At 70.6% G+C, this 57,131-nt stretch carries 57 protein-coding genes, 2 tRNA genes, 1 pseudogene and 1 riboswitch; of the genes and pseudogenes, 21 read left to right on the top strand and 39 right to left on the bottom strand.

Going from position 1 to position 57,131, the window contains the following annotated elements; all coding sequences use genetic code 11:
- The first annotated feature begins 85 nt into the window (after positions 1–85).
- From RR1_RS02480 to RR1_RS02470, 3 genes are all read left to right on the top strand, one after another.
- On the top strand, positions 86–1,108 hold the full coding sequence (locus RR1_RS02480) for a YncE family protein (RefSeq protein ID WP_040772056.1): 1,023 nt from the start codon (positions 86–88) through the stop codon (positions 1,106–1,108).
- On the top strand, positions 1,109–1,351 hold the full coding sequence (locus RR1_RS02475) for a DUF5703 family protein (protein ID WP_010836326.1): 243 nt from the start codon (positions 1,109–1,111) through the stop codon (positions 1,349–1,351).
- A gap of 79 nt (positions 1,352–1,430) precedes the next feature.
- Entirely contained in the window at positions 1,431–2,498 is a 1,068-nt protein-coding gene (locus tag RR1_RS02470; protein ID WP_010836327.1) for a quinone-dependent dihydroorotate dehydrogenase, read from the top strand.
- Between the two features lie 105 nt (positions 2,499–2,603).
- Here the strand turns inward: RR1_RS02470 and RR1_RS02465 are convergent, their stop codons facing one another.
- Together RR1_RS02465 and RR1_RS02460 are read right to left on the bottom strand one after the other, a co-directional pair.
- Positions 2,604–3,134 (bottom strand): YbhB/YbcL family Raf kinase inhibitor-like protein, encoded by a 531-nt coding sequence (locus tag RR1_RS02465; RefSeq protein ID WP_010836328.1) that lies wholly within the window; start codon positions 3,132–3,134, stop codon positions 2,604–2,606.
- Between the two features lie 66 nt (positions 3,135–3,200).
- On the bottom strand, positions 3,201–4,553 hold the full coding sequence (locus RR1_RS02460; RefSeq protein ID WP_010836329.1) for a M20/M25/M40 family metallo-hydrolase: 1,353 nt from the start codon (positions 4,551–4,553) through the stop codon (positions 3,201–3,203).
- A gap of 169 nt (positions 4,554–4,722) precedes the next feature.
- On the opposite strand from RR1_RS02460, the gene RR1_RS02455 reads away from it, so the two are divergent.
- The 6 genes from RR1_RS02455 (at position 4,723) to RR1_RS02430 (ending at position 12,996) form a co-directional block, all read left to right on the top strand.
- Positions 4,723–4,808 (top strand) — tRNA-Leu (locus RR1_RS02455).
- A gap of 78 nt (positions 4,809–4,886) precedes the next feature.
- Positions 4,887–6,380 carry an SDR family NAD(P)-dependent oxidoreductase gene (locus tag RR1_RS02450; protein WP_010836330.1) on the top strand — a complete coding sequence of 498 codons (1,494 nt, stop codon included), beginning with the start codon at positions 4,887–4,889 and terminating at the stop codon, positions 6,378–6,380.
- A gap of 38 nt (positions 6,381–6,418) precedes the next feature.
- Positions 6,419–7,732, top strand: a complete 1,314-nt coding sequence (locus tag RR1_RS02445; RefSeq protein WP_010836331.1) for a saccharopine dehydrogenase family protein — start codon at positions 6,419–6,421, stop codon at positions 7,730–7,732.
- Positions 7,733–7,850: 118 nt separating this feature from the next.
- The gene (locus RR1_RS02440; RefSeq protein WP_010836332.1) at positions 7,851–10,034 is read left to right on the top strand and encodes a malate synthase G; all 2,184 of its coding nucleotides are present in this window, start codon (positions 7,851–7,853) and stop codon (positions 10,032–10,034) included.
- 167 nt (positions 10,035–10,201) lie between these two features.
- The gene (locus RR1_RS02435; RefSeq protein ID WP_010836333.1) at positions 10,202–11,872 is read left to right on the top strand and encodes a VWA domain-containing protein; all 1,671 of its coding nucleotides are present in this window, start codon (positions 10,202–10,204) and stop codon (positions 11,870–11,872) included.
- Positions 11,869–12,996, top strand: a complete 1,128-nt coding sequence (locus RR1_RS02430) for a metallophosphoesterase (protein ID WP_010836334.1) — start codon at positions 11,869–11,871, stop codon at positions 12,994–12,996. The genes RR1_RS02435 and RR1_RS02430 overlap by 4 nt, the downstream gene beginning before the upstream one ends.
- A gap of 22 nt (positions 12,997–13,018) precedes the next feature.
- Here RR1_RS02430 and gcvP read toward each other — a convergent pair whose 3' ends face one another.
- From gcvP to pepN, 12 genes and pseudogenes are all read right to left on the bottom strand, one after another.
- Positions 13,019–15,874: an aminomethyl-transferring glycine dehydrogenase gene (gene gcvP / locus RR1_RS02425; protein WP_010836335.1), complete on the bottom strand. Its 2,856-nt coding sequence runs from the start codon at positions 15,872–15,874 to the stop codon at positions 13,019–13,021.
- 219 nt (positions 15,875–16,093) lie between these two features.
- A riboswitch (glycine riboswitch) is annotated at positions 16,094–16,226 on the bottom strand.
- A gap of 79 nt (positions 16,227–16,305) precedes the next feature.
- Positions 16,306–16,845 (bottom strand): MerR family transcriptional regulator, encoded by a 540-nt coding sequence (locus RR1_RS02420; RefSeq protein ID WP_143153691.1) that lies wholly within the window; start codon positions 16,843–16,845, stop codon positions 16,306–16,308.
- A 357-nt stretch (positions 16,846–17,202) separates the two neighbouring features.
- Positions 17,203–17,676 (bottom strand): bifunctional nuclease family protein, encoded by a 474-nt coding sequence (locus tag RR1_RS02415; protein WP_040772060.1) that lies wholly within the window; start codon positions 17,674–17,676, stop codon positions 17,203–17,205.
- 138 nt (positions 17,677–17,814) lie between these two features.
- On the bottom strand, positions 17,815–18,576 hold the full coding sequence (ftsR, locus tag RR1_RS02410; protein ID WP_040772027.1) for a transcriptional regulator FtsR: 762 nt from the start codon (positions 18,574–18,576) through the stop codon (positions 17,815–17,817).
- Complete coding sequence (odhI, locus tag RR1_RS02405; RefSeq protein WP_010836339.1) at positions 18,573–19,076, bottom strand: oxoglutarate dehydrogenase inhibitor Odhl; 504 nt, start codon at positions 19,074–19,076, stop codon at positions 18,573–18,575. Before odhI ends, ftsR begins: the two co-directional genes overlap by 4 nt.
- Before the next feature lie 382 nt (positions 19,077–19,458).
- Entirely contained in the window at positions 19,459–19,866 is a 408-nt protein-coding gene (gene gcvH, locus RR1_RS02395) for a glycine cleavage system protein GcvH (protein WP_010836341.1), read from the bottom strand.
- 52 nt (positions 19,867–19,918) lie between these two features.
- Positions 19,919–20,716 carry a DUF881 domain-containing protein gene (locus RR1_RS02390; RefSeq protein ID WP_010836342.1) on the bottom strand — a complete coding sequence of 266 codons (798 nt, stop codon included), beginning with the start codon at positions 20,714–20,716 and terminating at the stop codon, positions 19,919–19,921.
- 3 nt (positions 20,717–20,719) lie between these two features.
- A complete protein-coding gene (locus tag RR1_RS02385) occupies positions 20,720–21,094 on the bottom strand; it encodes a small basic family protein (protein ID WP_010836343.1) in 375 nt (124 codons plus the stop codon).
- Positions 21,095–21,107: 13 nt separating this feature from the next.
- Positions 21,108–21,893: a DUF881 domain-containing protein gene (locus RR1_RS02380; RefSeq protein ID WP_010836344.1), complete on the bottom strand. Its 786-nt coding sequence runs from the start codon at positions 21,891–21,893 to the stop codon at positions 21,108–21,110.
- Between the two features lie 65 nt (positions 21,894–21,958).
- Positions 21,959–22,558, bottom strand: a complete 600-nt coding sequence (locus RR1_RS02375; protein WP_010836345.1) for a CDP-alcohol phosphatidyltransferase family protein — start codon at positions 22,556–22,558, stop codon at positions 21,959–21,961.
- 83 nt (positions 22,559–22,641) lie between these two features.
- A complete protein-coding gene (locus tag RR1_RS02370) occupies positions 22,642–23,247 on the bottom strand; it encodes an NUDIX hydrolase (protein ID WP_143153689.1) in 606 nt (201 codons plus the stop codon).
- Between the two features lie 14 nt (positions 23,248–23,261).
- Positions 23,262–25,768, bottom strand: a pseudogene (gene pepN / locus RR1_RS02365) (aminopeptidase N).
- 191 nt (positions 25,769–25,959) lie between these two features.
- Here pepN and RR1_RS02360 point away from each other — a divergent pair.
- From RR1_RS02360 to RR1_RS02330, 7 genes are all read left to right on the top strand, one after another.
- On the top strand, positions 25,960–26,262 hold the full coding sequence (locus RR1_RS02360; RefSeq protein ID WP_010836349.1) for an urease subunit gamma: 303 nt from the start codon (positions 25,960–25,962) through the stop codon (positions 26,260–26,262).
- Positions 26,263–26,339: 77 nt separating this feature from the next.
- Positions 26,340–26,702 carry an urease subunit beta gene (gene ureB, locus RR1_RS02355; RefSeq protein WP_197736986.1) on the top strand — a complete coding sequence of 121 codons (363 nt, stop codon included), beginning with the start codon at positions 26,340–26,342 and terminating at the stop codon, positions 26,700–26,702.
- Entirely contained in the window at positions 26,695–28,398 is a 1,704-nt protein-coding gene (locus RR1_RS02350) for an urease subunit alpha (RefSeq protein WP_010836351.1), read from the top strand. Before ureB ends, RR1_RS02350 begins: the two co-directional genes overlap by 8 nt.
- A gap of 8 nt (positions 28,399–28,406) precedes the next feature.
- Positions 28,407–29,081: an urease accessory protein UreF gene (locus RR1_RS02345; protein ID WP_242452513.1), complete on the top strand. Its 675-nt coding sequence runs from the start codon at positions 28,407–28,409 to the stop codon at positions 29,079–29,081.
- Positions 29,074–29,838, top strand: a complete 765-nt coding sequence (gene ureG / locus RR1_RS02340) for an urease accessory protein UreG (protein WP_010836353.1) — start codon at positions 29,074–29,076, stop codon at positions 29,836–29,838. The genes RR1_RS02345 and ureG overlap by 8 nt, the downstream gene beginning before the upstream one ends.
- On the top strand, positions 29,813–30,478 hold the full coding sequence (locus RR1_RS02335) for an urease accessory protein UreD (RefSeq protein WP_081634052.1): 666 nt from the start codon (positions 29,813–29,815) through the stop codon (positions 30,476–30,478). The genes ureG and RR1_RS02335 overlap by 26 nt, the downstream gene beginning before the upstream one ends.
- Entirely contained in the window at positions 30,475–31,524 is a 1,050-nt protein-coding gene (locus RR1_RS02330; RefSeq protein ID WP_010836355.1) for a YdcF family protein, read from the top strand. The genes RR1_RS02335 and RR1_RS02330 overlap by 4 nt, the downstream gene beginning before the upstream one ends.
- A 25-nt stretch (positions 31,525–31,549) precedes the next feature.
- Here RR1_RS02330 and RR1_RS02325 read toward each other — a convergent pair whose 3' ends face one another.
- On the bottom strand, positions 31,550–31,879 hold the full coding sequence (locus RR1_RS02325) for an ArsR/SmtB family transcription factor (protein ID WP_040772029.1): 330 nt from the start codon (positions 31,877–31,879) through the stop codon (positions 31,550–31,552).
- Between the two features lie 16 nt (positions 31,880–31,895).
- Between RR1_RS02325 and RR1_RS02320 the strand changes: the two genes are divergently transcribed.
- Positions 31,896–32,390 (top strand): SRPBCC domain-containing protein, encoded by a 495-nt coding sequence (locus RR1_RS02320; RefSeq protein WP_010836357.1) that lies wholly within the window; start codon positions 31,896–31,898, stop codon positions 32,388–32,390.
- Positions 32,391–32,486: 96 nt separating this feature from the next.
- On the opposite strand, the gene RR1_RS02315 is transcribed toward RR1_RS02320, so the two are convergent.
- Together RR1_RS02315 and RR1_RS02310 are read right to left on the bottom strand one after the other, a co-directional pair.
- Positions 32,487–32,882, bottom strand: coding sequence for a tautomerase family protein (locus RR1_RS02315; RefSeq protein ID WP_010836358.1), 396 nt, complete (start codon positions 32,880–32,882; stop codon positions 32,487–32,489).
- A 56-nt stretch (positions 32,883–32,938) separates the two neighbouring features.
- Entirely contained in the window at positions 32,939–34,105 is a 1,167-nt protein-coding gene (locus RR1_RS02310) for an epoxide hydrolase family protein (protein WP_010836359.1), read from the bottom strand.
- Positions 34,106–34,167: 62 nt separating this feature from the next.
- Here RR1_RS02310 and RR1_RS02305 point away from each other — a divergent pair, with 62 nt between their 5' ends.
- Positions 34,168–35,124 carry a helix-turn-helix transcriptional regulator gene (locus RR1_RS02305; RefSeq protein ID WP_040772064.1) on the top strand — a complete coding sequence of 319 codons (957 nt, stop codon included), beginning with the start codon at positions 34,168–34,170 and terminating at the stop codon, positions 35,122–35,124.
- Here RR1_RS02305 and RR1_RS02300 read toward each other — a convergent pair.
- Positions 35,121–35,525, bottom strand: a complete 405-nt coding sequence (locus RR1_RS02300) for a VOC family protein (protein WP_010836361.1) — start codon at positions 35,523–35,525, stop codon at positions 35,121–35,123. The two genes, RR1_RS02305 and RR1_RS02300, sit on opposite strands and share 4 nt — an antisense overlap.
- Positions 35,526–35,535: 10 nt before the next feature.
- The gene (locus RR1_RS02295) at positions 35,536–35,967 is read right to left on the bottom strand and encodes a helix-turn-helix transcriptional regulator (RefSeq protein ID WP_040772030.1); all 432 of its coding nucleotides are present in this window, start codon (positions 35,965–35,967) and stop codon (positions 35,536–35,538) included.
- Positions 35,968–36,074: 107 nt separating this feature from the next.
- Between RR1_RS02295 and RR1_RS02290 the strand changes: the two genes are divergently transcribed.
- The 3 genes from RR1_RS02290 to RR1_RS22760 are packed head-to-tail and all read left to right on the top strand — an operon-like array spanning position 36,075 to position 37,395.
- Entirely contained in the window at positions 36,075–36,530 is a 456-nt protein-coding gene (locus RR1_RS02290) for a DUF1801 domain-containing protein (RefSeq protein ID WP_010836363.1), read from the top strand.
- Complete coding sequence (locus RR1_RS02285) at positions 36,527–37,270, top strand: VOC family protein (RefSeq protein WP_010836364.1); 744 nt, start codon at positions 36,527–36,529, stop codon at positions 37,268–37,270. The genes RR1_RS02290 and RR1_RS02285 overlap by 4 nt, the downstream gene beginning before the upstream one ends.
- On the top strand, positions 37,267–37,395 hold the full coding sequence (locus RR1_RS22760; RefSeq protein WP_010836365.1) for a hypothetical protein: 129 nt from the start codon (positions 37,267–37,269) through the stop codon (positions 37,393–37,395). The genes RR1_RS02285 and RR1_RS22760 overlap by 4 nt, the downstream gene beginning before the upstream one ends.
- Here RR1_RS22760 and RR1_RS02280 read toward each other — a convergent pair.
- The 20 genes from RR1_RS02280 to RR1_RS02185 form a co-directional block, all read right to left on the bottom strand.
- Positions 37,392–38,129, bottom strand: a complete 738-nt coding sequence (locus tag RR1_RS02280) for an NIPSNAP family protein (RefSeq protein ID WP_010836366.1) — start codon at positions 38,127–38,129, stop codon at positions 37,392–37,394. The genes RR1_RS22760 and RR1_RS02280 overlap by 4 nt on opposite strands.
- 31 nt (positions 38,130–38,160) lie before the next feature.
- Positions 38,161–38,388: a CGNR zinc finger domain-containing protein gene (locus RR1_RS23070; protein WP_010836367.1), complete on the bottom strand. Its 228-nt coding sequence runs from the start codon at positions 38,386–38,388 to the stop codon at positions 38,161–38,163.
- Positions 38,389–38,722: 334 nt separating this feature from the next.
- Positions 38,723–38,796 (bottom strand) — tRNA-Pro (locus tag RR1_RS02270).
- 160 nt (positions 38,797–38,956) lie between these two features.
- Positions 38,957–40,399: a ribosome biogenesis GTPase Der gene (gene der / locus RR1_RS02265; RefSeq protein WP_010836368.1), complete on the bottom strand. Its 1,443-nt coding sequence runs from the start codon at positions 40,397–40,399 to the stop codon at positions 38,957–38,959.
- On the bottom strand, positions 40,396–41,058 hold the full coding sequence (gene cmk / locus RR1_RS02260; RefSeq protein ID WP_371836773.1) for a (d)CMP kinase: 663 nt from the start codon (positions 41,056–41,058) through the stop codon (positions 40,396–40,398). Before cmk ends, der begins: the two co-directional genes overlap by 4 nt.
- A 23-nt stretch (positions 41,059–41,081) precedes the next feature.
- Complete coding sequence (locus tag RR1_RS22755) at positions 41,082–42,293, bottom strand: pseudouridine synthase (RefSeq protein ID WP_238558895.1); 1,212 nt, start codon at positions 42,291–42,293, stop codon at positions 41,082–41,084.
- A 37-nt stretch (positions 42,294–42,330) separates the two neighbouring features.
- Positions 42,331–43,086 (bottom strand): SMC-Scp complex subunit ScpB, encoded by a 756-nt coding sequence (gene scpB / locus RR1_RS02250; protein ID WP_010836372.1) that lies wholly within the window; start codon positions 43,084–43,086, stop codon positions 42,331–42,333.
- The gene (locus RR1_RS02245; RefSeq protein WP_010836373.1) at positions 43,083–43,901 is read right to left on the bottom strand and encodes a segregation and condensation protein A; all 819 of its coding nucleotides are present in this window, start codon (positions 43,899–43,901) and stop codon (positions 43,083–43,085) included. The genes scpB and RR1_RS02245 overlap by 4 nt, the downstream gene beginning before the upstream one ends.
- A 2-nt stretch (positions 43,902–43,903) precedes the next feature.
- Entirely contained in the window at positions 43,904–44,956 is a 1,053-nt protein-coding gene (locus RR1_RS02240; protein WP_371836772.1) for a ParA family protein, read from the bottom strand.
- Positions 44,957–45,168: 212 nt separating this feature from the next.
- Entirely contained in the window at positions 45,169–46,086 is a 918-nt protein-coding gene (xerD, locus tag RR1_RS02235; RefSeq protein WP_040772067.1) for a site-specific tyrosine recombinase XerD, read from the bottom strand.
- Positions 46,087–46,150: 64 nt separating this feature from the next.
- Complete coding sequence (locus tag RR1_RS02230) at positions 46,151–46,804, bottom strand: NUDIX domain-containing protein (protein WP_010836376.1); 654 nt, start codon at positions 46,802–46,804, stop codon at positions 46,151–46,153.
- A complete protein-coding gene (gene pyrG, locus RR1_RS02225; protein WP_010836377.1) occupies positions 46,801–48,588 on the bottom strand; it encodes a CTP synthase in 1,788 nt (595 codons plus the stop codon). Before pyrG ends, RR1_RS02230 begins: the two co-directional genes overlap by 4 nt.
- A 207-nt stretch (positions 48,589–48,795) precedes the next feature.
- Positions 48,796–49,752 (bottom strand): copper transporter, encoded by a 957-nt coding sequence (locus RR1_RS02220; protein ID WP_010836378.1) that lies wholly within the window; start codon positions 49,750–49,752, stop codon positions 48,796–48,798.
- Positions 49,749–50,933: a putative cytokinetic ring protein SteA gene (gene steA / locus RR1_RS02215; RefSeq protein ID WP_040772068.1), complete on the bottom strand. Its 1,185-nt coding sequence runs from the start codon at positions 50,931–50,933 to the stop codon at positions 49,749–49,751. Before steA ends, RR1_RS02220 begins: the two co-directional genes overlap by 4 nt.
- 97 nt (positions 50,934–51,030) lie before the next feature.
- Entirely contained in the window at positions 51,031–52,809 is a 1,779-nt protein-coding gene (gene recN, locus RR1_RS02210) for a DNA repair protein RecN (protein ID WP_040772069.1), read from the bottom strand.
- Between the two features lie 2 nt (positions 52,810–52,811).
- Positions 52,812–53,750, bottom strand: coding sequence for an NAD kinase (locus RR1_RS02205; protein WP_010836381.1), 939 nt, complete (start codon positions 53,748–53,750; stop codon positions 52,812–52,814).
- Positions 53,747–54,580 carry a TlyA family RNA methyltransferase gene (locus RR1_RS02200; protein ID WP_010836382.1) on the bottom strand — a complete coding sequence of 278 codons (834 nt, stop codon included), beginning with the start codon at positions 54,578–54,580 and terminating at the stop codon, positions 53,747–53,749. The genes RR1_RS02205 and RR1_RS02200 overlap by 4 nt, the downstream gene beginning before the upstream one ends.
- 1 nt (position 54,581) lies before the next feature.
- Positions 54,582–54,830, bottom strand: a complete 249-nt coding sequence (locus tag RR1_RS02195; RefSeq protein WP_040772033.1) for a hypothetical protein — start codon at positions 54,828–54,830, stop codon at positions 54,582–54,584.
- Between the two features lie 52 nt (positions 54,831–54,882).
- The gene (locus RR1_RS02190) at positions 54,883–55,878 is read right to left on the bottom strand and encodes an HAD-IIA family hydrolase (RefSeq protein WP_010836384.1); all 996 of its coding nucleotides are present in this window, start codon (positions 55,876–55,878) and stop codon (positions 54,883–54,885) included.
- Positions 55,875–57,032 carry a hypothetical protein gene (locus RR1_RS02185; RefSeq protein WP_010836385.1) on the bottom strand — a complete coding sequence of 386 codons (1,158 nt, stop codon included), beginning with the start codon at positions 57,030–57,032 and terminating at the stop codon, positions 55,875–55,877. The genes RR1_RS02190 and RR1_RS02185 overlap by 4 nt, the downstream gene beginning before the upstream one ends.
- Positions 57,033–57,131: the final 99 nt, after the last annotated feature.

Genomic DNA, 57,131 nt, shown 5'->3' with positions numbered 1-57,131 from the left:
CCGGGTCCGTTCACGCCGTGCGGCCCGCCGCACGGCCGAGCAGCCTTTTCGCCGAGACGAACGAGGAGCGCACACAGTGGGATGGGTGAGGACCGGTGGAGCCCGGTCCGTCGCGGCGGTCGCCGCGATCGTGGCACTGGCAGGCTGCTCGACGGGCGGCGAGGACGAGGCCGCACCCGAGGTCGTGGTGTCGGCGGAGGTACCGGCCGCGCCCGAGCCGACCGCGTCACCCGCCGGTGAGGTCTCCCCCGCGGCGCCGATCGACATGCTCGCCGTGTCCGCGCCCGGCCGCACGCTCGTGGCCGTCGAGACGGACCGCACCAGGCTCTCGATGCTGCCGCTCGACGATCTCGCGGCCGAGCCCCGCACCGTCGAGACCGATTCCGAGATCCTCGACATCCACACCGCCCCCGACGGCGCCGTGCTCCTCGCGCTCGACGGCGCGGTCGGCACCCTCGATCCCGAGAACGGCGAGATCGAGCGCATTCCCGTCGACGGCCGCGTCACCGCCGTCGCGGCGCTCGACGACGGCCGACTCGCCGTCGGTGTCGCCGGAGACGACGCCGACGGTGGTTCCGACATCCGGATTCTCGGCGCCGGCGGCGACGTCGAGGCCACGATCGGCGGCATCGCCTCGGTCGACGACCTCGCCGTGACCGACGGGCGGCTCACCGCGCTCGACCGCACCCAGACCTCGGTGACCGAGATCGTCGTCGACGAGGAACGCCTCGGCCTGGCACTGCGCGCAGGCGAGGGCGCGACCGAACTCACCACCGACCACTTCGGCCGGATCCTCGTGTCCGACACGATCGGCCACGAGGTGCTCGTCCACACGACGGGCGATCTCATGCTGCGCCAGCGCTTCCCCACCGGCGAGGCACCCTTCGCCGTCGCCTACGACGACGTCCACGAACGCGTGTGGGTGAGCTTGCCCGGAACCAACGAGGTCGTCGGCTACGATCTCGGAACCGGCGTGGGTGTCGAGACCGAGCGCTTCACGACGGTCCGCCAGCCCGATGCTCTCGCGGTCGACCCCGAGAGCGGAAGCCTGATCGTGGCCTCGGCAACGGGCGACGGGGTGCAGCGGATTCCGATCGGGAGGCCCTAGATGGGATTCAACGCCAGGCGACTCCCCGCGAGCTGGGACACCGCATCGGAGGACTTCGAGTACGTCCCCGTGAAGCTCCCGCCCGACGTCACGCGAGTGGGGGCGGCGCTGCGGCTGCAACTCCAGGCCGAGTTCGGCGGCTGGGAACTCTCCCGGGTCCGGCGGTATCCGGACGGTACGCGTGGCGTGCTGCTCAAGCGTCGCAAGAGCGCGCGGCACGTCCCGGAGCCCGACGTGTCGTAACGCGACGGCGCACGCTGCGCCTCGCGCACGTCGCCCGTCACGACCGACCGTCACGATCCGAGGGACCTGGAGAAACCACGTGTACTCCCTGCTGCTGCGCCTGATGTTCCTGCTCCCGCCCGAACGCATCCACCACCTCGCGTTCGCGGCGATGCGCGTCGTCACGCGCACCCGCGTCCTGCGGACGGTCGCCCGCATGACGCTCACCGTCTCCGATCCGGTGCTGCGGAGCACCGTGTTCGGCGTCGACTTCCCCGCGCCGCTCGGGCTCGCCGCCGGATTCGACAAGAACGCCGACGGCGCCGACACGTGGGGCGCGATGGGCTTCGGCTACGCCGAGATCGGGACCGTCACCGCACAGGCGCAGCCCGGCAATCCGACGCCGCGACTGTTCCGGCTGCCCGACGATCACGCCCTGCTCAATCGCATGGGATTCAACAATCACGGCGCCGGTAGTGCCGCCAACAATCTCCGTCGGCGCCGGTCCGGCGACGTCCCGATCGGGGCGAACATCGGCAAGACGAAGGTCGTCGCAGCCGCGGACGCGGCTGCCGACTACACCGCGAGTGCGCGGCTGCTCGGCCCACTCGCGGATTTCGTCGTCGTCAACGTTAGCTCACCGAACACGCCGGGGCTGCGGGATCTGCAGGCCGTGCACGCGCTGCGGCCGATCCTCGAGGCAGTCCTCGCGACCGTGACGGTGCCGGTGCTGGTGAAGATCGCCCCCGATCTCGTGGACGACGACATCGACGCCGTCGCCGACCTCGCGCTCGAACTCGGGCTCGCCGGCATCGTCGCGACGAACACGACGATCAGCCGCGACGGGCTCGCGACGCCGTACCCGTCGGTCGCCGCGCTCGGTCCCGGCGGCATCTCCGGTCCGCCGGTCGCGCGGCGTTCGCTCGAGGTCCTGCAGCGGTTGCACGCCCGCGTCGGCGGCCGCCTCGTCATCGTCTCGTCGGGCGGCATCACGACGGCGGACGACGCGTGGGAACGCATCCGCGCGGGCGCGTCGCTCGTCCAGGGCTACACGGGCTTCGTCTACGGCGGGCCGTTCTGGGCCCGCGGCGTCCACAAGGGGCTCGCCCGGCGTGTGCGCGAGGCGGGGTACGCGTCGATCGCCGACGCCGTGGGCACCGGCGCCTGAACCTGCCCCGACGGACTCGTCGGACACGACTCGGCCGGGCGGACGTCGTCCGCCCGGCCGAGTGTCACGCCGCCGCCTGGCGGCGGCTCACTGCTCGTAGGTGCCTCACTGCTCGTAGGTGCCGACGATCCGCGCCCGCGCGATCGCGTGGGAGAACAGGTTGAACCCGAGGAAGGCGGGAGTGGAGTCCTCCGTGACGCCTTCGAGGCGCGCGACGTCCACGGCGTGCACGACGATCATGTAACGGTGCGGTCCGTGCCCCGCCGGCGGAGCGGCGCCGAGGAACCGGTGCAGGCCCGCGTCGTTGCGGAGCGTGACGGCGGTCGACGGCAGGCCCGTCCCGTGGTCGTCGCCCGCGGCCGTCACGAGCGTCGTCGTCGTGACGGGAATGTTCGCGACGGCCCAGTGCCAGAAGCCCGACGCCGTCGGGGCGTCGGGGTCGTAGACCGTCACCGCGAAGCTCTTCGTCTCCGCCGGGAACCCGGACCACGACAGCTGCGGCGACTCGTCGTAGCCGCCCGCGCCCATGATCCCGCTGACCTGCTCGGGGCGCAGCGGCTGCCCGTCGGTGACATCGGTCGAGGTCAACTCGAACGACGGCAACTCCGGCAGCGTCGAGTAGGGGTCGAAAGCCATGCGCTGGTTCCTTTCCTCGTGAGGTGAACGTCCGGGGCCGGACGTTCCGGGCAGAACGGGGGCCGGTCAGCAGTTCCGCAGGAAGTGGTCGAGCACGCGAGTCCCGAACTCGAGCGCGTCGACGGGGACGCGTTCGTCGACACCGTGGAACAGCGCACTGAAGTCCAGGTCGGGCGGCAGTCGCAGCGGGGCGAAGCCGAAGCAGCGGATTCCGATCTTCTTGAAGGCCTTCGCGTCGGTCCCCGCCGACAGCATGTACGGAACGGTGCGCGCGCCGGGATCGTGCGCGAGGATCGCCTCGTTCATGGCGTCGACGAGGTCGCCGTCGAACGTCGTCTCGTACGAGTCGAGATCGGTGATCCACTCCATCTCGACGTCGGGGCCGATCAGTTCGCGGACGGTGCGCTCGAACTCGGCGCGGCGGCCGGGCAGCACGCGGCAGTCGACCGTGGCCGTCGCGGTCTGCGGGATCACGTTCGCCTTGTACCCGGCCGAGAGCATCGTCGGATTGGCGGTGTCGCGCAGTGTCGCGCCCACGATGTTGCCGATGCCGCCGAGCTTCGCGAGCATCCCCTCGATGTCGGGCGAGTGGGGATCGAAGTCGAGGCCCGTCTCCTCGCTCACTGCCTCGAGGAACTCGGCGAGCGCGTCGGACACCACGAGCGGGAAGCGGTGCGTCCCGAGCCGCGCGACCGCCTGGGCGAGCGTCGTCACGGCGTTCTCGCTGTGGAGGAAGGACCCGTGCCCGGCGCGGCCGTGGGCGGTGAGCCGCATCCAGCCGAGCCCCTTCTCGGCGGTCTCGACCAGGTAGAGGCGTCGCTCGGTGCCGTCCGGGCGCGGCACGGTGAGCGAGTACCCACCGACCTCGCCGACCGCCTCGGTCACGCCCTCGAAGAGGTCGGGCCGGTGCTCGACGAGCCATTGGCAGCCGTACCTGCCCCCGTTCTCCTCGTCGGCGACGAACGCGAACACGAGATCGCGGGGCGGGACGACTCCCTCGGCGGCGAACCGACGGGCGACCGCGAGCGTCATGCCGACCATGTCCTTCATGTCGACGGCGCCGCGTCCCCACACGTACCCGTCCTCGACGGCGCCCGAGAACGGATGCACCCGCCAGTCGGCCGGCTCGGCGGGGACGACGTCGAGATGACCGTGGATCATGAGCGCGCCGCGCGAGGGGTCCGCACCGCGCAGCCGCGCGAAGACGTTGCCGCGTCCCGGAGCGCCGGACTCCACGTACTCCGTCTCGAAGCCGACCTCCTCGAGTTTGCCGGCGACCCACTGCGCACACTCGCGTTCACCGCGCGTCGTGGCGAGGTCGCCGGTGTTGGAGGTGTCGAATCGGATCAGCGACGAGACGAGTTCGACGACCTCGGCTTCGGCTCGGTTCGGGGCGGCGGGAGCGGATGCGGAGCACACACCACTTTCCTACCATCGACCGCAGGTCTCGGGCGGGCGGCGCGACACACGGAGGAAGGCGCATTCGTCCCGCCGGATTGCGCCCGGGAACCGGCCCGACCAGGCGATTTGGGTCGGTCGCGAAGATCGGTTAGTCTTTTGCAGCGCCCGGAGAACGGGAGCGAAGCAAGTCCGAGTGGCGGAATGGCAGACGCGCTAGCTTGAGGTGCTAGTGTCCTATTAACGGACGTGGGGGTTCAAGTCCCCCCTCGGACACTCTGAGTTGAGACAGACGAAGCAAGGCCTCGGTTCACCGGAACCGGGGCCTTTCTTCGTGAAGGAGAGCGTCCGCCGATGACAGCGATCGACGAGACCGGCACCACACCGGCAGATCCCACCCCCGCTTCGGCCGGCGGCATCGACCGCGCCGATCTCGACACGTGCCTGCGCGTGATCGACCAGGCAGCGGAGATCGGATGGGACCACCCCGATTCGATCGAACTGCAGCGCGCGGTGGGCCACATGTTCAAGCGGCTCAAGAAGGCCAAGCGTGCCGCCGCACGCGACGCGAAGTCCGAGGCCGACCGCCGTGTCGTCGCCGCGACGGCGACGGGCTCACCCGGCCGCATCGACGACGAGACCGCCGGCATCGCGCTCAGCTCGACCGCGCGAGGTGCGAGCGCGGGAACGCTGATCCGGCCACGCCCGTGCTACGTGTGCAAGCAGCGCTACACCGTCGTCGACGCGTTCTATCACCAGCTGTGCCCCGACTGCGCTGCGGCGAATCACGCCAAGCGCGATCAGCGCACCGATCTGCGCGGACGGCGGGCCCTGCTCACCGGTGGCCGCGCCAAGATCGGCATGTACATCGCGTTGCGGCTCCTCCGCGACGGTGCCGACCTCACGATCACGACGCGCTTCCCGCAGGACGCGATCCGGCGCTTCCGCGCGCTCGAGGACGCCGACGACTGGCTCCACCGGCTGCACGTCGTCGGGATCGACCTGCGCGACCCCGCCCAGGTCATCGCGCTCGCCGATTCGGTCGCCGAAGGCGGTCCCCTCGACATTCTGATCAACAACGCCGCGCAGACGGTGCGCCGCTCCCCCGGCGCCTACTCGGCGCTGGTCGAGGCCGAGGCCGGGCCGCTGCCGGCGGGCGAGCTGCCCGACGTCGTGGTGTTCGGCAAGCCCAGCGAGGCGCACCCCGCGGCGCTCGCGGGCGCACTGCCCAGCGGCCGCGCCCTGAGCGGCGCGAGCCTCGCCGAGTCGGTGACGTCGCTCGCGATGGTCGCGCGATCCGCGACCGCCGACCGCATCGCGACGGGCGTCGCCGTCGATGCGGGTGGGCTGCTACCCGACCTCGGCACGACGAACAGCTGGGTGCAGACGGTCGAGGAGGTCGACCCCGTCGAACTGCTCGAGGTGCAGCTGTGCAACTCGACGGCGCCGTTCATCCTCGTCTCGCGGCTACGCCCGGCGATGGCGGCGTCGAACGCGCACCGCAAGTACGTCGTCAACGTCTCCGCGATGGAGGGCCAGTTCGGCCGCGGCTACAAGGGCCCCGGGCACCCGCACACGAACATGGCGAAGGCAGCGCTGAACATGCTCACCCGCACCAGCGCGAACGAGATGGCGGCCGAGGGCATCCTCATGACGGCGGTCGACACCGGCTGGATCACCGACGAGCGTCCGCACGAGACCAAGATGCGCCTCGCGGACGAGGGCTTCCACGCGCCGCTCGATCTCGTGGACGGCGCCGCGCGCGTCTACGACCCGATCGTGATGGGCGAACAAGGCGTCGACCTCTACGGGTGCTTCCTCAAGGACTACCGACCCTCACCCTGGTGACCACGTGCCCTGGTGACCACGCTTGTAGGGTCGGTCACATGAGCGAGCACAACGACAACACCGTGACGTCGACGCCGGTCGCCTCCGGCGGGGGGCAACGGGAGCCCGGCAGCACACCCCGAGAGTTCGACATCGTCGTGTACGGCGCGAGCGGTTTCGTGGGGACCCTCCTCGCGGAGTACCTCGCCGCCAATGCTCCCGAGGGCGTGACGATCGCGCTCGGCGGCCGATCCCGCGAGAAGCTCGAACGCGTCCGCGACGGCCTCGGCGACCGCGCCGCGCAGTGGCCGATCGTCGTCGCCGACTCCTTCGACCGTGACGCGCTCGATTCGCTCGCGGCGCGCACGCGCGTCGTGGCGACGACCGTCGGCCCGTACGCCCGATTCGGCCGCGAACTCGCAGGCGCGTGCGCGGACGCGGGCACCGACTACGTCGACCTCACGGGTGAGGTCCTCTTCGCACGCGAGAGCATCGACGACAACCACAAGCGTGCCGAATCGACGGGCGCTCGGATCGTGCACTCGTGCGGGTTCGATTCCGTCCCTTCGGATCTCGCGGTGCATCTGCTCCACGGTGCCGCATCCGCCGACGAGCAGGGCGAGCTGACCGACACGACGATGCTCGTGTCGTCGCTGCGCGGCGGCATCAGCGGCGGAACGATCGATTCGCTGCGCACCCAGGTCGTCGAGGGTGCATCGGATCGGACGGCGCGGCGGCTCATGCTCGACCCGTACGCACTCAGTCCCGAACGCGCGCGCGAACCCGACCTCGGCCGCGAACTCGACATGCAGATCGCCCGCGGCGACGCGATCGGCCCCGGAGTGCAGGGCACGGCCGCACCGTTCGTCATGGCCTCCTACAACACGCGCGTCGTCCGCCGCAGCAACGCCCTGCTCGACTGGGCGTACGGCCGCGAGTTCCGGTACCGAGAGGTGATGAGCGTCGGGTCGTCGCGCTGGCTGTCCCCCGTGCTCGCCGGGGTGGTGTCGGCCGGGCTCGGCGGCCTCGTCGCGGGCCTCGCCGCACGGCCGACACGCGCGCTGCTCGACCGCGTCCTGCCGTCTCCCGGCGACGGCCCGAGCGAGAAGACCCGGCAGCGGGGGCGCTTCACGATCGACACCTACACCGTGACGACGACCGGCGCCCGCTACGTCGCCCGATTCGGCGCGCAGGGCGACCCCGGCTATCAGGCAACGGCCGTGATGCTCGGCGAATCCGCGCTCGGCCTCGCCCTCGACCGCGACGCGCTGCCCGCCGTCGCGGGGGTCCTCACCCCGGCGACCGCGCTCGGCGACGTGCTCGTCGAACGCCTGCGCGCCCGTGGTTTCGACATCTCCGTCCGGCGGCTGTGACGGCGCCCGAGCCGACTGCGCGACCGCACATCGCGTCAAATTACCCCCAGGTAACATCGTCCCCGTGTGCACCGGTGTCCCGGTGCCCGAGTCAGCCGAGAGAAGTGAGGCAGATCCTATGACCGAACGCGTTCAGGTCGGTGGCCTTCAGGTCGCCGAGGTGCTCTACGACTTCATCGAGAAGGAAGCCCTGCCGGGCTCCGGTGTCGACTCGGAGACCTTCTGGACCGGCGCCGACAAGATCTTCGCCGACCTCGCGCCGAAGAACCGCGCACTCCTCGGCAAGCGCGACGAGTTGCAGGAGCGCATCGACGCGTGGCACCAGGCGCACCCGGGCACGCCCGACGTCGCCGAGTACAAGAGCTTCCTCGAGGAGATCGGCTACCTCGTCCCGCAGCCGGAGCCGTTCCAGGTCACCACGCAGGGCGTCGACACCGAGATCGCGTCGACGGCCGGCCCCCAGCTCGTCGTCCCGGTCCTCAACGCGCGCTTCGCCCTCAACGCGTCCAACGCGCGCTGGGGCTCGCTGTACGACGCGCTGTACGGCACCGACGCCATCTCGGAAGAGGGTGGTGCCGAGAAGGGCACCGAGTACAACCGGGTCCGCGGCGACAAGGTCATCGCATGGGCCCGAGATCTTCTCGACACCGCCGCTCCGCTCGAGACCGGATCCCACAAGGACTCGACGAGCTACACGATCGTGGACGGCGCGCTGAAGGTCGACCTCGCCGACGGCACCACCACCGGCCTCGAGCAGCCCGGCAAGCTCGTCGGCTACCTCGGCGATCCCGCGTCGCCGACATCGGTCCTGCTGCGCAACAACGGCCTTCACATCGACATCGAGATCGATCCGAAGTCCCCTGTCGGGTCGACCGACGCCGCTGGCGTCAAGGACGTCGTCCTCGAGTCGGCCGTCACGACGATCATGGACTTCGAGGACTCCGTCGCGGCGGTCGACGCCGACGACAAGGTCGTCGGCTACCGCAACTGGCTCGGCCTCAACCGCGGCGACCTCTCCGAGGAGATCGCGAAGGGCTCCACGACCTTCACGCGCACGCTCAACGCCGACCGCGTCTACACCGCGATCGACGGCGGCGAGCTGACCCTGCACGGACGTTCGCTGCTGTTCGTCCGCAACGTCGGGCACCTCATGACCAACCCCGCGATCCTCGACAGCGAGGGCAACGAGCTGCCCGAGGGCATCCTCGACGCCCTCGTCACGGCACTCACCGCGATCCCGGGCCTGAGCCGCAGCGAGACCGCCGGCCCGCTCGACAACAGCCGCACCGGATCGATCTACATCGTCAAGCCCAAGCAGCACGGTCCCGAGGAGGTCGCGTTCACGACCGAACTGTTCGGTCGTGTCGAGCAGGTGCTCGGCCTTCCCGCGAACACCCTCAAGGTCGGCATCATGGACGAGGAGCGGCGCACGACGCTCAACCTCGCCGCATGCATCAAGGAGGCGAGCGAGCGTGTCGTCTTCATCAACACCGGCTTCCTCGATCGCACCGGTGACGAGATCCACACCTCGATGGAGGCAGGCGCGATGGTGCGCAAGGCCGACATGAAGAAGCAGACGTGGATCGCCGCCTACGAGGACCAGAACGTCGACGTCGGGCTCGCGACCGGACTCGAGGGCAAGGCGCAGATCGGCAAGGGCATGTGGGCCATGACTGAACTCATGGCGGACATGCTCGACCAGAAGATCGGCCACCCGCGTGCCGGTGCCACGACGGCGTGGGTGCCGTCGCCCACCGGGGCGACACTCCACGCGACGCACTACCACCAGGTCGACGTCTTCGCGGTGCAGGACGAACTGCGCGGCGGCACGCGCACGACGATCGAGCAGCTGCTGACCATCCCGCTCGCGGAGTCGACCGACTGGTCCGACGCCGAGAAGCGCGAGGAACTCGACAACAACTGCCAGTCGATCCTCGGCTACGTCGTGCGCTGGATCAGCCAGGGCGTCGGGTGCTCGAAGGTCCCCGACATCCACGACGTCGCGCTCATGGAGGATCGCGCGACGCTGCGCATCTCGAGCCAGCTGCTCGCGAACTGGATCCGGCACTCGATCGTCTCGGTCGACGACGTCGTCGCGTCGCTCGAGCGCATGGCGCCGATCGTCGACCGCCAGAACGAGAACGATCCGTCGTACCGGCCGATGGCACCGGACTTCGCGAACAGCATCCCGTTCCAGGCGGCGAAGGAACTCGTTCTCGAGGGGACGAAGCAGCCGAGCGGCTACACCGAGCCGATCCTGCATCGGCGCCGTCGCGAGTTCAAGGCGGCTTTCGCCTGGTGACGCGCTGCGGCCGCACTATCGTGCGGCCGCTACGCTGGTAGCGACCTCCCGGCTCGGCCCCGCCACTTCCGGTGGCGGGGCCGAGCCGCACGAGTCCCCGAACGTCACGATCATCCGAATGGAGCAGAACCCTGGGCCGGCATCGAGGCGGCGATCGCGTCCGCACTGTGAGCAAGGGACCGATCATCGGCGCGGTCGGGCTCGTGGTGATCGTCGTCCTCGTGTTCGGCTGGTTCCAGTTGCGCGACCGCATCGACGAGCAGGGCGCCGCGGCCGCGGGCGCCTGCGTCGAAGGTGACGCGACCGTCCACGTCGTCGCCGACCCCACGATCGGCCCGGCGCTCACCGAGCTGGCGGCCCGATACACCGACACCGCTCCCGTCGTCCGTGATCACTGCATCACCATCGAGGTCGCGACGCCCGATCCCGCGGCCGCCGTGCCCGCGCTCGCAATCGGCCGTGACGCGTGGGACGACGAGGCGATGGGAAGCCCCCGCCCGGCGCTGTGGATTCCCGCCAGCTCCGCGACCCTCGCGTCCGCGGGGTCCGGTGTCGTCGACGGCGAGCCGCATTCGATCGCCGAGAGCCCGGTCGTCCTGGGAGTCCCGGGGCTGCTGGCCGACGCCCTCACCGCGGCGGGCACGAGCTGGTCGGATCTTGCCGCGCTGCAGCGCACCGACCTCGGCGAGCTGGGCCTGCCCGGCTGGGGACCGCTCGGTTTCGCGGCCTCGGCCGCCCCCGGTGCCGATGCCTCGCAACTCGCACTGCAGGCCGTTGCCGGCGCGACGGCCGGGGTGCCCGACGGTCCCGTGACCACCGCGATCGCCGAGGCACCCGAGACGCGATCGGCGTTCGCCGCGCTCGTCGACACCGAGGCCGCGAAGCGCGGACCGGCCGGGCCGCCCGCCGCGACACACGCCGTCCCGACGATCGAGCAGACCGTGATCAGCGGGCTCGCGGCCGATCGCACCGCCGACCTCGCGGCCTACCGTCCCACAGGCACCACCCCGGTGGCCGACTATCCGGCCGCCGTGGTCGCCGGCAGCGACGAGACCGCCGCCCGCGCTGCCGCACTGTTCGGCGAGTTCGTCCGGTCCGGCGACGCCGCCGACGTGCTGACGGCGGCGGGCTTCCGCCTCCCCGACGGCACGGCGCCGCAGTCCACCGCGCTCGACGTCCCGGACATCGGCGCGCGGCTCGCACCGGCCGACCCCGAGGCGACGACGGCGCTGCTCGACGCCGCCCGCAACCCGGCCGCACCGCGCACGACGACGATCCTGCTCGACCTCTCCGGATCGATGTCCTACGCCGCGGGCTCCGGAACCCGGCTGAGCACCGTCGCCACCGCGCTCGGCGACGAGATCGAGCGGCTCCCCGGCGCGACGGAACTCTCGCTGTGGGAGTTCGCGGCCGGTCTCGACGGCAATCTCCCCTACCGCGTCGCCGCTCCGCTCGCGCCGCTCGACGAGAACCGCGCCGCCGTCGTGTCGGCGCTCGACGACGCCGAGCCCTCGCTGGGCGCGAACGCGTACGCGACGCTGCAGGCCGCGTACCGGCAGGCGGTCCAGAACTGGCAGCCCGACCGGACGAACTCGATCCTGCTGGTGACGGACGGCCCGGACGACAGCCCCGGCGTGACCCGCGCATCGCTGCTCGCGGCGATCGACGCCGCGGCCGATCCCGACCGGCCCGTCGCGATCGACGTCGTCGCGATCGATCCCGAGGCTCCCGTCGAGACGTACCGCGAACTCTCGGAGAGCACCGGCGGCACCGTCGTCGCGCTCGACGACGCCGCGTCCGGCGATCTCGCGCCCGCCCTCGCGGACCTTCTCTCATGATCCGGTTGGCCGTCTTCGGGGTCCTGCTCGCCCTGATCACCTGGCTGTTGCATCGGCGCCTCGTCCGCGCGACCGGACTGCAGGGCGGTGCCGCACGGGCCGTCGACGCGCTCCTCGTCGTCGGGTACGTGCTCGCGCTCGTCGGTGTGGGGAGCGGCGAGGTCTTCGACACCGCGTGGGCGCGGCCCCTCGGATTCGCGGGCTGGGTGTGGCTCGCGGGAGTCTTCTATCTCGTCCTGGGAGTCCTCGTTCTCGGCGTGCTCTCCCTGCTCGGCCGGATCGTCACGAAACCGACCGACCCCCGCCGGCGCACCGCACTGCGGGTCGGGACGGCGGCCGTCGCGGTCGCCGCCACCGGTGCCGTCGGCTACGGCGTCGTCGAGGCGGCGCGGCCCGGCGCGAACCGCGTCCGCGTCCCCCTCGCGCGGCTGCCGCAGAACTTCGACGGCCTCCGTGTCGCGGTGGTGTCCGATCTGCACATCGGGCCGTCGCGCGGAGCACCGTTCACGCAGGAGATCGTCGATCTCGTGAACGCCGAACAGCCCGACCTCGTCGTCCTCGCGGGCGATCTCACCGACGGCACCGTCGAGCTCGTCGCGGCGGATGTCGCGCCGCTGCGCGACCTGCGCGCGCCGTACGGCGTGGTGGCCGTGAGCGGCAACCACGAGGCGTACGCCGACGACGTCGGCAGCTGGCTCGACGCGTGGGAAGAACTCGGGATCACGGTGCTCCGCAACGAGCACGTCACGCTCGACCGGGACGGCGAGCGCATCCATGTCGCCGGAATCTACGACCACGAGTCACCCGAGCCGTACACACCGGACCTCGACGCCGCGCTGCGCGGCCGGGAGCCTGGCGAGTTCGTGCTGCTCGCCGCTCACCAGCCGATCCAGGCCCACGACGCCTCCGACCACGACGTCGATCTGCAGGTCTCGGGGCACACCCACGGCGGCCAGATGTGGCCGATCCGCCACCTCGTCCCGTTGCAGCAGCCGACGGTCGAGGGTCTCGATCGCATCGGCCGTACCACCGTCTTCACGACCCGTGGCGCGGGAACGTGGGGACCGCCGGTGCGGGTCGGCGCTCCGCCCGAGGTCTCGATCCTCGAACTCACCCGCTCCTGACCCGACACCGCACCGGTCCGGATCAGGCCTCGGCGAACGCCTCCAGCGGCGGGCACGAGCACACGAGGTTGCGGTCGCCGTGTGCGCCGTCGATCCGACGGACCGCCGGCCACACCTTCGGCCGCGCCGTCCCCATCGGGTACACCGCGATCTCACGGCTGTAGGGGTGTTCCCACTCGCGAACGAGGCACTCGGCGGTGTGCGGGGCGCCGCGGAGCGGGTTGTCGTCGACGGGCCACTCCCCCGCACCGACGCGGTCGATCTCGGCGCGGATCGCGATCATCGCGTCGCAGAACCGGTCGATCTCCTCGAGGTTCTCGCTCTCGGTCGGCTCGACCATGAGCGTGCCCGCGACGGGGAAGCTCATCGTCGGAGCGTGGAAGCCGTAGTCCGCCAGCCGCTTCGCGACGTCGTCGACCGTGACGCCGGTGTCCTTGGTGAGCTGCCGCAGATCGAGAATGCACTCGTGCGCGACCATGCCGTTCTCGCCCGTGTAGAGGACCGGGAAGTACTCGTCGAGCCGCCGAGCGATGTAGTTGGCCGACGCGATCGCGGTGAGGCTCGCGCGCCTGAGCCCTGCGGCACCCATCATGCGGATGTACGCCCACGTGATGGGGAGGATCGACGCGCTGCCATACGGCGCCGCCGAGACCGGGCCGACGCCACCGAGCCGCGGTGCCGCGGGATGGCCGGGGAGGAACGGCGCGAGGTGCTCGCGGACACCGATCGGGCCGACGCCCGGGCCGCCGCCACCGTGCGGGATGCAGAAGGTCTTGTGCAGGTTCAAGTGGCTGACGTCGCCGCCGAAACGTCCGGGCCGGGCGAGCCCGACGAGGGCGTTGAGGTTCGCGCCGTCGACGTACACCTGGCCGCCGGCGTCGTGGACGGCGGCGCAGATCTTGCCGATCTCCTGCTCGTAGACGCCGTGCGTCGACGGGTAGGTGATCATGATCGCCGCGAGGTTCTCGGCGTGCTGCGCGATCTTCGCGTGCAGATCGTCGACGTCGACGTCGCCGTTGTCCCGGCAGCCGACCACGACGACCTTCATCCCCACCATGACCGCGGACGCCGCGTTGGTGCCGTGCGCGCTCGACGGGATCAGGCAGACGGTGCGGTTCTCGTCGCCGCGCGAGAAGTGGTATTCGCGGATCGCGAGCAGACCGGCGTACTCACCCTGCGAGCCCGCGTTCGGCTGCACGCTCACGGCGTCGTAGCCGGTGATGGACACGAGCCACCGTTCGAGGTCGCCGATGAGGTCGAGCATGCCGGGGACGTCGGTCTCGGGCGCGAACGGATGCAGCCGCGAGAAGCCGGGCCACGTGATCGGCTCCATCTCGGCGGTGGCGTTGAGCTTCATGGTGCACGAGCCGAGCGGGATCATGCTGCGGTCGAGCGCGATGTCCTTGTCGGACAGCGCACGCAGGTAGCGGAGCATGCCCGTCTCGGTCCGGTACCGCGTGAAGGCCTCGTGCTCGAGGTAGCCGCTCGTGCGGGCCGCACCGGCGGGCAGCGCCGGCGCGTCGGTGGCGACGACGGTCGCGCCGAACGCCCGCACCACGGCGGCGACGTGATCGGCGGTGGTGACCTCGTCGCACGAGACGCCGACGTGGTCGTCGTCGACGCGGCGGAGGTTGATGCCGGCGTCCTTCGCCTCGGTGACGACGCGATCGGCCCCGCCGGGAACGCGGGCCAGCACGGTGTCGAAGAACTCGTCGTGCACGATCTCGACGCCCGCGGCACGCAACGACGCCGCGAGGTCGGCGGCGTGGCCCGCGACCCGGAGTGCGATCGCCTTCAGACCGTCCGCACCGTGGTAACTGGCGTACATCGCAGCGAGGACGGCGAGCAGAACCTGCGCGGTGCAGATGTTGGATGTCGCCTTCTCACGGCGGATGTGCTGCTCGCGGGTCTGCAGTGCCAGACGGTAGGCCCGGGCGCCGTCGGCGTCGACGGACACGCCGACGAGCCGGCCGGGCAGCTGCCGCGCCTGCTTCTCGTGGACGGCGAGGTACCCGGCGTGCGGTCCGCCGAATCCCATCGGGACGCCGAAGCGCTGCGTCGTGCCGAAGCACGCGTCGGCCCCGATCTCGCCGGGCGGGGTGAGCAGCGTGAGTGCGAGCAGGTCCGCGCCGACCGCGACGAGGGCGCCACGCTCGTGTGCCTCCTCGACGACGGCGGCCCAGTCCACGATGCGCCCGGACGCGCCGGGCAGCTGGACGAGAACACCGAAGAACTCGCCGTCGGGAAGGCCGCGCGTGAGATCGGCCTCGACGACCTCGATGCCCAGCGGGACGGCGCGCGTGTCGATCACGGCCCGGGTCTGGGCGAACAGATCGGTGTCGACGACGAAGCGCGGCGAACGGTTCTTGTTCGCGCGGCGCAGCAGCGTCATCGCCTCGGCTGCGGCAGTCGCCTCGTCGAGCATCGACGCGTTGGCGATGTCCATGCCGGTGAGGTCGGCGACCATCGTCTGGAAGTTGAGCAGCGCCTCGAGCCGTCCCTGGCTGATCTCGGGCTGATACGGCGTGTACGCGGTGTACCAGGCCGGATCCTCGACGATGTTGCGCAGCAGCACCGGCGGCGTCACGGTGTCGTAGTAGCCCTGCCCGATCATCGACGTCGCGACGGTGTTGCGGCCCGCGAGTTCCGCGAGACGCGCGAGGGCCTCCTGCTCGGAGATCGCGTCGGGCAGCGAGTCCAGGCCGTCCGCGACGTCGCCGTGCACGTCGTCGAGGATCGTGGCCGGGACGGCGGCGGTGGCGAGTGCGGCGAGCGAGCCGACGCCCACGGTGCCCAGGATGTGCTGCAGTTCCGCGGGCGACGGGCCGACGTGCCGGTCGGCGAAGGTGCGGGTCACGGGATCGATCGGGTGGGTCACGGCCACTCCACGAGTCAGGGGAAGCGCAGCCGGATCGGGTCCGGCGTGCTTCCGGGCGACGGGGAGCAGGCTCCCCTGGGTCCGGCAGCACCGTGCACGACGCTGCGCCCGGTGCTTCCTCCCCCTCTGTCGCCTGCTCGCGGAGAGCGCCTGAGAGATTCGGGCCGCGGCCCTTTCCCCGTGGGCGGGTGGGTGCTCCCACCGCTTTCCAGAGACGTCGGTGCCCGTGCGGTCCGGGTGCCTGAGAGATTGACGGGGAGGTGCTGCTCCTTCGGCGCCCGGCTTCGGCTGCGGCGCTCTGGGCGTGTGCCCGGATTCCGCGGCCGTACCGGGGCTCTCCCGCACGGCGTCGACGCGCCCTCAGTCTAGGCCACGTCGGCCGAGCCGCGTCGCGGCGCGTCCACCCGCCGTACTCGCGGGTACGCGGGGCGCTAGCCCGTGCGGCGACCGGCGCGGGTGCGGCGGCGCGACGAGAGTTCGTCCTCGGGGGTCTCCTCGGCGGAGCCGCCGTCGGCACGCTCGGCCGGGAAGTGCGCGATGTCTCCGGTCAGCTCGCGCATCGCGCCGGAGACCGCGATACCGAAGACGCCCTGCCCGCCCTGGAGCAGATCGACGACCTCCTCCGGTGACGTGCACTCGTAGACGGTCGTGCCGTCCGAGAAGAGCGTGATGCGGGCGAGATCCTCGACGCCGCGCTTGCGGAGGTGATCGACGGCGACCCTGATGTTCTGAAGCGAGATGCCGGTGTCGAGGAGTCGCTTGACGATCTTGAGGACGAGGATGTCCTTGAACGAGTACAGCCGCTGGCTACCCGAGCCGGCCGCGCCGCGTATCGACGGCACGACGAGTCCGGTGCGCGCCCAGTAGTCGAGTTGCCGGTAGGTGATGCCGGCGATCTGGCATGCGCTCGGAACGCGATAGCCGACCAGTTCGTCGGGGACGGAGTCGTCGGGGAAGAGTCCGGGTTGCACGGTCTGGGCGGCGCCGTCGTGCGGATCTCCTGTCGCCGACTCCTCGTGGGTGGGACGGGCGGGATCCGTGCGATTGTCGTGCGGCCGCTCTACCACTGACTACTCCCTCTCGCATAGGGCACCGACCCCGACGACCGGTGCGTCCGCGATGCGCGTCGGCGTGCCCCTGTCGGGCGCGCGCTGCACGAGGTCCGGTTCGGCCGGATCACCCTTCAGCGTACGCCCGGTTCACCGCCCGAGTCTGCGCTTCGTCATGCGGAACGCTAGGAGGCGGCCTGGTCGGGGTCAACGCGACGCGCCCGTAAAGTCTCAACCTTTACTCGAGGGTTGTGGACAATGCGTGCGCAAGAGAGAAATCTAGCCGTCCGTAGCCTTGAAATCGTCCGGCGACACGGATTCGAGGAACTCCTTGAACTTCTCGACCTCGTCCTCGCGCTCGTCGGGCATCACGAGCCCGGCCTCCGCGAGCACCGATTCCTCCGCGAAGATCGGCACGCTCATCCGCAAGGCGATGGCAACCGAGTCCGACGGCCGCGCGGAGACGGTGGTCTCCCCGTCGAAGACGAGGTCCGCGTAGAACGTCCCCTCCTGGAGGTCGACGATCCGCACCTCGACGAGCGATCTGCCGAAGGCGTCGACGAGATCCTTGATCAGATCGTGGGTCAGCGGGCGCGCCGGTTCGACGCCCTGCTGTTCGAGGGCGATCGCGGTCGCCTCGGTCTGACCGATCCAGATCGGGAGATAGCGCTCACCCTCGGACTCGCGCAACAGCAGCACAGGCTGATTCTGCGGCTGTTCGATCCGGACGCCGATCACATGCATTTCGCTCATCGCGGCTGCCTCCATGCTCGCCTGGCACCGTGCCGCACGTCGACTCCGCCGGCACTCGTGCCTCACCCGCATTCTGCCGCACACGACACCGCTCGGGAACCGCACTCGGCGTTCCGGTGCGCTGTCGCACACCGATGTTCAGCGATCGAGCGCACCGCGAACGGCAGACTTCACCAAGCAAGTGTGCAGCGTCAGCGACAGTGCTGCCAACTCCCGCACCATCTCCTCGGCACGATCGCGCGCTCCCGCGTCCCGGCCCTTGGCGACCGGCCCCGCGATCTGCGCGACGAGGGCCGCCTCGCGGTCCGCGGCGAGCCGGAAGGCCCGCAGGTGACGAACTTCGAGGCCGAACTCCGCCATCGCCCTCGCCGTCCGGGCGAGGACGATCGCGTCCTCGTCGAAGAAGCCCGCGGCCCCCGGCGTCAGCAGACCCGCCGACACCAGATCGCCGAGGAACTTCTCGTCGATGCCCGCACGCTCGCGCAGATCGTCCCGCGAGACGCGGATCTCGCGGTCGGAGCGGAAGTCGTCCGGTGACGCCTCACCGGGCGCCACCGCGAGAGCACGCGGCCGACGGGGAGCCCCGTCGGCCGTGCCGCCCGCACCCACCGTCGCCGCTCCGCGGTCGATGGCGTCGAGCTGCTCCTTGATGACCTTGAGCGGCAGGTACTGATCACGCTGCGCCGTCAGGACGTAACGCAGCCGTTCGCAGTCCGCGACCGAGAAGCGCCGGTATCCCGACGGAGTGCGCTCGGGGCTGACGAGTCCCTCGGATTCGAGAAACCGAATCTTCGAGATCGTCACGTCCGGGAACTCCGGACGCAGTCGATCGAGCACCGAGCCGATCGACATTCCCGCCGACGCCGAGCGTGACCCGGCAGCCTGCCGCGCCGCCGTCACTGGCTACCTGCACCAGCCGATGTCTCTCCCACCTGCGAACCGCCAGCGCCGCGCGGGCCGGTGAGGAAGACCAAGCGGAACTTTCCGATCTGAACCTCGTCGCCGTTCGCGAGCACCGCGGAGTCGACCGGCTCACGGTTGACGTAGGTGCCGTTGAGGCTGCCGACGTCGACGACCTGGAACTCGTCGTCCTCCTGGCGGAACTCGGCGTGACGACGGCTGACGGTCACGTCGTCGAGGAAGATGTCGCTGTCGGGGTGGCGTCCCGCGGACGTCGTCGCCTGATCGAGCAGGAACCGCGAACCGGCGTTCGGGCCCCGCTTGACGACGAGCAGCGCCGACCCGGCCGGCAGTCCCTCGACGCCCGAGACGGGTGCGTCCGACCGATCGCCCGAGGTGTTGTCGAGCTCCTTCAGGAAGTCGGCGCGGAACACCGAGGTGGTCTCCGCCGGGCTCTCGTATCCCTCGTTGCCCTCGGTCGTGTTCCCGTTATCGCTCACCGTTCGTCCTCCTCAGTCCGGACGTTCGCGGACCGTCCGGCCCGAAACGCCCCCGTCACCGGACCTCGTCCTCGTGTACGAGAGCCCGCACCGGGCGGTCGTCTCGTCCACGAGGCGGTCCACTCGTCCAATCCAACCACTCCACCGCGATCGGTGGGGCGAGCACACCCACGAGAACGTGATCGTTCCGTGGCGACGCGATCACGAGCGACGCGATCACGTGCCGACTGCACTCCCCGACCGATACCGGTTCCGCCGCGGTCTTCACCACGGCGGACACATGTATTCACCTCGAACCGTACCCCGCGCGGGGCCGTACGCACACGCAAGCCACCGCGCCGCATCGCGGATTCTTCACGACCGACGCTCCCGCGGGCCTCGTTCACGCGCCGTCGGTGACCTTCGCGTACCCGTCGCCGTCGAGCATCGCGTCCAGTGCCTCGTCGAGCCCGGCCTCGTCGGCCGCCTCGAGATCGACGAGCCAACCGCCCTCGTACGGGGCCGAATTGACGAGTTCGGGGCTCCCCTCGAGCTCGTCGTTGATCGCGGCGACCGTCGCCGTGAGCGGCGCGAAGATGTCGGAGACGCTCTTCGTCGACTCGACCTCGCCGAACGACTCACCGGCGGTCACCGCGTCGCCGACGGCGGGAAGCTGCACGAAGACGACGTCACCGAGCTGCGACTGCGCGTAGTCGGTGATTCCCACGCGGACGGTCGTCGGTCCGGTCCGCTTGATCCATTCGTGCTCCTCCGTGAAGTGGAGATCGCTGGGAATCGAGGAATCGCTCACGGGTGACGGTCCTTTCGGTTGTGCGCCGCGGGCCGCCCGGTGGCGGACGCGGTCAATTGCCAGGCCGAGCGTATTGGCGCGGTGAGAGCTCTCGCAAGGAGTCGATGTGCAGTTCGTCCGATTGATCGACGACGACCCTGCCCCCGGACCTCGCGACGTGATCGACGACACCACCTGGGATGTTCATCGCCGCGGCCAGCGTCGGCGGATCACCGAGCGCGACGACGGTGTACGGGGCGGAGATCGGGTCGCCGTCGAGTTCGAGTGCGCCGGGCGATCCCGCGACCCACGAGTCGACGCCGACGCGGAGCGCCGGCGCGCGCGCCCCCGAGATCTGCATCGCCTCGGACCCCGCTCCACGCAACTCCTGGACCACGTCGAGCAGGACGTCCGGGCCGACCCCGCGGCCCGGGTCCTCGATCGTCAGCACGATGCCCGGCCCCGCCGCGCGGGCGGCACCGACCTGGATCTCGAGCTCGTCGAGCCGCGCCCGGGCCTGGTCGCGCGCCGCGGCGGGATCACCGCCCGCACCCAGTGTCGCGAGGGTGTTCTCGAGCGATGCGATCTCCTGCCGCAGCGCCGCCTCGCGGCGATGCACGGTGTCGAGCACCGCGAGCAGGTCGCCGGGCGAGGCGGTGTCGAGGGCGTCGCCCGCGTCGGTCGTGCGGACCTGCGTCGCGATGGCGGTTCCGAGCAGCGCGAGCAGCACCACTACGACGACACCGAACACGAGCCGCGACCGCCGCGACCCGCCGCTGCCGTGCACCTCGTGCCGGCGCGCCGCCGCCGGCGTCCTCTCGTCGGGCCGGCTCTCGTCCGGTTGCGCGTTCTCCTTCTCCGCGTCCGCCACGGCTCAGGCCCCGAACAGGTGCCGGCGCAGGGCGGCGGCGTTGCCGAAGATCCGGATGCCCAGCACGACGACGATGGCGGTCGACAGCTGCGTCCCGACGCCGAGCTGATCGCCGAGCCACACGATGAGCGCGGCGACGAGGACGTTGAACACGAACGAGACGACGAACACCTTGGCGTCGAAGATGTCGTCGAAGTACGCGCGCAGCCCCCCGAAGACCGCATCGAGGGCCGCGACGACGGCGATCGGGAGGTAGGGCGCGACGGCGTCGGGCACGTCCGGCGCAGCGACGACGCCGACGACGATGCCCACGAGCAGCGCGAGCACTCCCCACACCGCCGGACCGATCCGGACCGATCCGATCTTCACCACGTTCACCTCCGAATGCTTCTCACCGCGGTACGTACGCCGACCGCGTCTCGCGGGGCGCCGCAGCGGGTAGAGCGATGTCGTCGTTCTCGTCGACCGTGAAGCCGATGCCGTAGAGCTGCGCGACGCTCGACATACGCAGGTAGGCGTCGCTCACGAGGAAGCCCGTCTGCAACCGGCCCTGCGGTCCGATCGCCGCGACGGTGTACGGCGAGAAGACGGGTTGATTGTCCACGAGGACCGCGCCGCCGGCCCGCCGGATCGTCGCTCCCGGCCCGAGCCGAACGCCGCCGACCGCGACGGCTTCGGCACCGCTCTCCCACAGCGCGTCGACGACGACCTGCAGGTCGCGGTCCAGCACGACGGTGCGCCCGTCCACCGACCGCTGCCCGGCGTCGGAGAGGTTCGGCCTGCCCGCGGGATCGCTCACCGTCACCTCGATGCCCGGTCCGCGGACCGGGGTTCCGGCCGCGGCGTCCTCGAGGGCCGCGAGTCGTTCGATCGTCCTGCGGCCCGCGGCGTCGCCCTCGAACCGTTCGCGGCGTCCCGCATCGACGGCGGCGGCGAGTTCGTCGCGCCGCTCCGCGAGCGTGCCCGACCGTTCCTGCGCGTCGCGGACGGACGCGAGCAGCTGCCCGCGTTCCTCCTCGGTGCCTGGGATCCGCTCGGCGGCGTGCACGAAGGCCGTCGCCGTGACGACGCCGACGATCAGCGCACCCACCACGAGCCACAGTGCGGCGCTCCGGGGCGACCGCGTGATGCCGTCCCGTGCGGCGGCCGCATAACCGGGGTCGAGGTGCTCGTTCATGAGCGAGCGCAGCAGCGACGGGACGGGATTGCGGCGCGGTGGGCGCTCGGGCGGTGACGCCCCGCTCACGGCCGCTCCGGTTCGCGGCGCCGCGGCGGGATCGTCCGCGCCACGACGACGGACTTCGCGAGGTACAGCAGGCCCGTCCAGACGTAGAGCGCGGTGCCCCAGCCGAGCAGCGCGAACGCCGTCGCCGCGATCGCGAGACCGGCGAAGTCGAGTTGCGCGAGCAGCACGAGCGGCAGTCCCACCATGAGCACGAACGTCGCGGCCTTGCCGATGTACATGACCTCGGGCGGATCGAGTCCGCGCCGCCGGTAGATCAGCAGGGTCGCCGCGAGCACGACGTCGCGGCCGATGAGCAGCGCCGCGACCCACCACGGGACGAAATCGCGGGCGACGAACGCGACGAGCGTGGACACGACGTAGAGCCGGTCGACGAGCGGATCGAGCAGCCTGCCGAGGGTCGACATCTGGTCGAGGACGCGGGCGAGCTTGCCGTCGAGCCAGTCGGTGGCGCCGCTCACGACGAGAAGCGCGAACGCCCAGCCGTCGGCCTCGACGACGAGGACGAGCCACAGGAAGACGGGCACACCGATCAGCCGCACGGCGCTCAGCGCATTGGGAACGGTCAGGATCCGGTCCCGCGAATACAGCCGGTCCACGCGCTCGCTCTCTCGATCCTCGCGCGATTCCGGCACGCGCGTCACTCTCTCACAGCCGCCGACGCCGCGACCAGCACGACGCGTCAGCGCCATGCGAAGACCGGCTGTTCGTAGTCGGCGACGCGGGTGTCGCGGCCGCGGAGCACGACTTCGCGGAACTGGTGGACGATCGCACCCGTCGGCGCGTGGATGCGGTGCCCTCGCAGCGGCCACTGCACGACGGGGCGGGGCGATTCGTCGATCGCGACGAAGACGGGATCGACGTCGATCTCGTCGAGCGTGACGTCGTAGACGGCGGCGACCTCGTCCGGGCTCGGGACGATGTCGCGGAAGTCGGCGTCGCTCCACAGCACGACCGGGGAGATCACGTAGCCCGAGCGGGTGACGTAGTCGTCGAGTCTGCCGAGGACACCACCCGGCCCGACGGTGATGCCGAGTTCCTCCTCGAGTTCGCGGCGCGCCGCCTCGGCGGCGGTCTCGCCGGGGTCGAGCGAGCCGCCGGGCAGCGCGAACTGCCCGGGATGCGCGCGCATCCGCCCCGGTCTGCGGGTGAGCGGCATCACCTGCCCGTCCGCACCGCGGACGAGAACGATCGCGACGGCGGCGGCCCGGGTCGCGGCACCGTCGGCGATCGGGGTCTCGCGGAGCGGGAATCGGCCGAGTGCGTCCTCGATCGCCGCGGGGGTCAGCGGCGCCCGGGCGGTCACGACGGCTCGCCCGCCGCCTGCACCCGCAACGCGCGGGCGAGCCCGTCGCGCTGTTCGACGACGAGCCTGCGCAGGGCACCCGGTGCGTCGCCGTTGTCGGCGAGCCAGGTGTCGACGGCCTCGGTGTCGTCCGTCGCCGGGAAGAGCCCGACGACGATGCGCCGCGCGATCTCGATACTGCGCTCTGCCCAGACCTGCCGCAGCGAGGCGAAGTAGTCGGCAACGTATCGGCTCGGCGTCGGCGCGGCGGGACCGGTCCGCAGGCCCGCGACGAGGGCGCCGATCCGGTCGTTGGACAGCGACCGGTCGTCGTGGATCGCGTGCCGGGCGGCAGCGGCGACCTCCGGATCGGGCCGTGCTGCCGCGGCACGGACGTGGGCGACGGCCCCGGATCCGGTGTCGTCGCGCGCGAGTTCGCCGTCGAGATCGGCGAGATCGGCGTTTCCTGTGGCGGCCAGTGCCGTCCACAGCGCCCACCGCAGGTCGGGGTCGAGACGCAGCCCCGGAACGGTGGCCTCGCCCGCGAGGAGCGCGCGGACGTCGGCGGCGCGGCCGTCGGTCCGGGACGCCGCGGACGCGACCGCACGCGCCCACGTGAGCTGGAGTCCGCTTCCCGGCTCGGCGTCGTGCAGCGCCTGCCACGCGAGGTCGAGCAGTGCGGTGCGCGCGGCCGGACGCCGCGACGGCGGGAGGTACCGCTCGATCGCGAATCCCGCGTTCGCGAGCACTCCCGCGAGGAGACCGACGTGTGTTTCCCCCGGCGCCTGCGCGGTGACGATCGCGAGGTACCGCGGGACCGGCAGCACGGCGTCGCGGGTCGCGTTCCACAGCGACGACCACACGAGGCCCCGCGGCATCGCGTCGGCGACGCGGGCGAGCGAGTGTTCGGCGGTGTCGAGCGAGCGGTCGTCCAGCCGTGTGATCGCGTACGTGAGGTCGTCGTCGTTGACGACGACGAGGGCGCCGCCGGGCGTCTCGACGGGTGTCTGCGGGCCGGTGATCTCGACGGCCACCCGATCGGTGCGCACGAGTGCGCCCGCGTCGTCTGCGTCGTACACCCCGACCGCGAGGCGATGCGGCTTCGGCAGGGTCTGCTCCAGCCGGCTCGCCTCGAGCTCGAGCACCGAGACGCCGGTCGACTCGAGCCAGGCCCGCGACCACTCGGTGAGGTCGCGGGCCGATTCGGTCGAGAGCGCCGTCAGCAGGTCGTCGAGTGTGGTGTTCGCGAACTCGAATGTGCGGAAGTACCTGCGGACGCCGGCGAGGAAGGCGTCGCGGCCGACGAACGCCACGAGCTGCTTCAGGACGCTCGCGCCCTTCGCGTACGTGATGCCGTCGAAGTTCAGCTTCGCGGCCTCGAGGTCGGGCACGTCGGCGACGATCGGGTGAGTCGTCGGGAGCTGGTCCTGCTGGTAGGCCCACTCCTTGCGCCGGTTCGCGAAGGTCACCCACGCACCGGTGAACCGGGTCGCCTCGGCACTCGCGAGGGCACCCATGAAGTCGGCGAACGACTCCTTGAGCCACAGATCGTCCCACCACGTCATCGTCACGAGATCGCCGAACCACATGTGGGCCATCTCGTGGAGGATCGTGTTCGCGCGGCGCTCGTACTGGTCGTCGGTCGCGGTGCCGCGGAAGACGTACGACTCGGTGAACGTGCGCAGCCCGGATTCTCCATCGCACCGAGGTTGTACTCCGGCACGAAGACCTGGTCGTACTTGCCGAACGGATACGGGTAGTCGAAGACCTCGTGGTAGTAGTCGAGTCCCTGCCGGGTGATCTCGAAGATGTCCTCCGGATCGAAGTGTTCGGCGAGCGATGCCCGGCAGTACGCGCCGAGCGGCACCGTGAGATCGCCGCGCCGCCACGTACCGGTGGCCGAGTGGTACGGCCCGGCGACGATCGCCGTGATGTACGTCGAGATCGGCAGGGTCCGCTCGAACACGACGCGCTCGGGGCCGGTGCTGCGCGGCCGCGCGTTCGACAGCACGACCCATCCCGCGGGGGCGTGGACGTCGAACACGAAACCGGCCTTGAGATCGGGCTGCTCGAAGCATGCGAAGACCCGGCGAGCGTCCGCGGGCTCGTACTGCGTGTACAGGTACGTCTCGCCGTCTTCCGGGTCGACGTAGCGATGCAGGCCCTCGCCGGAGCGGCTGTAGTACGCCGTCGCCTCGACCGCGACCGCGTTGATCCGGTGCAGCCCGGGCACACGGATGCGCGCGCCGTCGTAGTCCACCTCGACCGTCTCGCCGTTGAGTGTCACGCGCGAGACGTCGGCGCCGAGGAAGTCGAGCCACGTCTCGTCCGTCGTCGCCGCGAACTCCACGATCGTCCGGGTGGTGAAGGTCTCGACGTCCGGATCCCGCGCGGCGCGGAGGTCGAGTTCGACCCGGTACTCGAGCACCTCGACGTGCCGGGACCGCTCGCGTGTCTCCTCACGCGTCAGATTCGCGCTCGTACTCGTGCTGCTGTCCCCGCTCGTACTGGTCACCTCATGCATCGTGCCACTGCCGTCCCCGCACGTGCCGACGCGACGCGGCGAACCGGGGACGAACCGCGAGGCCACGGCCGTACTTAACACACCCGACACGTGCGTGGGATAGAAGTCCGTACCGACGACCGCGTGCCCGCCACCGGTAGATTCGGCAGCGCCGGATCGTGTCGAGACGGCCGACATCCACGGGAGGACCGATGAACATCTCGCCCGCCGAGCAGGAGAAGCTGCTGCTGTCGGTCGCCGGCATGGTCGCACGGGACCGCCATGCCCGTGGTGTTCTGCTCAACTATCCCGAGTCGATCGCGCTGCTGAGCACGTGGGTGATCGAGCGGGCACGTGACGGCGCGCGGGTGGCCGATCTCATGTCCGAGGGTCGCGACGTACTGCGCCGCGAGCACGTCATGCCCGGCGTGGCCGACATGATCCACGACGTCCAGGTCGAGGCGACCTTCCCGGACGGCCGCAAACTCGTGACGCTCCACGACCCCATTTCCTGAGACCTCATCTCCCGAGTCACGTCCCGAGCCCCCGTTCCCGAGCCCCCGTCCTCGAGCCACGAGCAGAAGGAAATGTGATGTCCAGCAGCAGTTCCGGCCCCGGTGCGATCCGCACCCGCGAGGGAACCGTCGAGCTCAACGCCGATCGCGGCGCGGACGAGCGCATCACGCTCGTGATCGAGAACAGCGGCGACCGCCCGGTGCAGATCGGCTCGCACCTGCATCTGCCCGACGCGAATCCCGCGCTCGTCTTCGACCGCGATCGTGCCGTCGGCTTCCGGCTCGATGTGCCGGCCGGGACGTCGCAGCGGTTCGAGCCCGGTGCCTCGCGCGAGGTCGCCGCAGTCGCGCTGCGGGGGCGTCGCCGGGTACCCGGCATCCAGATCGACTCGGAGTACGCGGACGCACTCGCCGCGCAGGAGGGATCGCTCGATGGTTGAGATCTCGCGGGCCAAGTACGCCGCGCTCTACGGCCCCACGACCGGTGATCAGGTCCGGCTCGCCGACACCGATCTGTGGATCGAGGTCGAACGCGATCTCACGATCGGCGGCGAGGAGGCCGTGTTCGGCGGTGGCAAGTCGATCCGCGAGTCGATGGCGCAAGGCACGACGACGCGCGCGCAGGGCGCACCCGACACCGTCATCACCAACGCGATCGTCCTCGACTGGTGGGGAGTCGTGAAGGCGGACGTCGGGATTCGCGACGGCCGCATCGTCGCGCTCGGCCGCGCCGGCAACCCCGACGTCGCGGACGGCGTGCACCCGGACCTGCAGATCGGCCCGTCCACCGACGTGGTGTCGGGCGAGGGGAAGATCCTCACCGCGGGCGGGATCGATCTCCACGTGCACTTCCTGTCGCCGTCCCAGATCCACGAGGCGCTCGCGACCGGGCTCACGACGCTCGCGGGCGGCGGCACCGGGCCGAGCGAGGGCAGCAAGGCGACGACGGTGACGCCGGGCGCATGGCACCTCGGCAACATGCACCGCGCGCTCGACCCGTATCCGATGAACTTCCTGCTCCTGGGCAAGGGAAACACCGTCAGCGCAGCGGGTCTCGGCGAACAGGCACTCGGTGGTGCCGGCGGTTACAAGGTCCACGAGGACTGGGGATCGACCCCCGCCGCGATCGACGCTGCGTTGCGCGCCGCCGACGAGTGGGGCCTGCAGGTCGCGCTGCACTCGGACAGCCTCAACGAGGCCGGCTACGTCGACTCGACGATCGGGGCGATCGGCGGCCGCTCGATCCACGCGTTCCACGCCGAGGGCGCGGGCGGCGGTCACGCACCCGACATCATGACCGTCGCGGGGCTACCGAACGTGATCCCGGGTTCGACGAATCCGACGCTGCCGCACACCGTGAACACCGTGGCCGAGCATCTCGACATGCTCATGGTGTGCCATCACCTCAACCCGAACGTCCCCGAGGATCTCGCGTTCGCCGAGTCGCGCATCCGTGCGACGACGATCGCGGCCGAGGACGTCCTGCACGACATGGGCGCGATGTCGATCACGTCGTCCGACGCGCAGGCGATGGGCCGGATCGGCGAGGTCATCACCCGCACGTGGCAGGTCGCACACGTCATGAAGCAGCGACGCGGATCGCTGGGCGACTCGCTGCCCGCCGACAACGAGCGCGCGCGACGCTACGTCGCGAAGTACACGATCAATCCCGCGGTCGCGCACGGGCTCGACGATCAGATCGGGTCGGTCGAGGTGGGCAAGCTCGCCGACCTCGCGCTGTGGGATCCGGCGTTCTTCGGGGTGCGGCCCGCCGTGGTGTTCAAGGGCGGCGCCCTCGCGTGGGGCGCGCTCGGCGACCCGAACGCGTCCATCCCCACGCCGCAGCCGTTGCTGATGCGGCCGTCGTTCGGCGACACGATCGGCGCGCAGCTGTCGCTCTCGTTCGTCTCCCCCGCCGCGATCGAGGACGGTCTCGCCGACCGCCTCGGCCTGACGCGGGCGCTCGCCGCCGTGAAGGACACCCGCGGTATCGGCAAGGCGGACATGGTGAACAACGACACGCTCCCGTCGATCGAGATCGATCCCGAGACGTTCACGATTCGCGTCGACGGCGACGTCGTCGAGCCCGCGCCCGCCACCGAACTTCCGATGGCCCAGCTGTATTCGATGTTCTGAGGCTCGTGGTGTCCGATCCTCAGCTCGTGCTCGCGATGCTCGCCGACGCGCGGCTGCCGACAGGCGGCCACGCGCACTCGGCGGGTCTCGAACCGGCGATCCTCGCCGGTCTCGCCGCGAATCCGCGGCGACTGCACGAGATCCCCGACCTCGCCCGGACCAGGCTGCGCACCATCACGACGGTCGAGGCGGCGGCCGCGGTCGCCGCACGCGCGGCCTGGCTGCGCGGCGAGTACGACCTCTCCGGCGTCGAGACGGCGTGGTGCGCACGCACGCCGAGCGCCGCCATGCGCGACACCGCGCGGCAGCTCGGCCGCGGGTACCTCCGGCTGGCACGGGGACTGTGGCCGGATGCGTTCGCGGGCTTCACGTCCGAACGCCCGGTGCGGCCGGTCGTCCTCGGGGTCGTCGGTGCTGTCGCCGGTCTCGACGCCCGCCAGGTCGCGCTGCTCGTGGGATACGACGACGTCCAGACGATCGCGTCCGCTGCCCTCAAGCTCGTCCCGCTCGACCCCGCGCAGGCGATGCGCTGGGTCCTCGATCTGCACCCCGACATCGCGGCGATGGCCGACGAGATCGCGCACGTGGAGTCGCCCGGCGACATTCCCGCGCGCAGTGCACCCGTCCTCGACGACCATGCCGAGGCACACGCCCGAACCACCAGGAGACTGTTCCATGCCTGACACCACCCCCGCAGACTCGTCCCCCCGCACCCGGTCGTTCCGGCTCGGCGTCGCGGGCCCCGTCGGAACGGGAAAGAGCTCGCTCATCGCACTGCTGTGCCGTGAGCTCTCGGGCGAGCTGGCGATGGGCGTGATCACCAACGACATCTACACCGACGAGGACGCTCAGTTCCTGCGCTCGGCGGGCGTTCTCGACGTCGAGCGGATCCGGGCCGTCGAGACGGGCGCGTGCCCGCACACGGCGATCCGCGACGACGTCACCCCCAATCTGCTCGCGGTCGAGGACATCGAGCGCGACTTCGCGCCGCTCGATCTCGTGCTCGTCGAATCCGGTGGCGACAATCTCACCGCGACCTTCTCCCCCGCCCTCGTCGATGCGCAGATCTTCGTGCTCGACGTCGCGGGCGGTGGCGACGTCGCACGCAAGGGCGGTCCGGGCATCGCGCGCGCGGATCTGCTCATCGTCAACAAGACCGACCTCGCGCCGCACGTCGAGGTGGACGTCGCCCGGATGCTCGACGACGCGACCGCCGCCCGCGACGGCGGACCGGTGCTCGGGCTCTCGAAGCACGATCAGCCGTCGATCGACGCGCTCGTGGGCTGGGTACGCGAGATGACCCGGACGGTCCTCGCCGGAGGGCACACCCCGGTCGACCCCGGCCCGATGGCACCGCACTCGCACGTCGGCGAGGACGGCACCGTTCTGACGCACGTCCACACGCACGAAGGCGATCACGATCATTCGCACGCTCGTTGATCTCGGGAGCGACGGCCGACTCCGGCTGGCGACGGGCTCGCTGGCCGTCCGCCGGCTGCCCGACGAAGGGGGCATCGTCCGCGTCGCGCTCGTCGCCGCCGAGGCCCTGCTGCTCGCGGGCGACGACGTCCGCATCGACGTCCGGGTCCGACGTGGCGCACGGCTCGAACTCGTCGAGACCTCCGGTACGGTCGCCTACGACATGCGCGGCGCGTCGGCGTCGTGGACCGTCGGGATCGAGATCGACTCGGGCGGTTCGCTGACGTGGGACGCGCTGCCGTTCGTCGTCGCGACGGGAGCACGGGTGCACCGCCGCACCGACATCCGCCTCGCCGGTGACGCCCGATGCACGCTCGGCGAGGTGTTCGTGCTCGGCCGGACCGGTGAGGAGGGCGGGACCATCACGACCGTCACGCACGCGTGCCTCGACGGCACCGTCGTGCTCGTCGAGGAACTGACCCTCGATCCGGGGGCGCTCGCCGATCCCGCGATCCTCGGCGGCACACGATGCCTCGCCCAGACGACCGCACTCGGGCACCGGCTCGCCGCTCCCGCCGCACTCCAGTTGGAGGCGGAGGGCTCCGTGCACCGGCGTCGCGCAGCGCACGTCCACGCCCTCGCAAGGGAGACGGCGCGATGACGTGGCTCGTCGTCGCGGTCCTCGTCCTGGCGACCGCCGTCAGTGCACGACTCGATCCGAGGACGCTGCGGACGGGTGTCCTCGCTGCGGCTGCAATCGGCGCCGCGGCGGCGATCGGCATCGTGTACGTACTCGCGTCCGTCGCCGAGAGCGATGTCGAGGCCGCTCCCCGCATCGCGCTGGCGCTGCTCGCGATCGGCGCGCTCGGTTATCTGTCCATCCTCGTGCTCGCGCTGTTCCTCCTCGCCAACGGTGTCGTGATGCTGCGCCGAGAAGGGAGGAGCGCGGCGAACCTCCTCTCGCTGGCGCTCGGCTGCCTCATGATCGGCTACCTTGCGGCGGTCGCGTCGGTGTTCGTCGTCGAGCGGTTCGACACCGATCTCGCCGAGAGCGTCTTCTTCACGGTCGCTGCGGCTGGTCTACCTCTCGGTTACCTGAGTTTCGTGTTCGTCGTCTATCTCGCCTACTCCGCGTGCTACCTCACGGCCACGAAGCGATTCGGCAAGCCCGTCGACGCCGTCGTGGTTCTCGGCGCGGGCCTGCAGGGCGGCCGCCGTGTCGGTCCCCTGCTCGCCTCGCGGCTCGCCCGCGCCGCCGAGGTGTACGAACGATCGCGACGCGCGGGCCACAGCACCCGCATCGTGTGCTCGGGTGGGCGCGGATCGGACGAACAGTTGTCCGAGGCGCGCGCGATGGCCGATCATCTCGTCGCCGGTGGCATCGATCCCGACGACGTCCTGCTCGAGGACCGATCCACCGACACCGAGGAGAACCTGCGGTATTCGGCAGCGGCCCTTCGCGAGCACGGAATCTCGGGTGACGTCGCCGTCGTGACGAGCAACTATCACGCGTTCCGCGGCGCGATGCTCATGCGGGCGGCGGGGATCCCGGGCTACGCGGTCGGGGCCCGGACGGCCCGGTACTACCTGCCGAGCGCGGCGATCCGTGAGTTCGTCGCGATCCTGCGTGACCACCCGTGGCTCAACGGCCTCGTCCTCGCCGTGACGATGATTCCGTTCGTCGGCTGGATCGTCTTCTATTTCTGAGGTCGCGGGGCCGGCAGCACGGAAGTCAGCTGTCCAGCCGGTCGAGCAGATCGACGGCAGCACGGGTGTAGCTCGCGATCCACCGGTCGTGGATCCGCTTGATCGGCAACGGCGCGAGCGACAGATGACGTTCCCGCCCGACGCGCCGTCCTGTCACGAGGTCGGCGCGTTCGAGAACGCGGAGATGCTGCAGGACCGTCGTGCGGTCGAGATCCGGAAAAGCCGCGCACAACTCCCCCGTCGTGCGGGACGACGCCGCGAGCGTGTCCAGGATGCGCCGGCGCGTACTCGACGCCAATGCCTTGAAGACGCGCTCGTCCGCATCCGTCTCGGGGGTGTCGCCGGCCACTGACATGTTGTATTTTTATCACATGAATACACCGGACAGAACCCAGGCCCGTTCCGGCCTCACCGAACTCTCGTTCACCGTCTCCGGCCGCGTCGGACGGCCGTGCGCCGAGGTGTACGAGGCGGTCGCCGATCCCGAACAGCTCTCGCGCTACTTCACGACGGGCGGTGCGCGCGGCCGCCTCGAGACCGGCGCCACGGTCTCATGGGACTTCGCCGACTTCCCCGGCGCCTTCGACGTGAAGGTACTCGAGGCCGACCCGCCGCGGCGGCTCGTGATCACGTGGGCGAGCGGCGAGGCCGCCGACGGCAGCGGCACGACCCGGACCACCTTCGAGTTCGAGCCGATCGACGACGACACGCGAACCCTCGTCACCATCAGCGAATCGTCGTGGCGTGCCACTCTCGACGGCGCAACCGCCGCCTTCGGCAACTGCGAGGGCTGGACCGGGATGCTCGCCGCCCTGAAGGCCTGGGTCGAGCACGGCGTGAACCTGCGCGACGGGTTCTACGCCTGACGATCGAAGTCACATCCGCGCTGCGCGATTCGTCGATACTGTGTGACGACACCGGAACACCGGAGCGCATAGCGGGCCGACGCGCGATCGAGCGGCTCAGACGCCGATCTCGAATCCGAGGTCGACGTCACACGCAGCCTGGCCCCCGCGCACACCCCAGTTCTCGATCGGGATGTCACGGACGGTGATCGACACGTGGTCGCGTGGCACCCCGACCTCTGCCAGCCGGTCGACGAGCTCTCGGTAGAGCCTGCGCTTGGCATCGAGCGAGCGTCCCGCGAAGCAATCGATGTGCACGAGAGTGAGGTACTCCGGCCGTGCGAGGCTCGGCGGCGCTGCGAACCGGTGCGGCTCGTGAACGATCAGGCGAATGTGCTTGTCGTTCGGAGGAATCCGGAACGCCGCGACGAGGGAGTCGTGAACGGCGTCGATCAATGCGATCTCTTCGTCGACGGACCAGCGACGTCGAACCTCTATCTGTGCGTGTGGCATGGCGTGACCCTACGTGGCTGCACCCACCAGCTCATCACGGTGCGGCCGTCACCCGGTCACGACCGCAGTGAGGCGTAGAAGGCTCTGATGTCGTCGACGAGCGTCACGGGTTCCTCCATGGCCGCGAAGTGCCCGCCCCGATCGTCGACGTCGGTCCAGCGCACGATGGTGTGCTCCTTCTCGTCCGCGAACCGCAGGCCGACGTCGTGTGCGAAGACGATCACGGCGGTCGGGACGCCCGAGTCCTGTTTCGCCGCGCCCCATGCCGCGGTCATCGCATAGGTGACCTGCGCCGAGGACCCGCCGCTCGCGGTGAGCCAGTACAGCGACGCGTTGTCGAACACGAACTGCTCCCCCAGCACGTCGAGGGCCGGCGTGGACTGCGGATACGTCCACGCCTGCAGCTTGTCGTGGATCCATGCCAGCTGGGCCACCGGGCTGTCGGCGGTCATCACACCGATCAGGCCGGGGCGGGTGCTCTGGATCGCGATGTATCCGGACTCGCGCTCCATGAATTCGGCGATGCGCCGCAGCCGATCTCGTTCGATCGGCGTCAGCCGCGCGGCGGTGTCGTCGTCGACCTCCGTGGCGAACGAGAGCGAACCGTTCACGTGCACACCGATCACGCGATCAGGCACGGCCCGCGCGATCTCGGGTGCGATCGCCGCACCGTGATCGCCACCGTGGACGGCGAAGTTGTCGTAGCCGAGCCGGGTCATGAGTTCGGCGTAGGCCGACGCGGTACGTTCCACCGTCCACCCCGGACCGTCGAGCGGTGTCGAGAACCCGAATCCGGGGTGCGACGGGATCACCACGTGGAACGCATCGTCGGCGTGGCCGCCGTGGGCGACAGGATCGGTGAGTGGACCGATGAGACCCTCGAACTCGAGGAACGACCCCGGCCAGCCGTGCAGCAGCAGGATCGGCGTCGCGTTCGGGTGCGGCGATCGGATGTGGACGGCGTGGACGGTCTGGCCGTCGATACGGGTCGTGAGCTGGGGCAGCGCGTTCAGTCGCCGCTCGGTCGCGCGCCAGTCGTGACGCAACCAGCGGTCGACGAGGTCGGCGAGCACCGCGACGGGGACACCGGTGTCCCAGTCGTCACCCGGTAGCGGAGGCGGGAGTCGAGTGTCGCGCAGCCGACTCCGCAGGTCGTCCAGCGCGGCGTCGGCGATCTCGATACGGAAGGGATGGACGTCGGGGTACTGCTCGGCGTCGGTCACGACCCGATCGTCGCAGCCGTTCCGGCCGCAATACGGCCTGATTCCGGGCCATCATGGATGTCATGACGCGAACGACGGGTCGCACCCTCGCACTGCTCTCGCTACTGCAGGCACGACGGGAGTGGAGCGGCGCCGAGTTGCGTGAGCGCCTGGAGGTCAGCGAGCGGACACTGCGGCGGGACATCGACGACCTGCGCGAACTCGGTTACGGCATCGAGGCCGTCCGAGGCCGGCACGGCGGGTATCGGCTCGGAGCAGGCGCGAATCTCCCGCCGCTCGCGCTGGCGCCGGACGAGTCGGTGGCGATCGCGGTCGGGCTGCGGGCAGCAGCGGCCGGCGCCGTGACGGGACTCGAGGACGCGGCGGCGCGTGCGCTGGCGAAGCTCGAACGCTCGCTGTCGCCGGCGGTGCGCCGGCAGGTGGAGGACGTCGCGGAGTCGATGGTGCCGCTCGACCCGAGGCCGGCCGACGTCGATCTGACGGTCGTCACCACGATCGCCTCGGCGATCGCCGGGCGGCGCACGACCCGCCTCGACTACACCCGCCGCGACGGCACCGAGGTGCGGCGCGTGGTGGAGCCGTACCGCATCGTCCACACGCCGCAGCGGTGGTATCTCGTCGCGTTCGATCGCGAGCGACGCGCGTGGCGGACACTGCGTGTCGACCGCATCCGCCACGCGGTGCCGCAGGACACCGATTTCGTTCGGCGGCAGATCCCGGACGATGCGGTGCGGCAGTTCACGACCCACAGCATCACGACGGCGCCGTATCCGTTTCGGGCACGCGTACACGTCCATGCTCCCGCCGATGTCGTCCGGCAGTCCTTCGACGCGACGGTCGCCTCGGTGACCGAGGTGGACGAGAATTCGAGCATCCTCGAAGCCGGCTCGCATTCCCCCGACGAGTTCGCGCTGTACCTCGGGCTCGCGGGCTTCCGGTTCGATGTGCTCGAGGGCGGCGAGGTGCGTGCCGCACGCGCCGCCGCCGGCGAACGGATGACGCGCGCCGCGGCGCGCTAGATCTGGTTGACGCGGATCAGGTTCCCCGACGGATCGCGGAACGCGCAGTCCCGTACGCCATAGTCCTGGTCCGTCGGCTCCTGGACGACGTCGGCCCCACCCGCCTCCAGCTTCGCGAAAAGCGCGTCGAGGTCGTCGGTCGCGAGGGTCACGGCGCCGTAGACGCCCTTGTCGATGAGCGTCAGAATCGTGTCGCGTTCGTCGTCGCTGATACCCGGATCGACCGCCGGCGGGTGCAGCACGATCGAGGTCGAACTCCCGACCGGGCCGACGGTGAGCCAGCGCATGTCCTCGTAACCGACGTCCTGGCGGACCTCGAAACCGAGCAGGTCGCGGTAGAAGCCGAGCGCGGCCTCCGCATCGGTGTGGGGCAGGAACGCGTAGTGGATGTCGATGTTCATGCCGTGAACGCTAGGCCGACCCGCCGCCGGGTGCTTCTCGATTCCTGACCGGTCTGGTGAACTGACGCGCCAGACAGGGCGGGATCCCTTCCACGGAATGCGACGGATCGCCGCGATAGGCGCTCGGTGGCATCCCCACCAGTTCCGAGAACCGGGTGCTGAACGTTCCCAGCGACGAGAAGCCGACGGTGAAACAGATGTCGGTGACACCGAGATCGCCGCGCCGGAGCAGCGTCATCGCCCGCTCGATGCGGCGCGTCATGAGATACGAGTACGGCGATTCGCCGTAGACGCGGCGGAACTCGCGGCTCAGGTGTCCGGCCGACAGGTTCGCACCGCGCGCGAGTTCTTCGACATTCAAGGGCTGCGCGAACTCACGATCGATGCGGTCGCGTACGCGGCGGATCACAGCGATCGTCGTCCGGTCCCGTGCGCGGGTCATACCCGAATTGTGCCAGCCCACCGACGGGTCAGGAATCGAGAAGTGCCACCGTGCCCGCGCGTCTAGCGTGAGCGGGACGGATCGGTGAGCAGGAAAGGGGCAGTCGGATGACCGGGCAGACCGGAGGATTCTCCGCTCAGGAGCGGGCCGCGATGAAGGAGCGAGCGGCGGAGTTGAAGGCGGAGGCGAAGCAGTCGAAAAGCTCCGAGAAGGCGGCGGCCAACGAATCCGCGCTGCTCGCCAGGATCGAGGAGATGCCCGATGGCGATCGCGAGATGGCCGAGCGGGTCCACGCCATCGTGACCGGCGTGGCACCGGATCTCGCTCCCAAGCTGTACTACGGCCAGCCCGGATACGCACGCAAAGGCAAGGTCGTCGTGTTCTTCCGCAGCGGGCAGATGGACAGGGAGCGTTACTCGACGTTCGGTGTCAGCACCCAGGCGGATCTCGACGACGACAGCGGCTTCTGGCCCACCTCGTACGCACTGATCGACCCGACCGCTGCAGCGTGGGATCGGCTCGCCGATATCGTGCGGCGCGCAGCAGGAACGGAGGAGCCGTGACCGGGCCTGCTCCCGACGGCCTTCGTGTTCCCGTTGCCGACCCGGCAGCCGCGGCGCAGTTCTACGCGGACGTCCTCGGCGCCGACCTCGTCGGGAACGGCGCCACGGTGGATCTTCACGGCACCGGCACTGTCGAGTTCGTCTCGGCAGAACACCCACTGTCACGGTTTCCCCGTGTCGTCGTGACCTACGTCCTCGATCAGCCTTCGGAGGTCGAGGACGTGACGGGCGCTGCATCCGCCCGAGGAGCCGAGATCCTGAAACCGGCGAAGAAGGCGCTGTTCGGATCGTTCTCCGGAACGTTTCGCGCGCCGGACGGCCTCGTGTGGAAGCTCGCCTCGGACAAGCGAAAGGACAACGGTCGTGCGGCGTCCGAACCGAAACCCATCGAAACGAGTCTGATCCTGGGCGTGCGCGAACCGACAGCATCACGCTCGTTCTACACCTCACTCGGAATGCAGACCGATCGCGACTACGGCAACAAGTACATCGACTTCGTCCCGGCACCAGGCACGGCGCGACTGTGCTCGATGCCCGGTGCTGCACTCGCCAAGGACGTCGGTGTCGCCGACTCGAGCGAGGCCTCCGATGTCGCCTTCGTGCATCGAACGTCCGCCGCCGAGGCGGAGCGACTCCTCGCGGCCGCCGCGACGGCAGGCGGACACGTGCTCCCGGACGCCTCGGGAGCACAGGCTTTCGCCGACCCCGACGGCTTCCGCTGGCTCGTCGTCACGCAGTGACGGCGCCCTCGTCCGGATGGGCGGTCGCGGGCCTGATCCTCGCGCCGATCATGCTGCGCCGCATGACCCGCAAGGAATCCGGCTCCCGCATCGCGGAACGACGCGAGCGACTCCAAAGACACTAGGTGGCGGCGGACAACGGTGCGCAGACGGGATGGGCCGACCGGGATGTGGGTGTGAGTCGAGACAGTCGGTACCACGACGTACGCCGTTCGATTTCGTGAACGAAGCCGGAGCTGTCCAGCCGGGCTGATGCCGCTGACCGGTCGGCGGCATCAGCGAACACCGCGAGCCAAGAAACAGCGCGGTCCTCACGGACGGGGAGCGCCGGGAACAGGTTGGGTGTCGGGTCCGTTCGCCACGCCGACACCACGACGCCGAGTCGGTCCTCCAGGGCACGGAGTCCGGTGCTGGTCCACCAGCTCTCGTCGTGATCGGACGCCACGCCGAACGACCCCAGGAGCGCACGCTCTTTCCGTGGTCGATCGTCTTCGGAGCCGCGCTCGACGGCGGGTGCCGGGCGGCGTGGCGGCGCGGTGGGGCGCAGCAGCAGTACGTCGTCGCTGCTCACCATCGTCGCGTTGGCTCGATCGCGGTGCTCGGCCCAGATGGGCCCGTGGTAGAAGTCTTCCAACGACTTTCGGCGGGACTCGTGATCGGCGAAACCCCGCAGCCAGGTGAAGACGTTCGGGTCGTCATCGTCGGTGAAGGTGCCGCCGACCGTCATGCCGACCGCTTCCTGAGGTTCGATGAGGTGGCGCTCGAACACGTCGAGGAGTTGCTGCCGTAGGCCCGGATGCAAGGTGTAGCGGCGTACCTCGATGATCGGGCAGTCCTGGAACGGGAGTGCAATCGCCACGGTTACACACTCTCTCGGAATCACTTCGATGTCAGGGAACGGTTCGCATGCTAACGCCCCTTGCCCGGTTCTGCTGGCGGCGATCCTTGCTGCGATTGCCGCAGGTCTCCATCGAGAACAATCTGCGGCTGCGATTGCGGCTGCCGCCGATGAAGAGCCAGCCGCAACCGGGGCACTCCCGTGAGCGGTCGAGTCGCGGCCCGGTGAGCAGATCGATCGCCGACGCCCCGATCCGGGCGACACGAACCCTGTTGTCCACCCCTGGCCGGCCAGCGTCGGATTACGGTCGCCGCAGTCACCTCGTAGCCGAAGTCGACAGCTCCTGAGCATGCAGAGACGTGAGCGTGCAGAGACGTGAGCGAAAGGCATCCACGTGCGGGTTCTGGTGCCTGGCGGTCGGAGCGAAGCTTCGGTCCACCGTCTCACGGAGCAATCAGGTCATCGCGTCCAGGTGCGCCATGTGCCCTGGGCTTGACCGGAGCACGAGGGCCCGAGAGGGCCGCGTGGCGTCGAAGTGATGGCTTTTCGATGACCGGATCACATCCACCTACAGAAAAAGTCCCGGAAACCCTCGAGTTTCCGGGACCTCTCGGTCGGGCTGACAGGATTTGAACCTGCGACCACCTGACCCCCAGTCAGGTGCGCTACCAAGCTGCGCCACAGCCCGTCCACGCCCGCGTTCGGGCGCTCGATGAGATTACATCAGCGTGCGCATCGAACGCGAATCGCCTGGTCAGCACACCACCCACCCTCACCGCCGGGGCGCGATGTGACATCGTGTGCGCTCGATGCACACACTGTGACAGTGCGCCCCGACGGCAGTGGGGTCACTTCTTGTTTCGACGATCCCGCTTCTCGCGCACGCGCACCGAGATGCGGACGGGGCTGCCGTCGAAGTTGAACTCCTCGCGCAGCCGGCGTTCGAGGAAGCGGCGGTAGCCCGCCTCGAGGAAACCGGTGGTGAAGAGGACGAACGTCGGCGGCCGGGTTCCGGCCTGGGTCGCGAAGAGGATACGAGGCAGCCTGCCACCGCGCATCGGCGGCGGAGTCGCGGCCACGACCTCCTTGAGCCAGTTGTTGAGCCGGCCCGTGGAGATCCGCTTGTCCCACGACTCGAGGGCGGTGTCCATCGCGGGCACGAGTCGCTGCACCGCGCGGCCCGTCTGCGCCGAGATGTTGACGCGCTGCGCCCACGGCACCCGCTGCAGGTCGCGGTCGATCTCCCGCTCGAGCTGATGACGCCGGTCCTCGTCGACGAGGTCCCACTTGTTGAACGCGATGACGAGCGCACGGCCCGCGTCGGCCACCATGCTCAGCACCCGTAGGTCCTGCTCCGAGATCGGTTGCGACGCATCGATGAGCAGGATCGCGACCTCGGCGGCCTCGATCGCGCTCTTGGTGCGCAGCGACGCGTAGAACTCGGCGCCGCTCGCGTGCGCGACCTTGCGCCGCAGTCCCGCGGTGTCGACGAAACGCCACGGCCGCCCGCCGAGGTCGACGACGGTGTCCACCGGATCGACGGTCGTGCCGGCGACGTTGTGCACGACGGACCGCTCGTCGCCCGAGAGCTTGTTGAGCAGACTCGACTTGCCGACGTTCGGCTTGCCCACGAGCGCGACGCGCCGCGGCCCGCCGACCGATCCGAGCCGCTCGCGCGGCGTCTCGGGCAGGACCTCGAGGATCTTGTCGAGCAGGTCGCCCGTGCCGCGGCCGTGGATGGCCGAGACCGGATACGGCTCGCCGAGGCCGAGGTTCCACAGCGACGCGGCCTCGGCCTCCATCCGCTGATCGTCGACCTTGTTCGCGACGAGCACGACGGGAGTCTTGCTGCGGCGCAGAATCTTCGCGACGGCCTCGTCGGTGGCGGTGGCACCGACGACGGCGTCGACGACGACGACGATCGCATCGGCCGACTCCATCGCGAGCGCCGCCTGGCGCGCGACGGACTGCTGCAAGCCCTTCGCGTCGGGCTCCCAGCCGCCGGTGTCCTGCACCATGAACGACCGGCCGCTCCAGTTCGCCTCGTACGACACGCGGTCGCGCGTGACGCCGGGGACGTCCTCGACGACTGCCTCGCGGCGGCCGATGATGCGGTTCACGAGCGTCGACTTGCCCACGTTCGGGCGTCCGACGATCGCGAGGGTGGGCATCGGCGCGCCGGGCGCACCGCCGTCCTCGTCACCGTCGAACTCGGCGAGATCCCAGTCGGCTTCCTCGCTCCACGTGCCGTCGGCCCAGTCGCCGGTCTCGGTGGTGAACTCCTCGCTCACGCGCTCTCTCCTGTTCGTTCGGTGACGACCGCGACGAGCCGGTCGATCACGGCCTCGATACCGAGTTCGCTCGTGTCGACGGTGACCGCGTCGTCCGCGGGCCGCAGTGGCGACACTGCACGGGTCGAGTCGAGGTGGTCGCGGCGCTCGACGTCGGCGAGCACGCCCGCGTAGTCGTCGCCGCGGCCTTCGGTGATGTTCTGCAGGTTGCGGCGCTGTGCCCGTGCGGCCGCCGACGCCGTGAGGTAGATCTTCACGTCGGCGTCCGGCAGCACGACGGTGCCGATGTCGCGTCCTTCGACGACGATCCGCGCCGCGTCCTTCGCGATCCGGCGCTGCGCGTCGACGAGCACGTCCCGCACGGCGGGGACCGCGGACACCGCGGACACCGCGGCGGTGACGCGGGCGCCACGGATCTCGTCGCCGACGTCCTCGCCGTCGAGCGTCACTGCCTCTGCTGCCGGGTCGGTGCCGATCGACAGCGGCAGGGCCGCCGCGGCATCGGCGATCGCGACCGGATCGGCGAGATCGACGCCCGTGCGCAGCACCGCGAGCGTCGCCATCCGGTACATCGCGCCGGTGTCGAGATAGCGGGCGCCGAGCCGGCGGGCGAGGGCACGGGACACGCTCGACTTACCCGTGCCCGACGGTCCATCCATCGCGACGGACAGTGCCGAGGCGGTCACAGCCCCACCGCCTTGTAGAGGCCGCCGACCTCGCCGCGGCCGAGGACCCGGAGGGTGCCGGGTCGCTGATCGCCCAGCGCGACCGCACCGACGTCGGTACGAACGAGCCGGACGACGGGGTAGCCGACGGCGTCGAAGAGCCGACGCACGATGTGCTTGCGGCCCTCGTGCAGGCTCACCCGCACGAGCGACTTGCCCTCGTTCACATCGAGCAACGTGAACGCATCGACCTTCGCGGGTCCGTCCTCGAGCTCGATTCCGTCGCGGAGCTTCTTGCTCACGCCCTTCGCGAGATGACCCGAGACCGTCGCGAGGTAGGTCTTCGACACCTCGAACGACGGATGCATGAGGCGGTGAGCGAGGTCGCCGTCGTTGGTGAGCAGGAGCAGTCCCTCGGTGTCGGCGTCGAGCCGCCCGACATGGAACAGCCGCTGCCCGGCCGCGACGCGCTCGGAGACGATGTCTCCGACGCACGGGCGGCCGAGGTCGTCGGACATGGTCGACTGCCAGCCGCGCGGCTTGTTCAGTGCGATGTGCACGAGGTCCTTCTGCACGACGACACGCACGCCGTCGACCCGCACGACCGCGTTCTCGGGGTCGATCCGAAGCCCCTGCGAGGTGACGATGCGGTCGTCGACCTCGACGCGGCCCTGCTCGATGAGGTTCTCTGCGGCGCGACGCGACGCGACGCCGGCCTGTGCGAGCACCTTCTGCAGGCGCACGCCGTCTCCGTGCTCGTGGCCGCCGCGCGGCTTCTTTCCCGCGTGCTGATTGCGCGCGGGCTTCGCATTGCTGATCGTGGGGACGCCGGCGTCCGAACGGGTGGGCTTCGGCGCCTTGGGCTTGCCACGCTTGTTGAGCTGCGACGACGCTCCGCCGCGCGGTGCGTCGGGGGATCCGGGGCGTCCGGCGTCACGGCGGGCACCGGGAGCAGCGTCGCGACCCTGGCCGGTACCTCTCCCCTGTGCGGTGCCCCTGCCTTGTCCGGTGCCCCTGCCTTGTCCGGTGCCCCTGCCCTGTGCGGAGCCTCCACTCTGTGCGGCGCCGCGGCCCTGGCCGGTTCCCCGGTCGGGGGCAGCGCCCCTGTGCGGGGCAGCGCCTCTGCCCTGGGCGGTCCGCTTGGCGGGTGCCGCCTTTCGGGACGCGCCGTGGCCGCGTCCGCTGCGTGTGTTGTCCGGTGTGCCGTCTCGGCGAGCGGGTCTGTTCATTTTTCCTGTCGAATCCGATGTCGCGGCGCCGTGAGGTTCAGTCGTCGCCGAGGTCGGTGTCGATCTCGGCGACCGAGGTGGGCGCCTTGTTCATTCTCGCAAACCGCGCGTCGGACTCGACACTCTCGGTGAGTTCGTCGATGACGTCCACATCGGGAAGCATCGGCGCGAGGTCCGGGAGGTCGGCCAACGACGCGAGACCGAGCCGTTCGAGGAACAGCTCGGTGGTGACGTACAGAGTCGCTCCGCTCTCGCGATCCGTGCCCGATTCCGCGAGCAGACCACGAGTGAGCAACGTCCGTACGACGCCGTCGACGTTGACTCCGCGCACCGCACTGATGCGGGCACGAGTCAACGGCTGCCGGTACGCGACCACGGCGAGAGTCTCGAGTGCCGCACGTGTGAGCTTCGAGCGCGCTCCGCCCTGCAGCAACTTCTCGACGTACGGGGCGAACTCGGCGCGGGTGTAGTACCGCCAGCCGTCTCCAGCGTACCGAAGGTCGATGCCGCTGCCGCGCGCCGTGAGCTCGGCCGCCATGCGTTCGAGTTGCTCGCGGACGCGCGCGACCGGCGTCGCCGTCGCCTCGGCGAGCTGCTCGTCGGACGCGGGGGTGTCGACGACGAGCAGCAGCGACTCGAGGACCGCAGCGAGACGCTCGTCGTCGAGTTCGACCCCGTCCTCGAGTCCCGATTCCGCCTCGAGTTCGGAAACGCCGCCGAGTTCCGGTCCGGCCTCGAGTTCAGGGCCCTCGGGTTCTGGGCCCTCGAGTTCGGTGTCGGGGTTCTCGCTCATCCGTAGTCCTCCTCCGTGGCGGGCGCGTCGACGTCCTCTCCGGTCCAGCTCACGAGGAGCGATCCGAGCGGCTCGGGCTGCTCGAACGCGAGCGCCCGCTCGCGATACAACTCCAGCAGGCCGAGGAATCGCGCGACGATGTGCACCGTCGACTCGCAGTCGTCGACGAGATCGGCGAAGCCGATCCACTCGCCCACACCGCGCTCGCGCAGCCTCGCGAGGACGAGGGCGGCCTGCTCGGGCACGGAGACCTTCGCGACGTGCAGGTGAGCGAGCCCGACCGTCGGCACGGGCTTCGGCCCGAGTGCCGTCGCCGCGATCTCGGCGAACCGCTGCGGATCGACACCGAGCAGGACCTCGGGCAGGAGCGTCGTGAAGCGTTCTTCGAGGGCGACCGACCGCGGATACCGGCGCAGGGCGGCGGCCTCGAGTTCGGCGAAGAGCGCCGCGACCTGCTTGTACGCGCGGTACTGGAGGATCCGTGCGAACAGCAGGTCGCGTGCTTCGAGCAACGCGAGGTCCTCGGCGTCCTCGACCTCGCCCGCCGGCAGCAGCCGCGCGGCCTTGAGATCGAGCAGTGTCGCGGCGACGACGAGGAACTCCGTCGTGCGATCGAGCCCGAGTTGCGTCCCGAGCCGCTTGGTGTAGGCGATGAACTCGTCGGTGACCTTGTGCAACGCCACCTCGGTGACGTCGAGCTCACGCTGCGTGATCAGTTGCAGGAGCAGGTCGAACGGGCCCTCGAAGTTGCCGAGCGAGACCCGGAAGGCGTCGTCGTGGTCGGGGTTCTCGTGCTCCGCGGCGGGTGCGCTCACCCCTACCGGCCGCTGCGATGGATCACTTCGCGCGCGAGTGCGCGATACGACTCGGCACCGACGGACTTCGGTGCCCATGTCGTGATCGGCTCGCCTGCGACAGAGGTCTCGGGGAAGCGCACGGTGCGGTTGACGACCGTGTCGTAGACGAGGTCGCCGAAGACCTCGACGACTCGGGCCATCACTTCGCGGGCGTGCAGTGTGCGCGCGTCGAACATCGTGACGACGATACCGCCGAGCTCGAGCTTCGGATTCAGCCGCGCCTTCACCTTGTCGACGGTGTCGTTGAGCAGCGCGAGCCCCCGGAGGCTGAAGAACTCGCACTCCATCGGGATGACGACCGAATCGGCGCAGGCGAGGGCGTTGACGCTGAGCAGACCGAGCGACGGCTGGCAGTCGACCAGCACGTAGTCGTACCGGTCGAGGACGGGGTAGAGCACGCGGCCGAGAGTCTGTTCGCGGCCCACCTCGGTGACCAGCTGGATCTCCGCGGCGGAGAGATCGATGTTGCTGGGAAGCAGGTCCATCCCGTCGACGCGGGTCCGGAGCAGGACGTCGTCGACCGACACGTCGGAGCCGACGAGCAGATTGTGGACGGTGAGCTCGAGATCGTGGTGCGCGACGCCGAGACCGGCCGACAGCGCACCCTGGGGGTCGAGGTCGACGAGCAACACGCGACGTCCGTACTCGGCGAGCGATGCACCGAGGTTGATCGTCGAGGTCGTCTTGCCGACGCCGCCCTTCTGGTTGCACATGGCGATGATCCGGGCGGGACCGTGCGACGACAGCGGGGCCGGCTCGGGGATGTCGCGCAGTGGACGGCCCGTCGGGCCGATCACGGGTTCGCCCGCAGCGGGCTCGGACGCGGCGGCCGGCTCGGGGCCGTCGGAGTCGGCGCCGTCCAGTTCGGGGACGTCCACCTCGGGGGCGTCGCGCTCGTCGGGTTCGGGAACGGCGGCGACCACGGGGTCTCCCGGCTCGGCTGCCTCCGGGGCCGGAGTGTCTCGGGCACCGGCGAACCGCCCGCGGATGTCGAATCGACCGGCGTCGAACATCTCACCCTCCGATCGCGGTGACGGTGGCTCCCCCGCCGAGAACTGCGGTGTCGTCACGTCGTCCGCTCCCTGCTCGATCGATCGTTCCTTGCTTCTGCCTCGCCGGGTGCTGTCCACCCCGGTGAGACGTGGTCGTGCGCGCTCGGGCGCGTCCAGGACGTTATGAGAACGCTACATCGTCGTCACGACCTTCCGTGGGCCGACACGCACGCTCAACGAGCGCGGGGGTGGGCCTCCGCCCACACCTCTCGCAGTGAGCCGATGGTCACGAGCGTGTAGATCTGCGTCGTCGTGACCGAGGCGTGGCCGAGCATCTCCTGCACCACACGGACGTCCGCGCCGCCCTCGAGCAGATGTGTCGCGAACGAGTGCCGCAGCGTGTGCGGCGAGACGTCCGCCGTGATCCCCGCGGCACGCGCGGCGTCCTGCAGCACCTGCCACGCGCTCTGCCGCGACAGCCGCCCGCCGCGCACGTTGAGGAACAGCGCGGGAGTCGCACGCGAGATCAGCGCGGGCCGTCCGCGCACGAGATAGGCGTCGAGCGCGGCGATCGCGGGGCCGCCGACCGGAACCATGCGCTGTTTGCCGCCCTTGCCGCGCAGCAGGACGGATCGGCCGCGGGTGTCGATGTCGTCGACGTCGAGGCCCGTGGCCTCGGAGATCCGGGCCCCCGTCGAGTACAGCACCTCGAGCAGCGCACGATCGCGCAGGCCGCGAGGGCCCGCGTCGGCACCGCCGACCGATTCGACGAGTCGGAGCACGTCGTCGACCGGCAGCGCCTTGGGCAGCCGCCGGGCGGGCGACGGCGGCCGGACGTTCTTCGCGACGTCGACCCGTACGAGCCCCTCCGCGGCCGCGAACCGGTGCAGTCCCCGAACGGCGATGAGCGCACGCGCGGCCGAACTCGCCGCGAGCGGCGGGCGCTGCCGTTCGGGATCTCCGCGTCGCAACGCGAGCACGAACTCGGTCACGTCGGGTTCGGCGACGCGTTCGAGATCGTGGATGCCGCGTTCGGTGAGGAACTCCGCGTACCGGCCGAGATCACGACGGTAGGACGCGACCGTGTTGCGTGCGGACCCGCGTTCGACGGTCAGGTGGTCGAGGTAGGTGCCCACCGGATCGCCCTGCAGGACCGCGTCGCCGTCGGCGGCGCGGGCCACGACCGATTCGGACACGCAGCCACCTCTCCGCTCGTCAGTCGCCGTCCGGGTCGCGTTCCGCTTCGCGGCGGCGCGCGAACCGGGTCGGGCGGTCACGCCACGGCGCGTTCGGCGACCGCAACCGGCCGGGATCGAGATCTCGTGCCGCCGCGTACGCCATCAGGCCCGCGACGGCCGTCGCGTTGACTATCTCACCGGCGAGCGACATCTCGACGGTCTCGCGGGCGGCGACACGCCGGAGAGTCAGATCGGCTTCCTCGTCCTGCGCGGGCGGGCGCCCGACGTCCACGAGATCGCGGGCGAGAAACACCCGCACCGCCTCGTCGGTGAATCCCGGGGACGACGCGACGTCCACGAGCACCGACCAGTCGCGTGCCTCGAGGCCCGTCTCCTCACGCAACTCCCGTCGCGCTGCCTCGAGCGGATCCTCCCCCGCTTCGTCGAGCAGACCCGCCGGCAGCTCCCACAGCCGCCGGCCGATCGGCGCGCGGTACTGGTGGACGAGCACGACGCGATCGTCGTCGTCGACGGCGACGATCGCGACGGCCCCGTAGTGCTCGACCGTCTCGCGTTCCGCTGTCCGCCCGCCGGGCATGGCGATCCGGTCGAGCCGGAGCGCGAGAATCGCACCCGAGTAGACGGTCTCCGACGTGAGAACCTCGAAGTCGTGCTCGCCCGGTGTGCTCACGCGTCCGCCGTCTCCCCGACGTCTCCCGCCCCGGTCGCCGCGAGATCGTCGCCGCGAGCGTCGGTCTCGGCCGGCGCGGGGCTCTGGGCGTCGTCACCGTGGACGTCGACCGGCAGCCGCTCCTCGAACTTGTACGTCAACGCTGCCGCGACGAACGCCGCGAACAGCGGGTGCGGGCGGGTCGGGCGGCTCTTGAGTTCCGGATGCGCCTGCGTCGCTACGAGGAACGGGTGCTCGTCCTGCGCGTACTCGACGAACTCGACGAGATGCCCGTCGGGCGACGTACCGCTGAAACGCAGTCCGCTCTTCTCGATTCGGGCGCGGTAGGTGTTGTTGACCTCGTACCGATGACGGTGGCGTTCGGAGACCTGCTCGGCCCCGTAGGCACGGGCGACGACGGAGCCCTTCGCGAGCGTCGCGGGGTACGCACCGAGTCGCATCGTGCCGCCGAGATCGGCTTCACCGGCGACGACGTCCTCCTGGTCGGCCATCGTCGAGATCACGGGATGCGTGGTGTCGGGCTCGAACTCGGTGGAGTTGGCGTCGTCCAGCCCGACGCTGCGCGCCGCCTCGATCACGACGCACTGCAGACCGAGACACAGCCCGAGGAGCGGGATCCTGCGCGCACGGGCGTACCGGATCGCACCGACCTTGCCTTCGATGCCGCGGATACCGAAGCCGCCGGGCACGAGGATGCCGTCGACGTCCGCGAGATGCGCGGCAGCGCCGGCGGGAGTCTCGACGTCGTCCGAGCGCACCCACACGACCTCGACCTTCGCGCGGTTGCCGAAGCCGCCCGCACGCAGCGCCTCGGTCACGGAGAGATAGGCGTCCGGGAGGTCGACGTACTTGCCGACGAGCGCGATCTTCACCGTCTCGCGCGGCTGATGGACGCGCTCGAGCAGATTGCCCCACACCGTCCAGTCGACGTCGCGGAACGGCAGTCCGAGCTGACGCACGACGTACGCGTCGAGACCCTCGCTGTGCAGCACCTTCGGGATGTCGTAGATCGACGGCGCGTCGGGGCACGAGATGCACCCGTCGACGTCGACGTCGCACATCAGCGCGATCTTGCTCTTGAGCGACTGCGGCACGTCGCGGTCGCAACGCAGGATCAGCGCGTCGGGCTGGATGCCGATGCTCCGGAGCGCGGCGACGGAGTGCTGCGTCGGCTTCGTCTTGAGCTCGCCGGACGGCGCGAGATACGGCACGAGCGAGACGTGCAGGAAGAAGACGTTGTCGCGGCCGACGTCGTGACGCACCTGGCGGGCGGCCTCGAGGAAGGGCTGCGACTCGATGTCGCCGACGGTGCCACCGATCTCGGTGATGACGACGTCCGGCCGGATGCCCTCGCGGTCGGGCTCGCCCATCGCGAGGATCCGGCTCTTGATCTCGTCGGTGATGTGCGGAATGACCTGCACGGTGTCGCCGAGATACTCGCCGCGGCGCTCCTTCGCGATGACGGTCGAGTACACCTGACCCGTCGTGACGTTCGCCTGACCCGAGAGGTCACGGTCGAGGAACCGCTCGTAGTGACCGACGTCGAGATCCGTCTCGGCGCCGTCCTCGGTGACGAAGACCTCGCCGTGCTGGAACGGGTTCATCGTTCCGGGATCGACGTTGAGGTAGGGATCGAGCTTCTGCATCGTCACCCGCATACCGCGTGCGGTGAGCAGCTGGCCGAGGCTCGAGGCCGTCAGGCCCTTGCCGAGCGACGACGCGACGCCGCCGCTGACGAAGATGTGCTTGGTGTCCGTACGCGAATGAATGCGTGACTGTGACAAAGGGGCTCCCGTGCGACTGTGCAGACGTGGCTTGTGGAAACTCTTCTGGGCCTGCGACCCACGGGACTTCACGGTAACACGAGATCGCCGTGACCGGCACGGACACACGGCGGGACCGCCACGATACGCCCAGTTCGCCACCTCTGGAGCGTGGTACTCGTCACGGTCGCCGTCGTCGCGTCCTGCTCGGTGTCCGTGGATCCGGTCTCAGCCCTGCGCCGCGCCCACCGTCACGGCGGACGCTCCCGGACCGGTCCCGTAGCGGCCGGCGCCCCCACCCAGTTGCTCGGCGAGTGCGAGCGGAACGGTGATGCGGCCCGACTCGCGGTCGACGTCGTCGACCGTGGTCACCGCGGCAGCAAGTGCGGCGTCGGCGCGGGCGACCGCGATGGCACCGTTGCCCTGCGCCGCTCCGGAACCACCCGCGAGGACGACACCGCCGCCGCGCGCGTCGAGCGCCGCGGCGAACCGTGCGACGACGGCACCACGATTGCCCGTCGGCGCCTCGGCCTCCTCCGGAGACTGCCCACCGGTGACGACGACGGCCGCCTGACCGGGCACGACGTCGCCACCCTCGTAGCTCAGGAAGCCGCCCCCGCGCAGCGCATCGAGCGCGAGCGCACGCTCCTCCGCCGTCGCGGGCGGGCCGGGAGCGTCGGCGGGTGCGACGAGCACCGAGCCGAGCAGGTCGCCGGCCATGCTGCCCTGATCGACCGCACCGGTGCCGAGGCTCACGCCCGCGGGCACGACGTTGTTCACGACCGTCCGCAGCCGGTCGCCCGAGCGCGCGTCGACGAACTCGTCGGTGAGCGCGATCCGCCCGGACACCGCACCGCCCGCGGCCTCGATCGTCCGGGTGACGCCGTCGACGTCGCCGGGATCGGTGTCGGGTGTCGTCACGAGCAGGACGGAACGCTCCGCGAGCGTGTCGCGAACGACGCGTCCCGCGACCGCCGCGTCGAATCCGTCGGCGGCACCGAGTTGTTCGTTGAGCCGGTTCGTCTCCTCCTGCGCGGCGTCGAGCTGGCGGCCGAGGTCGGCCTTGTCGTCGCGCAGTCCCGCGACGAGCCCGTTCGAGAGCAGGCCCGAACCGAGAACGATGCCGATCGCGAGCGCGAGGAAGATCGCGGCGATCGAGATCGCGTGCTGGCGCATCGTGATCACTGCACGAGCCCCTGTGCCCACTCCACGGCGCTGTTCCAGGCCGCCGTGAGCCAGTCGATCACCTCGACGCCCGCGTTCGACGCCATGAGCGCCACCACGACCGCGACGAGGACAGCGAGCACGAGCAGCGCGATCGCCGCGCCGGACACCCGACTGCGGTACAGGGTCGCGACGGCCTTGGCGTCGACGAGCTTCGGGCCGGTCTTGAGCCGCGTCAGGAAGGCCGACGGGTTGTCCTCGCGATGCGCGCGGTCGAAGAACTCGTCGAGCGAGAAGACGTTGCCGACCGTCACGATCAGGCTCGCCCCGTGATGTTCGACGAGCAGCAGCGCGAGCTCGGACGGCTTGCCCGAGGCCGGGAACGTCATCGCACCGATCCCGAGATCCTGGATGCGCTCGAGCCCGGGTGCGTGACCGTCCGGATCCGCGGGAAGCACCACCTCCGCACCCGATTTGAGCGTCGTCGTCCGCACCTTGTCGGGGTCGGCGACGATGAGATCGGGACGATAACCGGCCTTGACGAGCGCGTCCGCACCGCCGTCGACGCCGACGAGGATCGGCGAGTACTCCTTGACGAACGGCTTGAGGTTCTTGAGATCGATCTCGTGGTCGGGGCCGTCGTCGACCACGACGACGTGCCGCCCCCGCATGTCCAGCTCGACGTCGGGAACGCCGATGCCGTCGATGAGCAGTGCGCTCTCGGTGCGGATGAATTCGATCGTGTTGCCCGAGAACGCCTCGAGGTGATCGACGAGCCCGGTCTTGGCCTCGATCATCCGGTCCGAGATCTCCGCCTCGGTCTGCTCGGTGCCGCGGGCGAGCTCTTTGTCCTTGCTGTAGACGACGCCGTCGTGGAGCCGGATCTTGCTGCCGTCCTTGACCTTCGTGAGCGCCTCGGGCCCGACGTCGTCGACGAGGACGATGCCGTTCGCGACGAGCACCTCGGGCCCGAGATTCGGGTACCGCCCCGAGATCGACGGCGATGCGTCGACGACCGCGTGGACTCCGGCGGCGACGAGCGTGTCGGCCGTGATCCGGTCGAGGTCGATCTCGTCGAGGACGACGATGTCTCCAGGTCCGACTCGTTTGAGAAGTTTCGCGGTGTTGCGGTCGACCCTGGCTATCCCGGAGAGTCCGGGCAGGGTCTCGGTGGTGCGGGAAAGCAGGCCGGGCAGCTTCATGCCTTCAAGAATGACCCGATGGCCGAGCGAGTCCGTGGAGGCGCGCCGACGGGATTCGGCCACTCCGATCGACGGGTGGGCGGCCGAGAGAGCCACGTCACGACGCCGCGGCGCGCTCCGCCTGTGCGGTTTCGAGCAACTCCTCGGCGTGTGCGCGGCCCGTCTCGGTCTCGTCGAGCCCCGCGAGCATCCGCGCGAGTTCGACGACGCGCTCACCGGTGTCGAGCGCCCGCACCCCGCTGCTCACGATGCCTTTCGCGTCGGACTTGTCGACGACGAGATGAGTGTCGGCGAAGGCCGCGACCTGCGGGAGATGGGTGACGACGATGACCTGGTGGGTCCGCGCGAGGCGTGCGAGACGTTTGCCGATCTCGACGGCGGCGCGGCCGCCGACGCCGGCGTCGACCTCGTCGAACACCATCGTCGCTCCCGAATCCGATCCTGCGAGCACGACTTCGAGGGCGAGCATGACGCGCGAGAGTTCACCGCCCGACGCGCTCTTGCCGAGCGGCAGGGGCTGCGCACCGGAGTGCGCCGAGAGCCGGAACTCGACGTCGTCGACACCGGACGCACCGGCGTGCACGAGGGTTCCGTCCAGGTCGAGGGGGGCGCTGTCGCCCGCGGCCGCGACCCGCGGCCGCACCTGGACCTCGAGCACGGCGCGGCCCATCGCGAGCCCGGCGAGCTCGGCGCTCACGGCCTTCGCGAGCTTGCGGGCCGCCTTCACTCGCGCCGCCGTCAGAGCGCGGGCGGCGTCGGCCGTGGCACTCGCCTCGGCCGTGACGGTCGCCTCGAGCTCGGCGAGCGCGTCGGACGAGACGTCGAGCGAGGAGAGCCGCTCACGGGCGTCGTGGGCCCACGCGAGGACACCGTCGACATCGGCGGCGTACTTGCGGGTGAGGGCCTTGAGCTCGGCCTGGCGCGCGAGCAGCGTTTCGAGGGAGTCGGGATCGGACGGCAGGCCGTCGAGGTAGCCCGTCAGTTCCGACGCGACGTCGGTGACGACCGCGACGGCGTCGTCGAGCCGGCCCGCGAGGACCGAGAGCGCCGGGTCGCTCGACGCGGCGACCCGGGCCCTCGCGTCGCCGAGCAGTTCGAGCGCGGACGGAACCGCGACCTCGGCGCCGTCGAGCTCGTCGGTGCCACTCAGCGCGGCCTGCGCCGATTCGGCGTCCGTCCGGAGCGAATCGAGGTCCCCGAGCCGGCGCACCTCGGCGACGATCGCGACGTCCTCGCCCGGCTCGGGTGCAGCGCGGTCGATCTCGTCGAGCGCGAACGACAGCCGGTCCGCTTCCTGCGCCAGTTCGCGTGCCCGGGACGTCCGGTCGAGCAGTTCGGAGCGCGCCGCGAGCCAGGCACTGCGGTGACGGCGGTAGCGGGCGAGGACGGAGGAGACCGTCGAGTCGGCGAACCGGTCGAGCGCCGCACGCTGCTGATCCGAGCGCAGCAGCCGCAGCTGGTCGTTCTGGCCGTGCACCGTGAGCAGCGGCGCGGTGAACGCGGACAGCGTCGCCGCCGGCACGCTCCGCCCGCCGAGATGGGCACGCGACCGGCCGTCGCCGGAGACCGTCCGGACGGCGATGACGGTGCCGTCGTCGTCGCTCTGCGCGCCGGCGTCCGACAGCAGCGTGGACATCTCCGCCGCGACCGATTCGGCGAGCCCGTCGGTCGCGAACCGACCCTCGACGACGGCGCGATCGGCCCCGACGCGCACCCTGCCCGCGTCCGCGCGCGCACCGCTGAGCAGGTGAAGGCTCGTGACGACCATCGTCTTGCCCGCACCGGTCTCGCCGGTGACGACGGTGAGCCCTTCGTGGAACTGTGCCCCGGCCGAGGAGATCGCCCCCAGGCCGTCGATCCGGATCTCTGCCAGCATCGTCAGCGTCTCCTCCCCCGCCACCCGGTCACGGGCAGATCGAACTTGCGCACCATCCTGTCGGCGAACGGCGCGGAGTCCAGCCGAACCCACTGCATGGGATGCGCGCTGCGGACGACCTCGAGTCGCCCGCCCGCGGGCAGCTCGAGCGTCCGGCGGCCGTCGCAGAACACCAGTCCGTCGTGGCTGCCGCGCAACGTCTCCACGGCGATGACGCTCTCGGGACTCGTGACGAGCGGACGCGCGAACAGGGCGTGTGCGTTGCTCGGCACGACGAGCAACGCCTCGAGTTCTGGCCACACGATCGGGCCGCCCGCCGAGAACGCGTACGCCGTCGACCCGGTCGGCGACGCGACCAGCACGCCGTCGCAACCGAACGAGGAGACGGGACGGCCGTCCACCTCGAGCACGACCTCGAGCACGCCGAGTCGCGAGCTGTTCTCGAGGCTCGCCTCGTTGAGCGCCCACCCGGTGTCGACGACGACGTCGTCGACACGCACCGCGACGTCGAGCGTCATGCGCTGTTCGAGTCGGTACTCGCCCCGCACGACCTGCCCCAGTGCGTCGCCCAGATGATCGGCCTCGGCTTCCGCGAGAAAACCGATGTGGCCCAGATTGATTCCGAGGACGGGCACCGCCGCCGCCCGTGCCATCTCCGCAGCGCGCAGGAACGTCCCGTCGCCGCCGAGCACCAGCACCATCTCGCAGCCGAGGGCGGCGTCGGGGCCCGGCGAGGTCACCTCGACCGGGTAGCCCGGCGACGAGAGCCGCTCGGTGCCGCCACCGTCGACGGGTTCGACGCTGTCGCCGCCCTCCTCGAGCAGGACACGCAGTCCGATCCCGGCGTCCTCGAAGATCCGGGCGACACGCTCGGACGTCCCCGTCGCATCGCGATGGCGGGGATGCGCGACGAGCAGAATCTCGCGCTGCGGCACGGTCATCGTGGCCCCGCCTCGACCGCATCGTGAATCATCTGCGTCACCGCCTCGTCGTCCGCGCCCACCGGCTCGGCGTCGCGTTCGGGCACCGTCAACCAGAGAAAGTACTCGACGTTGCCGGACGGCCCCGGGAGCGGGCTCGCCACAGCACCTTTCGTGACGAGGCCGTGCGCGGCGGCCGACCGGGCGACGGCAACGACGGCCCCGGCGCGCAGTTCGGGATCGCGAACGACGCCGCCGCTGCCGACGCGGTCCTTGCCGACCTCGAACTGCGGTTTGACCATCGGCAGCAGATCCGCCCCCGGGGCGCAGCACGCGACGAAGGCCGGAAGAACGAGTTCGAGAGAGATGAAGGACAGGTCGGCGACGACGAGATCGACCGGGCCCCCGATGGTCTCGGCATCGAGCGTACGAACGTTGGTGCGGTCGTGGACACGGACCCGGTCGTCGGACCGGAGCCGCCACACGAGCTGGCCGTAGCCGACGTCGACCGCGACGACCTCCTGTGCGCCGCGATGGAGCAGCACGTCGGTGAATCCGCCCGTCGACGCTCCCGCGTCGAGACAGCGGCGACCGGAGACGGTCAGGCCGCGCGGGACGAACTCGTCGAGGGCACCGAGCAGCTTGTGCGCGCCGCGCGAGGCCCACGCGATCTCGTCGGACACCTCGACGACGCGCAGCGGGGTCCCGGCCTCGATCGCCGTCGCTGGCTTCGTCGCCGTGGTCCCGGAGATGAGGACGCGTCCGGCGTCGATGAGCTCCCGAGCGTGCTCCCGGGAGCGTGCGAGTCCGCGACGCACCAGTTCGGCGTCGACACGTGCGCGTCGGGCCACGCTAGACCTTGTCCACCGACGCGAGCGCGTCCGTGAGGACGTCGTGCGCCTCCTCGAACAGCCGAGCCTGCGCGCCGAGCACCTCGACGACCGCTGCGGGGTCGTGGGATTCGCTCCGATTCGTCGCGGCGTGCTCGGCGATCCCGTCGAGGCGCGTGAGCAATCCGTCGATCCGCTCTTCTACTTCGGCGGGATCGACTGCGGCGGCGCCGGGGAGGTGCTCGCCCGGACGTGGAATGGCGGTGCTCATCGGGACCAACGCTAGACCATCGTTCCGACAGCCGCACACACCCGCCACGCCGTCACGCGAACAGACGTGCGACGACCTCGCCCGCAGTCGACGCAGCGCCCTCACCGCGGACGGGAGTGCCCACTCCGTGTTCCCACAGTGCGGGCACGATGGCTCTGACCAGTGCGACGTCGTCGACGTCCCGCGACGCCGAGACCACGATCTCGCCGTCGCGGACCTGCACGTCGATGCCGTCGCCCGCGCCGATGCGCGAACTCTCCGCGGACGCGTCCAGTGCCTCGAGCGTCGCCGCCAGGTGAGTCGGCCGCTCCGACGGCGACGCCGACAGCAGGTCGCCGAGCGTACTGACGCCGGTGAGTACCAGCAGCGAATCCATGTCGGCGGCGCAGGCACCGGCGATGTCGGTGTCGAGCCGGTCGCCCACGACCAGCGGCCGTGTGGCGCCCGCGCGCCGCACCGCCTCGGTCATGATGGGCGTCGCGGGCTTCCCCGCGACGAGCGGACGTGCGCCCGTCGCCGAGCTGACCGCCGCGACCATCGACCCGTTGCCCAGCACGACGCCACGCTCGGTCGGCAGCGTCGAATCGACGTTGGTCGCGACCCACAGCGCACCGGCGCGGATCGCGAGAGTCGCCTCTGCGAGGATCCGCCAGCCCGTGTCCGGCGAGTGGCCCTGCACCACGGCGCCCGGCCCGTCGTCGAACGACCGCACCGGGACGAGGCCGACGGCGTCGATCTCGGCCGCGAGTGCCTCCGCACCGACCACCAGGACAGCCGTCCCGGCCGGGACGCGCTCCGCGAGCATCGCCGCGGCCACCTGCGCACTCGTGACGACGTCCGCGGGTTGCGCGGGGAAGCCGAGCGAGACGAGCTGTCCCGCAACGGTCTCCGGCGCCCTGCTCGCGTTGTTCGTGACGTAGAGCAACCGCTCGTCACCACCGACGACGGCGTCACGTGCGCCCGGGATCTCGTCCGGCCCGCGATAGAGCGTGCCGTCGAGATCGAGCAGCAGAGCGTCGTAGCCGGAGCGCAGCCCCGGCGTTCTCACTCGTCGCCTCCGCCGAGCTCGGCGACCCTCTCCTCCGCGTCGGTGTCGTTCTCGACGTCCGCGGCGGCGGAGTTGAGGAACCACGTCAGTGCGTCCGCGGTACGACCGGCCGCCGCGAGGGCGTCGGCGTAGGCGTAGAACAGCCGGGCCGCTGGCGTTCCGGTGCGTTCTGGATCGAGGTCCGGCGTCTGCAGCGTCACGACGGCCTGGTCGTACTGGCCGAGATCCATTCGCGCACCCGCGACGACGATCCGCAGCTCCGACGCATCGTCGCCGGTCAGTGCGGCCGCCTCGTCGCTGCGACCGAGTTCGATCGCGCGTTCGGGTCGGCCGAGGCCGCGTTCGGCGTCCGCCATCACCGCGAGGAGCCCGGCGCCGCCGGACATCCGTCGTGCGGCGCGCAGTTCGGAGAGCGCTTCGGCCCACTCGCCGGCGTGGTAGGCGACGACGCCCGCCGTCTCACGCACCACCGCGATCCGTCCGGCCCTGCCCCGTGCTGCACGTGCGTGAGCGAGAGCTGCACGCGGATCGTCCTCGAGGAGGCGGCTCGCCATCACGAGATGCCGTGCGACGGCCTCGGCGTTGCGCTTGTCGAGGCTCAGCAGATCCCGGCGGACGGCCCCGTCGAGATCGCTCGGCTGCACGTCGTCGGGGAGATCGGGTTCGTCCGGACGCGCGGAGCTGCGCTCCTCACCGGTCGCGCGCGGGAGGTATGCACCCTCCCCGCCGCGACGACGGTGCTGCTGGTGCGCACCGTCTCCGGGCCGCTCGTCGCGACCGCCCCGATCGCCACGAGTCCTGCGATCGTCCCGCGGACCCCGATCACCGAAGCGCGGCCGCTCGTCGCGGTCACCACGCGGTCCGCGGGCATCGCGATCACCGCTGCGGGGACCGCCGCGCCGCTCGGCGGGACGGCGATCGCCCTGAGGGCGCCGATCGTCCCCGCGGCGTTCGCCGCCACGTTCACCACGGTCGTCCCGGCCTCGGCGTTCGTCACGTCGTTCGTGGTCGCGTCGGTCGTCGCGGCCGCCGCGTCGGTCGTCGCCGGTGCCACCACGGGGCGTACGTCCGGGGCCGTCCTGGCCACCGGGTCGGCCGCCGCGTGTTCCGCCGTCACGACGGAAAGAGCGGCGGCCCTCATTGCTCTCCGACACTGTCGTTCCTTTCGGGGGGAATCGTCACCAGCGTATCCACACCTGGTCGACGATCACCGGGTATCGCCGGCCGCCGGAGTCCTCCGGGGCCCGAACGTG

The sequence above is a fragment of the Rhodococcus rhodnii NBRC 100604 genome, assembly GCF_001894925.1.
GTDB lineage: Bacteria > Actinomycetota > Actinomycetes > Mycobacteriales > Mycobacteriaceae > Rhodococcus_F > Rhodococcus_F rhodnii.
The sequence above is the reverse complement of the archived record's forward strand: the minus strand, read 5'-3'. Positions and strand labels throughout refer to the sequence as shown.

Bases quoted from the DNA above. Each gene is read 5' to 3' on its own strand.
- RR1_RS02330 (WP_010836355.1), top strand. From the start codon at position 30,475: ATGACGTGGCTCGTCGTCGCGGTCCTCGTCCTGGCGACCGCCGTCAGT.
- RR1_RS02350 (WP_010836351.1), top strand. From the start codon at position 26,695: ATGGTTGAGATCTCGCGGGCCAAGTACGCCGCGCTCTACGGCCCCACG.
- RR1_RS22755 (WP_238558895.1), bottom strand. From the start codon at position 42,293: ATGAACAGACCCGCTCGCCGAGACGGCACACCGGACAACACACGCAGC.
- RR1_RS02380 (WP_010836344.1), bottom strand. From the start codon at position 21,893: ATGAACGAGCACCTCGACCCCGGTTATGCGGCCGCCGCACGGGACGGC.
- RR1_RS02240 (WP_371836772.1), bottom strand. From the start codon at position 44,956: ATGTTCGACGCCGGTCGATTCGACATCCGCGGGCGGTTCGCCGGTGCC.
- steA (WP_040772068.1), bottom strand. From the start codon at position 50,933: ATGAAGCTGCCCGGCCTGCTTTCCCGCACCACCGAGACCCTGCCCGGA.
- cmk (WP_371836773.1), bottom strand. From the start codon at position 41,058: ATGGATGGACCGTCGGGCACGGGTAAGTCGAGCGTGTCCCGTGCCCTC.
- recN (WP_040772069.1), bottom strand. From the start codon at position 52,809: ATGCTGGCAGAGATCCGGATCGACGGCCTGGGGGCGATCTCCTCGGCC.
- RR1_RS02360 (WP_010836349.1), top strand. From the start codon at position 25,960: ATGAACATCTCGCCCGCCGAGCAGGAGAAGCTGCTGCTGTCGGTCGCC.
- RR1_RS02415 (WP_040772060.1), bottom strand. From the start codon at position 17,676: ATGAGCGAAATGCATGTGATCGGCGTCCGGATCGAACAGCCGCAGAAT.
- ureG (WP_010836353.1), top strand. From the start codon at position 29,074: ATGCCTGACACCACCCCCGCAGACTCGTCCCCCCGCACCCGGTCGTTC.
- ureB (WP_197736986.1), top strand. From the start codon at position 26,340: ATGTCCAGCAGCAGTTCCGGCCCCGGTGCGATCCGCACCCGCGAGGGA.
- RR1_RS02315 (WP_010836358.1), bottom strand. From the start codon at position 32,882: ATGCCACACGCACAGATAGAGGTTCGACGTCGCTGGTCCGTCGACGAA.
- RR1_RS02465 (WP_010836328.1), bottom strand. From the start codon at position 3,134: ATGGCTTTCGACCCCTACTCGACGCTGCCGGAGTTGCCGTCGTTCGAG.
- RR1_RS02445 (WP_010836331.1), top strand. From the start codon at position 6,419: ATGAGCGAGCACAACGACAACACCGTGACGTCGACGCCGGTCGCCTCC.
- RR1_RS02475 (WP_010836326.1), top strand. From the start codon at position 1,109: ATGGGATTCAACGCCAGGCGACTCCCCGCGAGCTGGGACACCGCATCG.
- RR1_RS02195 (WP_040772033.1), bottom strand. From the start codon at position 54,830: ATGAGCACCGCCATTCCACGTCCGGGCGAGCACCTCCCCGGCGCCGCC.
- RR1_RS02450 (WP_010836330.1), top strand. From the start codon at position 4,887: ATGACAGCGATCGACGAGACCGGCACCACACCGGCAGATCCCACCCCC.
- scpB (WP_010836372.1), bottom strand. From the start codon at position 43,086: ATGAGCGAGAACCCCGACACCGAACTCGAGGGCCCAGAACCCGAGGGC.
- RR1_RS02305 (WP_040772064.1), top strand. From the start codon at position 34,168: ATGACGCGAACGACGGGTCGCACCCTCGCACTGCTCTCGCTACTGCAG.
- RR1_RS02295 (WP_040772030.1), bottom strand. From the start codon at position 35,967: ATGACCCGCGCACGGGACCGGACGACGATCGCTGTGATCCGCCGCGTA.
- RR1_RS02325 (WP_040772029.1), bottom strand. From the start codon at position 31,879: ATGTCAGTGGCCGGCGACACCCCCGAGACGGATGCGGACGAGCGCGTC.
- RR1_RS02300 (WP_010836361.1), bottom strand. From the start codon at position 35,525: ATGAACATCGACATCCACTACGCGTTCCTGCCCCACACCGATGCGGAG.
- RR1_RS02440 (WP_010836332.1), top strand. From the start codon at position 7,851: ATGACCGAACGCGTTCAGGTCGGTGGCCTTCAGGTCGCCGAGGTGCTC.
- RR1_RS02290 (WP_010836363.1), top strand. From the start codon at position 36,075: ATGACCGGGCAGACCGGAGGATTCTCCGCTCAGGAGCGGGCCGCGATG.
- RR1_RS02320 (WP_010836357.1), top strand. From the start codon at position 31,896: ATGAATACACCGGACAGAACCCAGGCCCGTTCCGGCCTCACCGAACTC.
- RR1_RS02430 (WP_010836334.1), top strand. From the start codon at position 11,869: ATGATCCGGTTGGCCGTCTTCGGGGTCCTGCTCGCCCTGATCACCTGG.
- RR1_RS02205 (WP_010836381.1), bottom strand. From the start codon at position 53,750: ATGACCGTGCCGCAGCGCGAGATTCTGCTCGTCGCGCATCCCCGCCAT.